Source organism: Microbacterium sp. H1-D42, assembly GCF_022637555.1.
GTDB lineage: Bacteria > Actinomycetota > Actinomycetes > Actinomycetales > Microbacteriaceae > Microbacterium.
In genome coordinates, this window is sequence record NZ_CP093342.1 from 3580442 (window position 1) to 3638112 (window position 57671).

The 57671-nt window shown below is 68.1% G+C and carries 45 protein-coding genes and 1 pseudogene (2 of these 46 running past the window's edge); 26 read left to right on the plus strand and 20 right to left on the minus strand.

The window, feature by feature from the left end; genetic code table 11:
- Both MNR00_RS16855 and MNR00_RS16860 read right to left on the minus strand, forming a co-directional pair.
- On the minus strand, positions 1–941 hold the beginning of the coding sequence (locus MNR00_RS16855) for an adenylate/guanylate cyclase domain-containing protein (RefSeq protein WP_241927063.1). It extends 1213 nt beyond the left edge of the window; only the first 941 of its 2154 coding nucleotides appear in the window; its start codon is at positions 939–941; the stop codon falls past the left edge of the window.
- Positions 942–1030: 89 nt separating this feature from the next.
- Positions 1031–2029, minus strand: a complete 999-nt coding sequence (locus MNR00_RS16860; protein ID WP_241927064.1) for a DUF2804 domain-containing protein — start codon at positions 2027–2029, stop codon at positions 1031–1033.
- Between the two features lie 206 nt (positions 2030–2235).
- On the opposite strand from MNR00_RS16860, the gene MNR00_RS16865 reads away from it, so the two are divergent.
- Complete coding sequence (locus tag MNR00_RS16865) at positions 2236–2652, plus strand: hypothetical protein (protein ID WP_241927065.1); 417 nt, start codon at positions 2236–2238, stop codon at positions 2650–2652.
- 3 nt (positions 2653–2655) lie between these two features.
- On the opposite strand, the gene MNR00_RS16870 is transcribed toward MNR00_RS16865, so the two are convergent.
- Positions 2656–3852 carry a cytochrome P450 gene (locus tag MNR00_RS16870; protein ID WP_241927066.1) on the minus strand — a complete coding sequence of 399 codons (1197 nt, stop codon included), beginning with the start codon at positions 3850–3852 and terminating at the stop codon, positions 2656–2658.
- A gap of 164 nt (positions 3853–4016) precedes the next feature.
- Here MNR00_RS16870 and MNR00_RS16875 point away from each other — a divergent pair, with 164 nt between their 5' ends.
- From MNR00_RS16875 to MNR00_RS16915, 9 genes and pseudogenes are all read left to right on the plus strand, one after another.
- Complete coding sequence (locus MNR00_RS16875) at positions 4017–5045, plus strand: MoxR family ATPase (protein WP_241928880.1); 1029 nt, start codon at positions 4017–4019, stop codon at positions 5043–5045.
- A gap of 19 nt (positions 5046–5064) precedes the next feature.
- Positions 5065–5946, plus strand: a complete 882-nt coding sequence (locus MNR00_RS16880; protein ID WP_241927067.1) for a DUF58 domain-containing protein — start codon at positions 5065–5067, stop codon at positions 5944–5946.
- Complete coding sequence (locus MNR00_RS16885) at positions 5933–6421, plus strand: hypothetical protein (protein ID WP_241927068.1); 489 nt, start codon at positions 5933–5935, stop codon at positions 6419–6421. Before MNR00_RS16880 ends, MNR00_RS16885 begins: the two co-directional genes overlap by 14 nt.
- Positions 6412–7398: a VWA domain-containing protein gene (locus tag MNR00_RS16890; RefSeq protein WP_241927069.1), complete on the plus strand. Its 987-nt coding sequence runs from the start codon at positions 6412–6414 to the stop codon at positions 7396–7398. Before MNR00_RS16885 ends, MNR00_RS16890 begins: the two co-directional genes overlap by 10 nt.
- Positions 7395–8426: a VWA domain-containing protein gene (locus MNR00_RS16895; RefSeq protein ID WP_241927070.1), complete on the plus strand. Its 1032-nt coding sequence runs from the start codon at positions 7395–7397 to the stop codon at positions 8424–8426. Before MNR00_RS16890 ends, MNR00_RS16895 begins: the two co-directional genes overlap by 4 nt.
- Entirely contained in the window at positions 8423–9196 is a 774-nt protein-coding gene (locus tag MNR00_RS16900) for a hypothetical protein (protein ID WP_241927071.1), read from the plus strand. Before MNR00_RS16895 ends, MNR00_RS16900 begins: the two co-directional genes overlap by 4 nt.
- Entirely contained in the window at positions 9190–10299 is a 1110-nt protein-coding gene (locus MNR00_RS16905) for a hypothetical protein (RefSeq protein WP_241927072.1), read from the plus strand. Before MNR00_RS16900 ends, MNR00_RS16905 begins: the two co-directional genes overlap by 7 nt.
- A gap of 114 nt (positions 10300–10413) precedes the next feature.
- A pseudogene (locus MNR00_RS16910) lies at positions 10414–11658 on the plus strand (alkyl sulfatase dimerization domain-containing protein); the annotation flags it as partial.
- Positions 11659–11842: 184 nt separating this feature from the next.
- Positions 11843–12067: a hypothetical protein gene (locus MNR00_RS16915; RefSeq protein WP_241927073.1), complete on the plus strand. Its 225-nt coding sequence runs from the start codon at positions 11843–11845 to the stop codon at positions 12065–12067.
- A gap of 64 nt (positions 12068–12131) precedes the next feature.
- On the opposite strand, the gene MNR00_RS16920 is transcribed toward MNR00_RS16915, so the two are convergent.
- Complete coding sequence (locus tag MNR00_RS16920) at positions 12132–13295, minus strand: ROK family transcriptional regulator (protein WP_241927074.1); 1164 nt, start codon at positions 13293–13295, stop codon at positions 12132–12134.
- Positions 13296–13446: 151 nt separating this feature from the next.
- Here MNR00_RS16920 and MNR00_RS16925 point away from each other — a divergent pair, with 151 nt between their 5' ends.
- Positions 13447–16644 (plus strand): Ig domain-containing protein, encoded by a 3198-nt coding sequence (locus MNR00_RS16925; RefSeq protein WP_241927075.1) that lies wholly within the window; start codon positions 13447–13449, stop codon positions 16642–16644.
- A gap of 259 nt (positions 16645–16903) precedes the next feature.
- On the opposite strand, the gene MNR00_RS16930 is transcribed toward MNR00_RS16925, so the two are convergent.
- The gene (locus tag MNR00_RS16930; protein ID WP_241927076.1) at positions 16904–19972 is read right to left on the minus strand and encodes a family 20 glycosylhydrolase; all 3069 of its coding nucleotides are present in this window, start codon (positions 19970–19972) and stop codon (positions 16904–16906) included.
- A 120-nt stretch (positions 19973–20092) separates the two neighbouring features.
- On the opposite strand from MNR00_RS16930, the gene MNR00_RS16935 reads away from it, so the two are divergent.
- On the plus strand, positions 20093–21109 hold the full coding sequence (locus MNR00_RS16935) for a LacI family DNA-binding transcriptional regulator (RefSeq protein WP_241927077.1): 1017 nt from the start codon (positions 20093–20095) through the stop codon (positions 21107–21109).
- Positions 21110–21226: 117 nt separating this feature from the next.
- Positions 21227–22168 (plus strand): BadF/BadG/BcrA/BcrD ATPase family protein, encoded by a 942-nt coding sequence (locus tag MNR00_RS16940; RefSeq protein ID WP_241927078.1) that lies wholly within the window; start codon positions 21227–21229, stop codon positions 22166–22168.
- A 100-nt stretch (positions 22169–22268) separates the two neighbouring features.
- On the opposite strand, the gene MNR00_RS16945 is transcribed toward MNR00_RS16940, so the two are convergent.
- Positions 22269–22976: a ZIP family metal transporter gene (locus MNR00_RS16945; protein ID WP_241927079.1), complete on the minus strand. Its 708-nt coding sequence runs from the start codon at positions 22974–22976 to the stop codon at positions 22269–22271.
- Between the two features lie 151 nt (positions 22977–23127).
- Entirely contained in the window at positions 23128–28758 is a 5631-nt protein-coding gene (locus MNR00_RS16950) for a DUF5979 domain-containing protein (RefSeq protein WP_241927080.1), read from the minus strand.
- 242 nt (positions 28759–29000) lie between these two features.
- On the opposite strand from MNR00_RS16950, the gene argG reads away from it, so the two are divergent.
- From argG to MNR00_RS16980, 6 genes are all read left to right on the plus strand, one after another.
- A complete protein-coding gene (gene argG / locus MNR00_RS16955) occupies positions 29001–30446 on the plus strand; it encodes an argininosuccinate synthase (protein WP_241927081.1) in 1446 nt (481 codons plus the stop codon).
- Between the two features lie 195 nt (positions 30447–30641).
- Complete coding sequence (locus MNR00_RS16960; RefSeq protein WP_241927082.1) at positions 30642–31310, plus strand: TetR/AcrR family transcriptional regulator; 669 nt, start codon at positions 30642–30644, stop codon at positions 31308–31310.
- Positions 31311–31323: 13 nt separating this feature from the next.
- Entirely contained in the window at positions 31324–31983 is a 660-nt protein-coding gene (locus MNR00_RS16965) for a hypothetical protein (RefSeq protein ID WP_241927083.1), read from the plus strand.
- On the plus strand, positions 31980–33815 hold the full coding sequence (locus MNR00_RS16970; protein ID WP_241927084.1) for a YhgE/Pip domain-containing protein: 1836 nt from the start codon (positions 31980–31982) through the stop codon (positions 33813–33815). The genes MNR00_RS16965 and MNR00_RS16970 overlap by 4 nt, the downstream gene beginning before the upstream one ends.
- A 114-nt stretch (positions 33816–33929) precedes the next feature.
- A complete protein-coding gene (locus MNR00_RS16975) occupies positions 33930–36569 on the plus strand; it encodes a penicillin acylase family protein (RefSeq protein ID WP_347271921.1) in 2640 nt (879 codons plus the stop codon).
- 42 nt (positions 36570–36611) lie between these two features.
- Positions 36612–37373, plus strand: coding sequence for an alpha/beta hydrolase (locus MNR00_RS16980; protein ID WP_241927085.1), 762 nt, complete (start codon positions 36612–36614; stop codon positions 37371–37373).
- Positions 37374–37392: 19 nt separating this feature from the next.
- Here MNR00_RS16980 and mnhG read toward each other — a convergent pair whose 3' ends face one another.
- The 7 genes from mnhG to MNR00_RS17015 form a co-directional block, all read right to left on the minus strand.
- Positions 37393–37791 (minus strand): monovalent cation/H(+) antiporter subunit G, encoded by a 399-nt coding sequence (gene mnhG, locus MNR00_RS16985; protein ID WP_241927086.1) that lies wholly within the window; start codon positions 37789–37791, stop codon positions 37393–37395.
- The gene (locus tag MNR00_RS16990) at positions 37788–38057 is read right to left on the minus strand and encodes a monovalent cation/H+ antiporter complex subunit F (RefSeq protein ID WP_241927087.1); all 270 of its coding nucleotides are present in this window, start codon (positions 38055–38057) and stop codon (positions 37788–37790) included. Before MNR00_RS16990 ends, mnhG begins: the two co-directional genes overlap by 4 nt.
- Positions 38054–38629, minus strand: a complete 576-nt coding sequence (locus tag MNR00_RS16995; protein ID WP_347271922.1) for a Na+/H+ antiporter subunit E — start codon at positions 38627–38629, stop codon at positions 38054–38056. The genes MNR00_RS16990 and MNR00_RS16995 overlap by 4 nt, the downstream gene beginning before the upstream one ends.
- A complete protein-coding gene (locus MNR00_RS17000) occupies positions 38626–40188 on the minus strand; it encodes a Na+/H+ antiporter subunit D (protein ID WP_241927088.1) in 1563 nt (520 codons plus the stop codon). Before MNR00_RS17000 ends, MNR00_RS16995 begins: the two co-directional genes overlap by 4 nt.
- Positions 40185–40721 carry a Na(+)/H(+) antiporter subunit C gene (locus tag MNR00_RS17005; RefSeq protein WP_241927089.1) on the minus strand — a complete coding sequence of 179 codons (537 nt, stop codon included), beginning with the start codon at positions 40719–40721 and terminating at the stop codon, positions 40185–40187. The genes MNR00_RS17000 and MNR00_RS17005 overlap by 4 nt, the downstream gene beginning before the upstream one ends.
- Positions 40721–43654 (minus strand): Na+/H+ antiporter subunit A, encoded by a 2934-nt coding sequence (locus MNR00_RS17010; protein ID WP_241927090.1) that lies wholly within the window; start codon positions 43652–43654, stop codon positions 40721–40723. Before MNR00_RS17010 ends, MNR00_RS17005 begins: the two co-directional genes overlap by 1 nt.
- A gap of 219 nt (positions 43655–43873) precedes the next feature.
- The gene (locus tag MNR00_RS17015) at positions 43874–44947 is read right to left on the minus strand and encodes a LacI family DNA-binding transcriptional regulator (RefSeq protein WP_241927091.1); all 1074 of its coding nucleotides are present in this window, start codon (positions 44945–44947) and stop codon (positions 43874–43876) included.
- 60 nt (positions 44948–45007) lie between these two features.
- Here MNR00_RS17015 and MNR00_RS17020 point away from each other — a divergent pair, with 60 nt between their 5' ends.
- From MNR00_RS17020 to MNR00_RS17040, 5 genes are all read left to right on the plus strand, one after another.
- A complete protein-coding gene (locus tag MNR00_RS17020) occupies positions 45008–46243 on the plus strand; it encodes an MFS transporter (protein ID WP_241927092.1) in 1236 nt (411 codons plus the stop codon).
- A gap of 9 nt (positions 46244–46252) precedes the next feature.
- On the plus strand, positions 46253–46948 hold the full coding sequence (gene nucS / locus MNR00_RS17025; protein WP_241927093.1) for an endonuclease NucS: 696 nt from the start codon (positions 46253–46255) through the stop codon (positions 46946–46948).
- Positions 46949–46967: 19 nt separating this feature from the next.
- The gene (locus MNR00_RS17030; RefSeq protein ID WP_241927094.1) at positions 46968–47627 is read left to right on the plus strand and encodes an HAD hydrolase-like protein; all 660 of its coding nucleotides are present in this window, start codon (positions 46968–46970) and stop codon (positions 47625–47627) included.
- Between the two features lie 72 nt (positions 47628–47699).
- Positions 47700–48149 (plus strand): hypothetical protein, encoded by a 450-nt coding sequence (locus tag MNR00_RS17035; protein ID WP_241927095.1) that lies wholly within the window; start codon positions 47700–47702, stop codon positions 48147–48149.
- An 85-nt stretch (positions 48150–48234) separates the two neighbouring features.
- Positions 48235–49557: a hypothetical protein gene (locus tag MNR00_RS17040; RefSeq protein WP_241927096.1), complete on the plus strand. Its 1323-nt coding sequence runs from the start codon at positions 48235–48237 to the stop codon at positions 49555–49557.
- Between the two features lie 69 nt (positions 49558–49626).
- On the opposite strand, the gene MNR00_RS17045 is transcribed toward MNR00_RS17040, so the two are convergent.
- Positions 49627–49833 (minus strand): cold-shock protein, encoded by a 207-nt coding sequence (locus tag MNR00_RS17045; protein WP_087131957.1) that lies wholly within the window; start codon positions 49831–49833, stop codon positions 49627–49629.
- Positions 49834–50548: 715 nt separating this feature from the next.
- Here MNR00_RS17045 and MNR00_RS17050 point away from each other — a divergent pair.
- Both MNR00_RS17050 and MNR00_RS17055 read left to right on the plus strand, forming a co-directional pair.
- Complete coding sequence (locus MNR00_RS17050) at positions 50549–50722, plus strand: CsbD family protein (protein ID WP_241927097.1); 174 nt, start codon at positions 50549–50551, stop codon at positions 50720–50722.
- A 22-nt stretch (positions 50723–50744) separates the two neighbouring features.
- Positions 50745–51803 carry a YbdK family carboxylate-amine ligase gene (locus tag MNR00_RS17055; RefSeq protein WP_241927098.1) on the plus strand — a complete coding sequence of 353 codons (1059 nt, stop codon included), beginning with the start codon at positions 50745–50747 and terminating at the stop codon, positions 51801–51803.
- Here MNR00_RS17055 and MNR00_RS17060 read toward each other — a convergent pair.
- The 5 genes in view from MNR00_RS17060 to MNR00_RS17080 are tightly spaced (at most 28 nt apart) and all read right to left on the minus strand, a layout consistent with a single transcriptional unit that may run on beyond the window.
- Positions 51752–53485, minus strand: a complete 1734-nt coding sequence (locus tag MNR00_RS17060) for an MFS transporter (protein WP_241927099.1) — start codon at positions 53483–53485, stop codon at positions 51752–51754. The genes MNR00_RS17055 and MNR00_RS17060 overlap by 52 nt on opposite strands.
- A 2-nt stretch (positions 53486–53487) precedes the next feature.
- A complete protein-coding gene (locus tag MNR00_RS17065; RefSeq protein ID WP_241927100.1) occupies positions 53488–53946 on the minus strand; it encodes a DUF2871 domain-containing protein in 459 nt (152 codons plus the stop codon).
- Positions 53947–53974: 28 nt separating this feature from the next.
- Positions 53975–54592: a response regulator transcription factor gene (locus MNR00_RS17070; RefSeq protein WP_241927101.1), complete on the minus strand. Its 618-nt coding sequence runs from the start codon at positions 54590–54592 to the stop codon at positions 53975–53977.
- On the minus strand, positions 54589–55845 hold the full coding sequence (locus tag MNR00_RS17075) for a sensor histidine kinase (RefSeq protein ID WP_241927102.1): 1257 nt from the start codon (positions 55843–55845) through the stop codon (positions 54589–54591). The genes MNR00_RS17070 and MNR00_RS17075 overlap by 4 nt, the downstream gene beginning before the upstream one ends.
- On the minus strand, positions 55811–57671 hold the 3' portion of the coding sequence (locus MNR00_RS17080) for an MMPL family transporter (RefSeq protein WP_241927103.1). The gene runs 323 nt beyond the window's last position; the window shows 1861 of its 2184 coding nt (coding positions 324–2184); the start codon falls outside the window, past its right edge — the gene reads right to left on this strand; its stop codon occupies positions 55811–55813. The genes MNR00_RS17075 and MNR00_RS17080 overlap by 35 nt, the downstream gene beginning before the upstream one ends.

Below are 57671 nucleotides of genomic sequence, written 5' to 3' on the forward strand. Positions count from 1 at the left end.
CCCTGCTCCTTCCATTTCTCGCCGCCGGTCATCACGGTGTTCACGAACGAGAGGGGCAGCTGCATCGCGAGCACGCCCGTGATCTGCGAGTCGTTGCCGATCGGGGAGAGCACCCACATCGCCGGCACGTCGAGCGAGGGGATCCAGCGCTCGAAGTCGGTCATCACGGTCGTGTTCACCGAATTGGTGGTGACGGCTGCGCGATAGGCATTCGCCAGCGCGCTCTCGTCGTAGGGACCGTCGTTGAGGTTCGTGCCGAGGTCGATGCCCTTGTACGCCGAGAACACCACGTCGCCATCGAGGTTCAACATCAGCACGTCCTCATAGCCGGCCTGGTCGATGAGACGCCCGAAGTAGTCGCCATAGCGTTCGGCGGCGGTTGAATAGGCCGTCCCGTCGCCGGCGTTGTTCATCTTCAGGATCGAGTCGTAGTCCTCGTCGAGATCCTCGTTCTGCACGGTGTAGTGCGCCTGCAGCCAGCGGCCGGCCGCGGATGCCGGGATGAATGCCGTGTCGCCGTACTCGTCATCGGAGCGCTTCTCGAGCTCGGGGATGAACACGTCGCGGTGGTAGTTCTCGAGCACTTCGAACTGCGCAGGATCCAGCTCGCGGTCCTGCAGGTCCTCGAAGCCCTCGTTGAGCGCCACCGAAGCGTTCTGCGCACTGAGGTTGCGGGAGTTCAGGGCGGCACTGCGCTTGGCATCCTCGATCGCCGTGACCATCTCGTACGTCCGCAGCTCACGGATCGTGGTGAGCTGATCGATGGCCGACTCATGGAGCGATTGTCTGCCGTTGATGAAGCCGACTGCGCCGACGATCACGGACGAGACGAGACTCACCCCCAGCAGCATGATCAGCAGCTTCGATTGGATGCTGAGGCCGCCGCGCCTTCTGCGACGTGCCTTCGCCCGCTCCTCCGCCGTGTGCGTGCCGTCGACCACCGTGTCCCCCCTCTGGAGAGCGCGATGCTGCACCCCCGTTCATGACGCTAGCGGTATATCGGCTCCCGGCGGAAGGGAGAATCTGCCCGTCACCAGCGGTTGTGCACCTCTTCTGCCCAGCCGAAGATCCCGTCGAATGCGACGATCTCGCCCTCTGAGGTGGTGAATGTGCCCGCCCAGTCACCGAAGCACTGATCCGTCGAACCCGACACGACGCCGAAGTTCGTGCGCGTCACCTTGTCGTAGACGGGGGTGAAGGTGGCATCCAATCCGCCTCCGGTGACGCGCCACGGACGCCGCCACTCGGCGAGGTCGTACTGCCAGTCCAGCTCGGCACTGATCTTGTGCAGCCGGCCGTCGACGTAGAAGGCGTTCTCGGTCGAGCCGGTGCCGTCGGTCCACCTTCCGCCGACCTGGATGCCGATCACCCGCCCGCCAAAGCGGCCGGAACCCGCGCCCCAGTTCCAGCTGATGTCGTAGGGCCAGCGGCCACGACCGTGGTCGAGCACCGCCCACGACTCCCCAGCGGGGAGCGTGTGGGTGACACCGTCGAGAGTGAGGATGCCGGATGCCGGCCTCGCGACGTCCTTGACCGTGTACTGGAACCGCGTGCTGCTCCACGGCACCACAACGGCGAGGCGCTCATGCCCTTCGGGCAGTGCGGCGATCACGTCGATCTCGACTCCGGGGATCCGGGCGCGAAGGCGAGTGCCCTCCGGCAGCTCATCGATGTCGATCGCGAAGTACTTCGCCCTGGCTCGACTTGGTCCAGACTCGGCTCGCGGTGGCAGCACGACTCCGCGCGACGGGATGAGCGTCGGCGTCGCATGCCAGGTCTGCTCGGTGGCGCGATCGAGCACCCACAGCTCGAGCACGGCGGCGTAGTCGATGGATGAGACGGTCATGCCGATCACGTGCGTCGGCGTCGTGATGCCCCAGTACTCCCAGCGCTTGTTGCGGCCGGCTCCACGGCCGAGCCCTGAGGTGTCGACCAGCGGCGAGCGCGCCCAGCCGACAGCATCCGGATTCAGCCGCCCATTCGGCAGCGTCAGCGAGACATCGGTGGTGAGCTCGCGCTCTTCCGGCATGACGAACACCTCTCTGATTCGGGTGCGATCACCCTACTGGAGCGCGAGGAGCGCTTCTGACCCCGGCCGCACGCTGGGGTGCGGGTAGTGTGGCTGAACGGCTGCCCGACGTCGGCCGCGCACTCGAAACCGATCGGCACCCTGGATGTATCGCAGCACGTGCGAGGCCCCGGCCGAGACGCCTTCTGCCGACGCCGACGCCGGAGGTGCCGGACCCGCCCGCGGCCGCACCAGAGGCCCCAGCGCCTGCGCCGAAGCCCCGCGCCTCAGCCCCTCCGACCCCCAAGCCATCCGCTTCGGCATCTGCGCCGTCGCCCGCAGTCCCGGCGACACCGGAGCCACTCGCGTTCACCGGCATCACGGAGAACCGCGGACCGAACCCGATCGGCGTCGAGGTGGTGCAGAGCTACACGCTGTCGACGACCGGTGAGCCCGGGGCGACCGCGAGCGTGACGTACGGCTGGAAGGACGCCGGATCGGTGACCTTCGCTGCTGACGAGAGCGCGACGCTCGACATCGACCGCTCGGTGCTGCTGCTCATCCCCGGCAACGCGCGGATCCGCGCGGAGTACTCCGACGGCACGACCGGCGACGCGATCGAGGCCCGCCGCAAGTCCATCTGAGCGCTACTGCTGTGGTCGGAACCTGATCGGATACCGCACCGGGCCGGTGTTGCCCGAGACGGGCAGCCACTCCCCTGGTCCGTCGGCGACAGCATCCGGCATACGCTGCGCGAGCAGCGGCAGAGCGACTGACATGTCGGTGCGGGCGACGAAGTGGCCGAGGCAGTGGTGGATGCCACCGCCGAACCCCGAATGCAGTGGACGATCCTCGACCGTGATGTCGAAGCCGGGCTCGCCGCCCATGCGGGCGGGATCGGTGCCGATCGCGTGCGACAGCACCTGCACGATGCCGCCCTTCGGCACGTGCAGGCCGTTCAGATCGACCTCCTCGATCGCCTCGCGGGTCACCCAGGTGACCGTGGGGTTCACGCGCATGACCTCCTCCACCGCGACCGCCCCGAGTTCCGGGCGCTCCGCGAGCAGCTTCCACTGCGCGGGGTGGGCGAGCAGGGTCTGCAGCGCGAGGCCGAGCTGGTTGCGGGTGGTCTCCATGCCGGCGAAGGCGAGGAAGACCAGGGCGACGCTCAGCTCGCGGCGGTTCAGCGTCTCACCGTCCTCGTGCGCCTGCACGAGGGTCGTCACCAGGTCGTCGCGCGGAGTCAGCATCCGATCCTCGATGACCTTCTCGATGTACCCGGTGAGCCCCTCCAGCGCCGCCTCGATGCGCGGCAGGTCGTGGCGGACGTTGATGCCGAACGACTTGCCGAGGTCATCGGCCCAATGCGCCACCTGCGGCCACTCGTCATCGGGCAGGCCGAGCAGATAACAGAGGATGCGCGAGGCGTACGGCTCAGCGAACTCCGAGACGAACTCGACCTCGCCGCGGCCGGCGAAGCCGTCGATCAGCTCGTTCGCGAGCTCCTGGAACCGCGGGCGCATCGCCTCGATGACCTTGTTGCGGAACGCGGGACCGAGCAGCTTGCGCATGCGCAGGTGGTCAGCACCCTCGATGCTCAGCAGCGTCTCGGCCCACCACTGCTGCCACGGACCCTCGTGGATCCCGTTCTGCGCCGGCCAGCGGGCGTTGCCCTGCTGGAAGCGCTTGTCCTTGAGCAGTGCCGTGCCCTCGTCGTACCGCAGCACCGCCCATCCGTACGGCGTCTCGGCATACCAGCTGATGTCGCGGGCGTCGTGGACGACCTCGGAGTTCACGTCGAACGCGGTGTCTGCGAGGTCGAGGAACGGCACTGTTCGGCTCATGCCTGGAGCCTAGCCGTCGACGTGGCGACATCGATCGGACGCCGACCCACACGCGGCTCGCGGCAAGGTCAGCCGACTACCCTGTACGGGTGACCGACATCTCCGGGACCCCTGCTTTCGCTCCGCCTCCCCCACCAGCGCCGCCTGCACCGGCCGCCGCGCCAGTGCCGGCCGCCGCTGCGCCGGCATCCGATTTCAGGGAGCGCAACGCGGGCGGCGAACTCGACCTCGATCGCGCGCAGCGCATCCTCAAGGTCATCACCGACTCGTACTCGACCAAGATGGTCGGGCAGGAGCGCCTGCGCACCAGCCTGCTGGTCGCACTGATCTCCGGTGGGCACATCCTGCTGGAGTCCGTGCCAGGGCTCGCGAAGACGACGGCGGCAAGCACGCTCGCCGACACGGTGAAGGCAAGCTTCAAGCGCATCCAGTGCACGCCCGATCTGCTGCCGAGCGACATCACCGGCAGTCAGATCTACGACGCCGCGACCGGCACGTTCCGCACGGTGCTCGGCCCTGTGCACGCGAACTTCGTGCTGCTCGACGAGATCAACCGCTCCAGCGCCAAGACCCAGTCGGCCATGCTCGAGGCCATGCAGGAGCGGCAGACCACGATCGGCGGCGAGGTGCACCACCTGCCGAAGCCCTTCCTGGTGATCGCCACGCAGAACCCCATCGAGCAGGAGGGCACCTACGAGCTGCCAGAGGCGCAGATGGACCGCTTCCTTCTGAAGGAGATCGTCGAGTACCCGAGTCCGGCCGAGGAGTTCGAGATCCTTGGTCGCATCGACTCCGGCGTGCTCGACCCCGACCGCCACGTGCCAGGCGCGGTCAGCCTCGACGACGTGCACGATCTGCAGCAGATCGCGTCGCAGGTGTACGTCGACCCCGCGATCCGCAACTACATCGTGCAGCTGGCGTATGTCACCCGCAACCCCGCGCCCTACATCGGCGAGGAGCGCGCCCGCTTCATCAAGTACGGCGCCAGCCCCCGCGCGAGCATCGCGTTCCTGCAGGCCTCGCGCGCGCTCGCGCTGCTGAACGGCCGCACGCACGTGCTGCCAGAAGACGTCCGCGCCCTGCGGCACCTCGTGCTGCGCCACCGCGTGCTGCTCACGTTCGAGGCCGACGCCGAGGGCATCCGCAGCGAGGAGATCATCGACCAGATCTTCGCCGCGGTGCCGACCCCGTAGCCCCCGCGCAGAGAACCGCATGCCCAGCCTCGTCACGCAGGTGAAGAGCCGCCTCTTCATCCACTCGCCGCAGAAGTCGATGCACGCCCTCGACGGCGCGTACGCGTCACTGCTGCGCGGTCGCAGCCTCGACTTCGAGGACCTGCGGCCGTACGAGTTCGGCGATCAGGTGCGCGACATCGACTGGCGGGCCACAGCCAAGCACGGTGAACCGCTGATCAAGCGCACCAAGGCGACCCGCAAGCACACCGTGCTGTTCCTGGTCGACTCCGGTCGCGGCATGAACGCCCTGGCCGAGGACGAGGGCTCGAAGCGCGAGCTCGTGCTGCTGCTGACCGGCGCCCTCGGGTTCCTCACAGTGCGCCACGGCGACGACTTCTCGGTCGTCTACGGCGACGCCGACCGCGTGCGCCGTCTCGCCCCCGGCAGCAGTGAAGGCTCGCTCGAGCACGCCCTGCGCACCATCGACGGCGCCATCACGCAGAGCACGGCCCGCAACGACCGCCATGCGCTGCTGCACTACGTGGCGCGCAACATCGCGCGGCGCATGATCGTCGTCATCGTCACCGACGAGGCGCCAGTGACCGATGAGACGGATCGGATGCTGCGCCGATTGAGGGTGCAGCACGACGTCCTGTGGCTGACCGTGCGCGATGCCGACCCCGTGGCCGGCCACAGCGCACACCGCCGCGACGTCGACACCGGCTGGTCGGTGCCCGACTTCGTGCACGGCGATGCCCAGGTGATGGCGGAGCTTGCCGCGCAGGAGGCCGCCGACACCGCGCGCCGCCACGAGCTGCTGCGCCGCCTCGAGATCACGCACGCCGAGTTCGCCGGGCGGGATGCTGCCGTGCCGACCCTGCTCGCCATGCTGAATCGGAGGTCGCATGCCCGCCTCTGACGAGCTGTACCCGCCGGCGCAGTACGGCTGGGGATGGATCCTGCTGGCCATCGGCATCCTGCTGCTGCTGGCACTGGCCGCGTGGCTGCTCGTGTTCCTGACCAGGCCGAAGCGCAGCATCACGCTGCCGGGCACCACGACATACGCGCCGCCGACCGCCGAGGTGCTGGCGCAGCTGCGCACCGAGTACCTCGCCGACGTGCAGCGCATCGAGGTCGCATACCGATCTGGGAATATGCCGCCGCGCCAGGCGAACCTCGAGCTCAGTCGCACGGTGCGGGCGTTCGTCAACGAGTACTCCGGACTCGAGGCACCGGTGCTCTCACTTGACGATCTCGTCGCCCGCGGGGTCGACCCGGCACTCATCGACGCGATCCGCCGGCACTACTATCCGAGCATCTTCCAGCGCGGGCCGGCGATCGATCCGGTCTACGGCGCCGAGGCCGCACGCAAGGTGGTGTCGACATGGCACTGAACACCTGGTGGATGGTCCTCATCGGCGTCGCCGTGATCCTCGTCGCCGTCGGCATCGGCATCCTGCTCGGGCTGCGCTCGACCGCACGCCGAGCCGCGGACCCCGCCGCACTGGTCTCGCGAGCCGAGCGCCTGCGCACCCTGCCGGCGTTCCGCCAATCGGTCAGCCGACGCATGACGCTGCTGTCCGGCATCCTCGTGCTCGGCTCGATCGCGGTGCTGCTCGGCGGCGTCGTCGCGGCGCGACCGATGGCCGCGAAGACGGTGCAACCCGTCAACACCAGCCGCGACATCATGCTGTGCCTGGACGTGTCTGGTTCGATGTCAGAGGTCGACGTCGAGGTGCTGAGCGTCTTCGAACAGCTGCTGGACGGCTTCGAGGGCGAGCGGATCGGCCTGACCATCTTCAACAGCTCGCCCGTGCAGGTCTTCCCGCTCACCGACGACTACCCCTTCGTGCGCGAGCAGCTGAAGAAGATCCGCAGCAGCTTCGACTACACCGAGCAGACGCCAGAGCACTGGGTCGGCACGCTCAACGGTCCTGGGGCATCGCTGATCGGCGACGGACTCGCGGCGTGCACCATGCGGTTCGACCATGTCGACGACGAGCGCAGCCGCTCCGTGATCCTCGCCACAGACAACGAGCTCGCCGGCGCCTCGATCCTGACCATCGATGAAGCGGCCCAGTACGCCAAGTCGAAGCAGGTGCGCGTGTTCGCTCTGAACCCCGTGCAGGGCAAGGACGCCGAAGTCAGCGCACAGCTGTCCGACGCCGCGGCTCTCACCGGCGGCCAGTCCTATGCGCTGCGCGACACCACGACCGTGGCCGACATCATCACCGAGATCCAGAAGCAGGAGGCGCGCGCGCTGAAGGGCCAGGCGCAGGTGATCTGGGTCGACAGCCCGAATCTGTGGATCGCGCTGATGCTGGTCGCCATCCTCGGCTTCGTCGTGCTGCTGTGGAGGGTGAAGCTGTGATCCTCCAACCCGTTCTGAACCCCGTGCTGCTGGTGCTGCTGTGCGCGCCGCTCGCTGTCCTCGCGGTCTGGGCGATCGTCAAGGGGCCCGGCCAGGAACGAGCTCATGCCGGACGCAGCATATGGGCGCTGCGCCTTGGCATGATCGTCGTCGTGTTCGTCATGCTGTTGCGCCCTGGCATCCCCGGCGGCACCTCGCAGACCCTCGCGACCGACACCGACATCGTGATCGTCGTCGACACCACCGCCAGCATCGCCGCCGAGGACTGGGCCGGCGGCGAACCCCGCCTGAACGGCGTCCGCGCCGACGTGCAGGCGATCGTGGACGAGTACCCTGGAGCGCGCTTCGCGCTGATCAGCTTCGACGCCACGGCACAGCTGCGCCTGCCGCTGACCACCGATGCCACGGCGCTGATGTCCTCGCTCGATGTGATGAGCCCTGAGGTCACCGATCAGTCCCGCGGGTCGTCGATCGGCATCGCGAATCGGATGCTGGCAGACACGCTCTCGGCTGCCGCGACCGCGGCCCCGGAGCGGAGCCGGATGGTGTTCTACCTCGGTGACGGCGAGCAGACCACCTCGAGTGAGCCTGAGTCCTTCGCCGCCGCATCGAAGTACGTCGACGGTGGTGCCGTGCTCGGCTACGGCACGACCGAGGGCGGACCGATGCGCAAGACCACCGGCACCAGCGCCGAGGGCGAGTACATCGAGTACCAGGGCGCGCCGGCCATGTCGGTGCGCGACGAGGACAACCTGCGGCAGATCTCAGAGCAGCTCGGCGTGGAGTACCAGGAGCGGTCCGCGGATGCCGAGATCGCCCTCCCCGAAGCGCCGACCAGCACGACCGATTACGCCTCATCCGGCGAGGTCGGCAACGTCATCGAGCTGTACTGGATCCTCGCTCTTGTCCTGATCGCGATGGTGGGGATCGAGCTCGCCCGCGCGACGATGCTCGTCACCCGACTGCGTGGACTGACCGCGCCCCGACGCAGCTCCGCCCGGCAGCCGTCCGAGGGAGGTGGACGATGAGCACCGCGAACCCCACGCAGGCCGATGCCGCAGCGGAGCTGCTCGCCGTGAACCGCCGGCGGCGCAGCATCCGACGCTGGGTCGCGATCGCGACCTTGCCACTCACCCTCGCGGCGCTGCTCTTCGTCGGCAAGCTGCTGAGCATGTACGCGTTCGCGCATGAGTCGATCAGCTCGTTCGTCGCCGGCGGCTACGCCGAGTCGGAGTCGGCGGCCCGTGGGCAGGACGTGCTGAACTGGTTCGAGCCGTTCAAGGCGCCGTACAACATCGGCACCGCGATGGCGGGCGCCGAGAAGCTGCCAGAGGCGCGTGCTGAGCTCGAGGAGGCGCTCCCTCTCGCGACGGGTCTCGACGTCTGCGCTGTTCGGATCAATCTGTCCCTCGTCATGGAGCGGCAGGGAGACGCGGCGCAGGCCGACGGCGATGCCGTCGCTGCCGCCGAGTTCTACGGCGAGGCGCTGCAGATGACGGTCGAGACGCCCGAGGAGTGCAGCAGCGACGATGCGCAGAACCAATCGCCTGATCCGAACCGCGACATGAGCGACACCCTCAAGGACAACCAGCAGCGCCAGCAGGAGAAGCAGCAGCAGAGCCAGCAGAACCCCGATCAGGGCGAGCAGCCGCAGGAGCCCGACCAGAGCGACCCGCAGGACCGGCCATCGCAGAGCGACCTCGACGACATCGAGGACCGCCTGAACCAGGGCGCGCAGGACCGCGAGGACCAGCAGGACGGCGAAGGCGGCGGGGGCGGAACGGACAAGCCGTGGTAGACCATCAGCGCAGCAGATACGTAGGCGGCGCCGAGGGTGCACCGCCGCTTCCCCCGGCGGGCGGCTACCACGGCGCACGGCGCGCACCAGCGGGGCTGGATGCCGCGGCCGGCCTCGCACCGGCATCCGGAGACGTCGTCTTCACCGCAGCGACAGAGGGCAAGAAGACGTCGAACGCCATCGGCCTCGTCGCGATCATCGCGGCCGGGCTGTTCACGATCGCGTTGCTGCTGCTGATGGGCGCCGGCGGCACCGACGCCCTGTACGGCGTCTCGATGCTGGTCGTGCAGCTGGTCGTCGTCGGGCTGATCGTGGCGGCGCTGCTCACGCCGCGAGGGCGGATGCTGGGAGCGATCGCCCTGGCGGTCACGCTGGTCTTCAACGTGGCGACGGTGGGGGCGATGGGCGCACTCCGGTCGGCTGCGACGCAGGCGTACGACGGCACGAAGTCGGAGCAGCAGCGGCACGAGCAGGCGTATCCGGGAGTCGAGGGCACCTCCAACTACGACGTGCTGAACGGGCCATCGCTCGAGCAGGTGCAGTCAGAGGGCGATGAGCTGATGGCCCAGGTGCGCGAGCGCGTCAGCGAGCGGTTCGGGTACACCTGGGTGCAGGCGGGCTCCGTCGACGTCAGCCCTGAGCGCAACGGGTACGGCGGGGAGTCGATGCTCAAGCGCTACACCTCCACGACCTGGACGACAGAGCAGCCGGTGCAGGACAACGATCGCAAGCGCGAGATCATGCAGGTCGTCGACGAGGTGCTCCTCGAGCGCGGCATGTGGGAGCTGTATGCGCTCAACGAGCCCGGCTCCGGCATCTCAGACGACATGGTCGCCAAGCTGTACGGGTCGGCCGATGTCGACCGCCAGCACACCTGGGAGCACTACTCCGACACCTACCCGGAGCCGCTGCGGTTCTACGTCACCACGTACGACCTGTCGAAGGACCCCACCGGCGAGTTCCACACCGAGCGCGAGGCCGTGGCCCAGCAGACCGGCGAGCCGCTCGAGGGCGTGCAGTTGATGATCCTCGCCCGCCAGGTGCTGCCGGAGAAGGACCGCGCCGCGTTCGAGGAGAAGCTTAGGGAGTACCCCGGGTTCTGAGGCGACCGGCCGCTCACCAGAACCGGATGACCTCCGCTCGCACGGTCCAGACATCAGGGGCAGGATGTCGTGTGAGATGAGGGCGATGCCCCTCGATGGCTGGAGAGCGAACCAATGGATCACAAGCCTGCTTCCGCGGCCATCAAAGCACAGCAAGATGCTGCGCTGAGAAGCCTGCCGTTTCACGACACCTCTGACTTCGACGACACGGCGCGCGGCCTCGATCTGTCGAACATCACGTTCGTCGAGGGCGACACCGGTGTCATCGTCATCGACCCGCTGATCTCCACCGAGACCGCCGCGGCGGCCCTTGGCCTGTACCGCGAACATCGCGGCGAGCGCCCTGTGGCCGCCGTGATCTTCACGCACTCGCACATCGACCACTTCGGCGGCGTCTTCGGTGTCGCCTCGCAGGAGGACGTGGATGCCGGGAAGATCCAGATCATCGCGCCGGAGGGCTTCGTCGAGCACGCCGTCGCCGAGAACGTCTACGCGGGCACCGCGATGGCCCGCCGCGCGGGCTACACGTACGGGGCGGCGCTGGAACGCGGGCCGCAGGGCGCCGTGGGTGCCGGTCTCGGCCAGACGACATCGACCGGTTCGGTCGGCATCATGGAGCCCACGCTGCTGATCAGCACCACAGGCGAGGCGCACACCGTCGACGGCGTTGAGATCGAGTTCCAGATGGCACCTGGTACCGAGGCGCCGTCCGAGATGCACTTCTATTTCCCCGGCGACCGCGCGCTGTGCATGGCCGAGAACGCCACGCACAACCTGCACAACCTGCTCACCCTTCGTGGCGCGGTCGTGCGCGATCCGCACGTCTGGTCGCAGTACCTCACCGAGGCGATCGCGACCTTCGGCGGCCGCACCGACGTGGTCTTCGCCTCGCACCACTGGCCGACCTGGGGTCAGGACCGCATCTCGGAGTTCCTCGGCCTGCAGCGCGACCTCTACGCCTACCTGCACGATCAGACGCTGCGTCTGATCAGCAGCGGCTACACAGGGGCCGAGGCGGCTGAGATGTTCCAGCTGCCGCCGGCGCTGGAGAACGCCTGGCACGCCCGCGGGTACTACGGCTCGGTCAGCCACAATGTGAAGGCGATCGTGCAGCGCTATCTGGGCTGGTTCGACGGCAACCCGGCCAGGCTGTGGGCACACCCGCCGGTGGAGCAGTCCAAGCGATATGTCGCCCTGGCCGGCGGGATCGACAACATCGTCGCCGCCGCGCAGACGGCGTTCGACGAGGGGGACTTCCGCTGGGCGGCCACGCTGCTCGACCACGCCGTGTTCACCGACGAGAACCACGCCGCAGCCCGCGCGCTGTACGCGGACACCCTCGAGCAGCTGTCCTACGGCTCCGAGAACGGCACATGGCGCAACTTCTTCGCCTCGGGCGCCACCGAACTGCGCCAGGGCAACTTCGGCACACCGACCCAGACCAGCTCGGCGACGATCCTCGCTCAGCTGTCGCCCGAGATGCTGCTGGACGCGATCGCGATCCCTCGCGCTCGAGCTGACCGACCTGCAGCGCACCTTCCGGGTGACCCTGCGCAACGGCGTGCTCGTCTACCTCGAAGACGGCGATGGCGATGTGTCGCTCACGCTTCGTCTGACGAAGCCGCGCCTGCTCGCGCTGGTCGGCGGCGACAACACCTCCCCCCGGAGTCGAGATCGACGGCGACATCGAGGTGCTGAAGAGCATCCTCGCCGTCGTTCAGCCTGGCGCCCCTGCGTTCAACATCGTCACACCGTGACGCTGGTCTGAGCGGATCGACCGGAGCCCCGTCGCCTCGTGCGACGGAGCTCCGTCGTTCCGGCAGACCGCCGGCTCACCAGGGGTTTCGTGTGAGCAGCACGGCGTCGGGGCTGATCGCCGACGGACGTCCGAGCACAGCATCCACATCATTCAGCGCCTGCCGCAGTGCACCCAGCAGGCTCGAGTCATCGCCGAGCGTCGAGGGCACCACCTCGACCGGGAACAGACAGCGCTCGGCGAGGATGCCGCGGATCGGCCCCACGAGCGCCTCGCCCGCTGTCGCGAGCTCACCGCCGACGATCACCCGCGGCGGATCGATGATCGACACCAGTGCCACCAGCCCGGGCGCCAGCGCGTCGATGAACGTAGCGAGCACATCACTCGCGCGCGGGTCGGCGAAATCGACGTCGGCGCCGCGGAAGGGCATCCGCTCGGGATCCTTGCCCGACCTCAGGGTCTGCAGCGCGGTGACCGCGCGAGGCCAGCCGAGCTCGGCGATGCCGCCCACCTCGCCGGACGCGCCGTGCCAGCCACGATAGGGCGCACCGTCGATCGTGATCGCTGCGGCGAGCGCGGTGCCGGCCAGCACAGTCACCGACGTGTCGACATCGACGGCGGCGCCCTTCCAGTGCTCGGCCAGTGCAGCGCAGCGGGCGTCGTTGCCGACGCTCACGGTGGCTGCGGGAAAGTGCTTCGCCCACTCCTGCGCCAGGTTCACCCCGGTCAGCTCCGGCAGGCGCGAGCTGCGCACCACGATCCCAGACGCATCGACGATTCCGGTTGTGGCGACACCCACCGCCCAGATGTCGCTCCGGGCGAGCGCGGCTGCCTCGAGCAGCTCGTCCACGGCGTCGAACGCCGTGCGGAATCGCTGCGCGGTCGATGTGGCACCTGTGATCGTCACCTCAGCGCGGTCGATGATCGTTCCGTCGAGTGTGGCGACGAGCATCCTGATCAGCTCGACCCCCATGTCGCACGCGAGGATGTGTCCTGCCTCGGCGCGAAAGGCGAAGCGCTTGGCGGGACGCCCGGCCTTCCGTCCGACCTCGGGCTCAGGCTCGATCCGCTGCACCAGTCCCCGCTCGACCAGGTACGACGCGGCCTCCTCCACTGTGGGGCGCGACAAGCGGGTCAGCGCCGCGAGGTCGGTCACACTCAGCGAGGACGCGCTGCGCAGGTGCGAGAGCACACCGACTTCATTGCCGCGCGGCGCCAGCGGTTCTCTCATGTCAGGCATCCGACTCTCCCTTGCGTCACCCTTGACAGCCTTCGTCACGACTGCTTGACTCACCACACCACATTATAAAAATCATCTTCATAATTGTGGTGATCTACTCCCCACTTCCCCGATTCATCGATGATTCGATGCCCCCTCCCTAGGAGTTTCAATGAAGAAGCGATCGGCGATCACCGCGTCTCTCGCGGTCGGCGCCCTGACAGCCACAGCGCTCAGCTGCGTCGGGGTGTCTCCCGCGTTGGCATCCGATGACCTGCGCATCACCGCAGGCTATCTGTCCATCGGACTCGACAGCACCGGCACCGTCACCAGTCTCAGCGACATCCGCACCGGAACCGAGTACCTCGTCCCCGAGAAGCACGCGCCGCTGGTGAGTCTCGTCATCGACGGCGAGCAGCAGATGCCGACTTCGGTCACAAAGGTCGACGGTGATCTGGAGTTCTCCAGCGACAGCGCCGACTACACCGTGACCGTCGACGTGGAGGATGCCGGCGGCTACTCCACCTTCGAGGTGACCGATGTCGATGCGCCGGCCGGCGCCGACGTGGAGTCGCTGCTGTGGGGCCCTCTGCCGACCAGCATCACCGAGACTGTGGGCGAAGTGGTCGGCGTCGCGCGCAACGACTCGTTCGCCCTCGGCATGCGCCCCCTCACCGATCGCACCGAGGGCGGCTGGCCGCAGCAGTACGACGATCTCGGCTGGAAGGACGAGGTCTCGCCGAACCCGTCCGACCTCGAGGTCTGGCCGCACGAGGAGTGGAGCGTCGCAGGCGTGACTCCGTGGGGCACGCTGCTGCGCGCGTTCCAGTTCGACTACTCGAAGGAGCGGATGCGGTCGCAGATCGGCGGATACGACATCCCCGTCGGTCCGCTGGCCGAGCAGCCCACTGTGCTCGGCTCGAAGGTGGCGATCTTCGGGGCCGATCCGTCCGCGACGCCGACCGTGCTCTCCGAGATCTCGCAGTCCGAGGGACTGCCGTATCCGACGATCGACGGACAGTGGCAGAAGGTCGCGCAGGCCACCTCGCAGTCGTTCCTGGTGCTCGGCGATCTGAACACCGGAACCCTCGCGGAGGGCGCCGAGTTCGCGAAGCTCGCCGGCATCGACTACCTCTACTCGCTGCCGAACGCCGCAGGCCCCTGGCAGGCCACCGGGCACTACGAGTTCAACACCTCGATGGGTCAGGGCGACGCCGGAGTGGCCGAATTCGTCGAACGCGCCGAGAAGCTCGGCATCAAGATCGGTGTGCACACCCTGTCGGACTTCGTCGCCTCGAACGACGCCTATGTGACCGCACCGGCCGACGACCGGCTCGCGCTGGGAGGCCGTGCGACACTCACGCGTCCGCTGAGCGCCACGGCGACCACGGCGTACCTCAGCGACGATGCCCTCCTTCGCGATGGCGTCCAGGGACGCAAGCTGCGCATCGGCGACGAGTTCATCGACTACAGCTCCTTCGCGAAGGTCGGCGATGAGTGGGAGGTGCGCGGTCTGTCGCGGGCACGCTGGGGCTCGGCCGCCGTCGCGCACGATGAGGGTGCCACCGCTGCCCGCCTGCTGCAGAACCAGTACGGCGGAGCCCTCGGCAACATCGAGATCATCGATGAGATCGCAACGCGCCTGTCGACCATCTGGAACGACACCGGCATCCGCGCCATGTCCTTCGACGGTCTCGAGTCCGCTTCGCAGTCCGGCTGGGGTTCGTTCGGCATGGCACAGCTGGTCGACAAGACCCGCGACCGCACCGAGAACAACGACGGCTTCATCACCGAGACGAGCCGGATGGGCTCGAACATCTGGGACGGCCTCTCGCGGGCCAGCTGGGGCGAGGTCGCATCGACCAGCATGAACCAGGTCTTCATCAACAACGAGTTCTACGCCGCCAACTACCTGCCGCACATGATGGGCTGGATCCGCCTCTCGGGCGGCGAGAGCCTGGTCAGCATCGAGCACAAGCTCGCACGCGCGGCGGGCCTCAACGCCGGAACAGGCTTCCAGGGCTCGGTCGGCAACCTGCGCGGCAGCGGCCAGCAGGCCCGCGATGTGCTCGACACGATCAAGCAGTGGGAGCGCGCCCGCAACGTCGGCGCATTCAGCGAGGAGCTGAAGGCGAAGTTCCGCGACCAGTCCACGAACTGGCATCTCGAGGTCGTCACCGAGGGTTCCGCGTGGACGCTGCAGCAGACGGATGCTGCTGGCGCGCCGATCGGCGACCCGATCGCCATCGCGGCACCGACCCCGCAGATCTCGACCTCGTCGCTGCCCAACGCCGTGGCCGGTGAACTCTACGAGCAGCAGGTGGAGTCCAACAACCCGACGACGGTCCGGTTCGAGGTGACCTCGGGCTCGCTGCCGAAGGGCCTGAAGCTCAACAAGGACACCGGTGGCATCATCGGCACCCCCGAGAAGCCCGGCACCAGCAAGTTCACGGTGACGGCGCACAACTCGGCAGGACTCGACTCGGTGTCGAAGAACCTGCAGATCCAGGTGCGGCCGTTCGGCGGCAAGGCGGCGGTCTCGATGAAGGCACCGCTCAGCACCGACGACCCGGTCGTGATCACGGTGCGCAACCCCAACGAGCACGCGCTGAAGAACCTGAACGTCACTCTGTCGGCCGGCGACGGCTGGACCGCCACGCCGGCGAGCACGATCCCGAAGAAGCTCGCGCCAGGGGTATCCGTCGAGATCGCCTTCGACCTCGCCGCCGTCCCCGACGCCGCCAGTGCGCGCACGATCGACCTGCGCGGAGCGGTGACGTACGACTACCCGGGCTCGAAGGGACTCAGCGAATCGGTGAAGGGCAGCATCATCGTGCCGCTCGCCGACATCTCGCTGGCCTTCAACAACGTCGGCATCACGCACGACGACAACCCCGGCCCTGGCAACGTCGACGGCGCCCGCAACAGCTACTCGGCCGAGGCACTCGCGGCCGCCGGCCTCGTGGCGGGTGCGGAGTTCACCAACGACGGCATCACGTACACGTGGCCGTCGGCCGTGGGCACGCCGAACAACGTCAACGGCAGCGCGACCTTCAAGGTCGCCGGCGAGGGAGACCGCCTCGGCTTCCTCGGCAGCGCGATCGGCTCGCAGTCGGGCACGGGTGTCATCACCTACACCGACGGCACGACCCAGCAGTTCACCCTGAGCTTCGAGAACTGGGGCGACCCGGAGCCCGGCGATGCCGTGGCCAACTCGACGTACCGCAACACTCAGAGCGGTCCGGCGAACCACGGGTACTCGTACCGCGTGTTCGCGGAGCAGGTGGAGCTCGCAGCGGGCAAGCGCGTGCACACGGTCACGCTGCCGAACAACGGATCCATCCACGTGTTCGCGGCGGCGATCGGCTGAGCGCCCCGCGCTGAGTTCGAAAGGAGCCCCGTCGCCTCGTGCGGCGGGGCTCCGTCGTCGCCCGAGCGGTTCGGTTCGGGAACGGATGCAGGTCGATTGAACGTTTGTGGCGCGACACGCCGTGGGGGCGGTCCGCGTGTCGTGGAGTCTTGTCCTGCATCCTTTCTGGTTAGGCCGCGACCGGGATGGTCGGGGGCGAAAACGCCGGATGCCGGTGGCCGACCCCTGAGAGGGCCGGGCACCGGCATCCGATTCGCTGCTACTTGCCGCTTCCGCTGAGCTTCAGCGGGGCATCGTCGCTCGCTCCCGTCACCGTGCCGGTGAGGATGAGCTGGTGCTTGCCACCCTTGCTGTTCTTCGGAACAACGACGTCCTCGGCGATCCTGCCCTCGGCGTCGGCGGTGAGCGTGGCGATCAGCGTCTCGGTGTTCGGCCCGTGCTTGAGCAGCACGACCTCGATCGGCTCGCCGGGTGCGAAGCCCGCCCCGGTGACGCCGACAGTGCCCCCGAACGCGGCGCGGTCACGGTCGACGGTGATCGAGGCTTCATAGCTCGGCGCCTCCTGCACCGGACCCGCCGCGGCGAGCTCGCCGACCGTCGCCCACGGGTTTCCGTTGACCTCCGACAGAGCGACCAGCTTCAGGTAACGCGCCGACTGAGCCGGGAATCCGGCGATCTGCGCATCACCCGTGTTGGCGAACGCGCCGGACGAGACGGGCTCGCCCCACACACCGTCGATCGTCGCGACGTCGGTGGAGGCGTACACCTCATACTCACCGATGCGACCGTTCGCACCGCCCGAGCCGGTGCTGCTGCGACCGGTGTAGACCAGGCCGCACACCTGCTGTGCCTCACCGAGGTCGATGACGATCGAGTGCGGGTACTGCGCCTCCGGGCTCGACCACTGCGAGTGCCAGTAGGTCGCGGGGTTGCCGTCGATGGCGGCCGTTGCCGGTCCGTTCGGTGCGGGCTCGCCCGAGCGCTGCTCGCTGGAGACCGCGGCGATGGCGGTGGGTCGCACTGTTCCGGCGGCGCAGACTGAGTTGGCCTGCGTCTGACCCGAAGCGATGACCGTGCCGTCGGCGCCGACCAGTTCGAAGACGAACCCGCCGGTTCCGGTTGCCGCATTGACGTTGAACAGCTTCGCGTTGACCTCGGCGCTGTCGCTCGCGGCGATGTCGTCGAGCGCGAAGTTCGCGGGCAGAGCCGTCCAGCCGTCGGCCGCCTTCACCCGGAGGGCCGCTCCGGCGAGGGCATCCCCCGTCGAGTTGTTCACGGTGACCGTCACGTCGGCCGACTGACCGGGCGAGGCGGTGACGAACCCGGGCACCACGTTGACCGAGACGTCTCCGACCACGGTCCAGGCGGTGCGGCCCCAGTCTGCCGGCGTCTGCACGACGCGACCGTCGGCGACGTTCTTGAACCCTTCGCCGGCCACGGGCACGTCGTTCAGGCCCTGTGAGACCGACACGAACTGCTGGCTGGCGGCGTTGGCGATCGTGTAGCCGCCGTCGACCTTGCGCACCTGCCACTTCTGCAGGGTCGTGGTGGCGCACGTGCTCAGGGTGATGTCCACGCCGATCTCGACGGGCACGTTCAGGCGCATGGTCCCGTCGCCTGCCACGCTCAGGCAGCGCCCGTCGGCGGATGCGATCGTGTAGTAGCCGTCGTCTGTGCGGGTGAACGTGAAGGTCTCACCGGCATCCGAGAGCACGGTGCCAGCACCCTCGCCCGCGGCGAGCGCGCCGCCATCGGTCGACAGCGTGAACGCACCGGACGGCAGCGGCTGACGATCGGCGTTCTCCCACAGCGGGGCACGGCCGATGGTGTCCATCGAGGTCTTGAAGTCGGCGTACGTCGCCCACGGACGCTCGTCCGTCCACGTCGACTGCGCGACGAAGCGCAGCGGCTCGTACATCCGCTGCTCGGTGGTGTTCTCGGCCTCGCTCGGGGTGCCGCCGTCTGGCCAGATGCTCATCCGCGCGCCGAGGATCTTGTCGGCGCCGCTTGTGATCTTCTGACCGTAGAACTGCTCAGGGGTCCAGCCGTTCTCGTACAGGCCCTTGCTGTCCACGCCGTAGCCGCCGCGCACCATGTACAGCGAGTTCGAGATGTTGTTCACCTCGTGGCCCCAGTCGATGAACTGCTGCGGCTTGATCGTGGATCCGGCCTGGTTCCAGTGCTCGACAATGATGTCGGTGTCGAAGTCGACGAACTGGTTATCGCGCATCACGCCGTCATTCCAGATGCGCAGCGTCTTGCCCTTGGACTTGACGTAGTCGTTGATCTTGTTGACGTACCAGGCGACGACGTCGTTCTCGGTCGCTCCTGCGCCGAACTGCTGCTGAGCGAAGCGCTTGATCTGCGGGTAGTTGGCGTAGCCGCTGCCGAGCATGTACTCGTCGACGCCCATGTGCCAGTAGTCGCTGTCGAAGGCCTCGAAGTACTCGTCGATCAGGTCGGTGTAGAAGTCGTAGGAGGCGTCCTTGGTGATGTCCATGCGGACCTCGTCCTTGGCGCCGGTGCTCTCGTTGGTCAGCTGCAGCTCTGGCATGTTCTCGAGCCAGATCTCCATGTGACCCGGGGAGTTGATCTCGGGGATCACGTCGATGCCGTAGCGCTTCGCCTTCTCGACGAGAGCGGTGATGTCCTCCTTCGTGTAGTACGACCAGGTGTTGGTCTGCGGGTACTCGTCGACCTTGACCTTCAGCTCGACCATGAGCGTGTTCAGCTTGAGGAACGCCATGTCCTCGATCAGCCGGTCGATGAACTCGGTCGAGATGTTGATGACACAGGCGCACACGGTGACGCCGCGCTCGGGGTACTCGGGCACGTCGATGACCGAGCCGCGTGGCAGGGTGTCCTGCTGCGTCAGCATCTGCAGTACGGTGCGGGTGCCGTTGAAGACGCCAGCGGCGTCGGCGCCGGTGATGACGATGCTCTCGCCGACCTGCAGGTCGTAGCCCTGCGCGCCGAGGTCGTCGCGTGCGTCGTCGACGCGCAGCTCGATGTCGCCTGCGGCCGCATCGGCCGTCTCGACGCTCGCGGCCGGGTAGTCGGGGCGCAGCTCGTCGCGCAGGATGCCTGCCGTCGAGGTCAGGTGCGCGTCGGCGCCGTCGGCGATGATCGCGATGTCGTCGGATGCTGAGAACGTGCCGTCTACCTGCTGCCAGCCGTCGATGGAGGGGATGACGTCGGGCAGCGGGGCGGATGCCAGGGCGGCCGGGGCCGTGAAGGCGAGGGACCCGATGACGAAGGCCGTGGTGGTGACGGTGGCCGCGAGCGCTGTGCGCAGGCGACGCCCTGGTCTGCTGGTCGGTGATCTCACGGGGAGTGCCTCTCTGTGGGGACGGCGACGTCTCGAAGGGGGAGCGACATCGCTCGTATGTGGCATCGATAACATACTTGTCATCGCTAAGCTGTGTCAACGAATCGAGCGGAGGTCGCGGTGAAAGACGCGCAGAGCAAGGCGCCGGGGATGCTGGACGTCGCCAGGGTGGCCGGCGTGTCGGCGCAGACCGTGTCGCGGGTGCTTCGCGACCATCCGTACGTCTCCGACGACAAGCGCCAGCGGGTACTGGATGCCGTCGAGCAGCTCGGCTACCGGATGAACACCGCCGCCCGCGCGCTGTCCTCTGGCCGCACCCGCACGATCGGCGTGGTCAGCATGGCCACCGAGTCCTACGCCGGGGCGATGACCCAGTCAGCCATCGAACATGCCGCTGACGGCATGCACTACAGCGTGGTCGGGGCGCAGATCTCCAGCGTCGGGGTGGAGTCCATCAGCGCCGCACTCGGACGCCTGGAGCGGCTGGGGGCCGAAGCGCTCATCCTCGCGGTGCCGCTGCGCACCCCGGACAGCCGCGTCGAGGCCATCGCCGACCGCCTGCCGACCGCCACGATCGGCGGGTCCCCGGTCAGTCGAGCGCGTTCGCTCGACGTCGATCAGCGAGCCGTCGCCCGCCTGGCGTCCGAGCACCTGCTCGCGCTCGGACACCACACCGTGCAGCACATCACCGGTCCGGACGACTGGGTGGACTCCGTCGAGCGCACGGCGGGATGGCAGGAGGCGCTGGCAGCAGCCGGGCGCCCAGTGCCCAAGACGATCCATGGCGACTGGTCGCCGGAGTCCGGCTATCAGGCCGGCCTGCGCCTCGGCGCGGATCCCGACGTCACGGCGATCTTCGTCGCCAGCGATGAGATGGCCTTCGGGGTGGTGCGGGCCCTGCATGAGCGCGGTCGACGCGTGCCGCAAGATGTCTCGATCGTCGGGGTCGACGACGTGCGCCTGGCCGCGTACTGCACCCCCGCCCTGACCACCGTCGCGCAGCCGTTCGCTGAGCTTGGGCGCAGCGCCGTGGCATCCGTCACCGCGCGACTGGAGGGCCGCGACGACCCGACCAGCGACCTCACGCTCACCCCCGAGCTGATCGTCCGCGCCTCCACCGCTCCGCCCGCCGGTTGACGGTCGGCCCCCCCTGCGATGACAGGGGTCATCGCCGCTGGGCAGCGGGGCCGGATGTCTTACGCTGGCTGTTGGCCCTCTGCCCGATCGGGCCGCTCACCCCCGAGGAGTTCCCGCATGTCAGACGCACCGCAGAGCGCCCCCGAGCTGCTCGCCATCGACGCCGGCCAGACCGGCATCAAGGTGCGCCTGCGTCGTGCCGACGGCTCCACGCATGACGATGTCTTCTCGGGCGTGCTCACCGACCGTCCGCTGCTTGGCCAACTGGCCGAGGTCGCCGAGAGCGTCGTGCGCTCGGCCGGCGCCGCACCGCACACGATGACGCTCGGCGTGTCAGGCCTCACCGACGCGCGCGTCGAGGCAGAGGGGCTGATGCAGCGACCCGCGCTGGCCGGCGTGCAGCGTATCGTCGCTACGCACGATTCGGTGACATCGTTCCTCGGGGTGCTCGGCGACCAGTACGGCTCCGTCGTCGCCGCCGGCACCGGTGTCGTCACCCTCGGCGTCGGGCCGCAGCACTCCACCCGCGTCGACGGGTGGGGCTACATCATGGGCGACGCTGGCAGCGGCTACTGGATCGGCCGCGCGGCATTGGATGCCGTGATGCGCGCCTACGACGGCCGAGGACCCGTCACCGCCCTCACCGCTTCGGTGCAGGAACGCTGGCCCGACCTCGAGAGCGCGTACACCCAGTTGCAGGCCTCGCACGATCGCGTACGCACCGTCGCGTCGTTCGCGGCGAAGGTGGCCGAGTTCGCCGGAACCGGGGATGCCGTAGCCGTGCGCATCTGCCAGGAAGCCGCCCGCGAGCTGGCACTCGCGGCACTCGCATCGCTGCGTGTCGTCGACGCGCCGGCGGATGCCGCCGTGGGTGCGGTCGGCGGGGTGTTCGGGTCAGATGCCATCCGCAGTGCCTTCATCGACGCGGTGCGCGCCGAGCGATCGGATGCCCGATTCGTGCCCCCCATCGGCTCTGGCATCGACGGTGCCGTGGCCCTCGCCGACCTTGGCCCGAACCACCCGCTGCGCGAGCGTTTCGCCGACGTGACCCGCGGCTGATCGTCCTGGGTCGGGAGGAGTTCTCACGCTCGGGAGGACGTTCTGGGCGAAAAGCTCCTCCCGAGGCAGAGTTCTCCTCCCGAGGCAGACCAAGAGCCCGCTACGCGGTGAGCGCGAGGCCGGCAGCCACGGCGAACCCGAGCACCGTGGCGAGGCCGGTCGACTCCTTGGCCTTCGACTGCGCCTCGGGAATCATCGAATCGACGAGCATCACCAGCAGTGCGCCGGCCGCGAAGCCGTTCGCCGCCGCGCGGAAGTCAGGACCGACGGCATCCGCCAGCGCGTACCCGGCGACCGTCGCCAGGGCACACGCCACCGCGACACCCGCCCACAGCAACACGACGCGGCCCTTACGCATGCCCGATTCGAGCAAATCTGACGCGGACCCGATCGACTCCGGCAGGTTCGACACCAGGATCGCGACGACCAGCGCGATGCCGACGCCATCACCTGAGGCGACGCCGATACCGAGAACGAGCTGCTCCGGGATGCCGTCGAGCAGTGCCGCCACGGCAAGCGAGGGGCCGCCGGCGGGCTGATGCGTCTTGGCCTGGCGGGCATCGAGGATGCGCGCCGCGATGTAATAGGCGATCGCGCCCGCGGCGACGCCGATGACGAGGGGGACGGCGCCGGCCAGCTGCAGTCCCTCTTCCCAGAGTTCGAAGGCGATGGATGCCATCAGCGCACCCGCCCCGAAGCCGAGTACGATGCCGAGCCACTTCGGCGGCCAGCGGCGCAGCAGCGCGAGCAGCGCGCCGACCAGCAGCGGCGACGCCGCCACGACCCCCCACAGCACCGCCTGTCCCATGGCGACTACCGTACGCCCAGTGCGGCCCGACCCCGGGCATCCGACACCCGCCCGGAACACATCGGGGGCCGACGCGCCACATGTCGGACCGGTTCGCCGGTCCGACATGTGGCGTGTCGACCCCCAGAGTGCAACGGGCCGTTCGACCCGCTTACGCCTCGCGGCGGCGGCGCAGCACGAGCATCAGGATGCCCACACCGATCAGCAGACCGGCCAGCACGATGATCGCGCCGGACAGCAGCGGGCCGCCGGTGACGGCCAGGTCGGGCAGCTTCTCGAACTCGTTGCCGAGGTCGACGCTCGCCGTGCTCTCACCGTCACCGGTCACGATGATGGTGATGGCGTCGCCGTCCTGCTGGTCGAGGGCGACGGTCTCGTCATCGCTCGTCCAGGTCGCACCGTGCCAGCGCGCGTTGGCCGGAACCTCGGCGGCGGTCTCGGTGAGCGTCACCTCGGTGCCCATCGGCAGGTTCTCGATGACGGTCGCCTCACCGGCGCGCACCTCGATGTCGGTCTGCTGGGTCTCGCCGAGCAGATCGGTCCAGGTGGCGGTGACGGGGAAAGCGACGTCCTTGACGAGGCCTGCCCCACTGCCGGTGAGCGACTTGTTCACTGCCAGGCTGCCGAGCTTCGCCGTGACGCTGTTGGTCACTGCGACCTTGGCATCCTTCGCGGCGCCGATGGTCAGCACGGCCGTGCCGTCCTCGTGCGCCACGATGGCGTCACCAGACCACACAGGGGTGTTCCAGGTGAACGCGGCGCCATCTTCAATGGTCAGCTCAGACAGCGTGACCGTGGTGCCGTGCGGCAGGTCCTGCCCGAACGGCACCGGAGTGCCGTCTGTGGGCAGGGTCACCTCGGCCGACATCGGCTCATCGCCGTCGAGCCAGGACGCCGTCACGGTGACCGTCTCGGGCACATCCGGGTTGTCCATCAGGATGCCGGTGACGGCCTTCGACAGTGTGAAGGTGCCAGGTGCCCAGGTGGCCTCGTTTACGACGGTCACCAGGGTGGTGTCACCCTGCTGGTCGGAGACGATGATCTCAGCGGAGCCGTCACCGTTGTCAGTGACATCGTCACCGCTGATGGTGATGGAATCCCAGATCACCGTGTCGAACGCAGGTCGCTCGCCCTCAGTGATCGTGACGACGGTGCCTGCCGGCAGGTCGACGCCGAGCGAGGTCGGCTCGACAGCGTTGATGGTGAGTTCCTTCGAGAACTCCTCGTCGCCGATCGTCCAGGTCGCGGTGACCGGGAACTCGGTGGCGGGGTCCACCTCTTCGGTCGCGTCTCCGGCGATGCCCTTGATCAGACTGATGCCGGCGACCGACGTGGCCGCATGGTTCTCCAGCAGAACCTGAGCTTCGCCGTCGCGGGTGATCGAGACGACCGCAGAGGTGCCATCGACCGCCACGCCATCACCAGACCAGACCGGAGCCGACCAGGCAATGCTCGAGCCGTCGACAAGCGGCGTCTCGACCAGAGTGACCTTCGTGCCGATCAGCAGGTTCTCGCCAAGGGCGACTGGCGTGCCATCGGTCGGGACCGCCAGCGTCTTCTCACCGTCGACACCGTCCTGGGTCCAGGTCGCGGTGACCGTGACGTTCTCCGGCACAGCCGGGTTCTCAGCCTGCGCGCCCGTGACGGACTTCGCGATCGAGAACGTGCCGACCGTGCGCTCGACATGGTTCGTCACCGTGACGACCACCGGTGCGGTTGCATGCGCGGCAGCGACTTCGATGCTCGCCGGGCTGATGACGGGAGCCGACCAGGTCAACCGGTCGTCGTCAGTCGGCTGCGCCTCGGAGAAGTTCACGGTCGCGCCGATCGGCAGGTCCTTGATCGTGACGGTTTCGCCCGCCTTGATCTGCAGAACCCGATCGGCCTGTGCCGGGAAGCCCTCACCGAGCTTGCTCGTGTCGATCTTCGCCGTGACGACGTAGGACTTGTCCTCGTCGACCAGGGCGAGCGCAGCCTCGGGTCCGGTGAGCGCCTTGGTCACGTCGATCATGCCCAGCTCGGCCTCGTTGACCAGGCCGACCTTGACGTCGGTGCTCGGCGCGAATGCGACCGTCGCCGTCTTGCCGTCGGCGCTCGGCGTGACACCGTCGGATGCCGCGAACACCGGGCTTCCCCAGGTGACGCCAGGGACGTTCGGGAACGTCGGCTCCGAGAGCTCAGCGGTCCAGCCAGGACCCGAGAGGTTGAGCTGACCCTTGACAACCGCGCCGTTCACGGGCACCTGCAGGTCGTACTCCTTCTCGAGGTCACCCGACGGGCTGAACTCCTTCACGTGCACGGTGAACTCCGTGCCGTCGGCGACGAATTCCGCACCGGGAGTGTCAGCGAGCGACTTCGAGATGCTGAAGCTGCTCGGCGCCCAGGTGGCCTCGTTGACGACGGTCACCAGGGTGGTGTCACCCTGCTGGTCGGAGACGATGATCTCGGCGGAGCCGTCACCGTTGTCGGTGACATCGTCACCGCTGATGGTGATCGAACCCCACACGACCGTGTCGATACCGGGGCGCTTGCCCTCGGTGATCGTCACGACAGTGCCCGCAGGCAGCTCGACACCCAGAGGCGTCGGCTTCACCGCATTGATCATCAGATCCTTTGTAACGGTCTCGTCCTCGGCATCCGTCCAGGTCGCGGTGACCGGGAACTCCGTGTCAGCGTCGACCTCACCGGCCGCCGCTCCCGCGATGCCCTTGATCAGGCTGATGTCGGCGACCGACGTGGCCGCGTGATTCTCGAGATCGACATGCGCCTCAACATCCCGCACGATCGTCACGACCGCCGACGAACCATCAACGGTCACACCAGTACCAGACCAGACCGGAGCCGACCAGGCAATGCTCGAGCCGTCGACAAGCGGCGTCTCGACCAGCGTGACCTTCGTGCCGATCAACAGGTCAGCACCCAGATCGACCGGCGAGCCATCGGTCGGAACCGTCAGCACCTTCTCGCCATCGACACCCTCCTGCGTCCAGCTCGCGGTGACCGTGACGTTCTCAGGAACAGCCGGGTTCTCAGCCTGCGCGCCCGTGACCGACTTCGCGATCGAGAACGTGCCCAGCGTGCGCTCGACGTGGTTGGTGACCGTCACGGCGGCGGGCTCGGTCGCGTGCTCCGCACCGATCGTGATCGGGTTGGGGCTGATGACCGGCGCCGACCAGGTGACGTCGTCATCACTGGTGGGCTTCGTCTCCGAGAAGGTGACGATGGCGCCGATCGGCAGGTCCTTGAGCGTGACCGTCTCGCCCGCCTTGACGCCGAACTCGCGATCAGCCTGCGTGGGGACGCCCTCGCCGAGCTTGCTCGTGTCGATCTTGACCATGACCTTGTAGGTCTGGTCGGGGTCGACCAGAGCGGTCGCAGCCTCAGGACCGGTCAGCGCCTTGGTCACGGCGACGCTGCCAAGCAGGGCGCGGTTCTCAACGCTCACCTTGATGTTGCTGCCAGGCGTGAGAGCAGCGACCGCGGTCGTGCCGTCGGCACTGGGCGTGACGCCGTCAGACGCCTTGAAGATGGGCTTACCCCAGGCGACACCCGGCACGCTCGGGAAGGTCGGCTCTGAGAGCTCGATCGTCCAGCCATTGCCACGGGCGTTGAGGCCGCTGATCGGATCGCCGTTGACCGGCACCTGCAGGTCGTACTCGTTCTGAGCCACGCCCTTCGGGTCGATCTCCTTGACGTGCACGGTGAACTTCGTACCTGCGGGCACGAACTCGGCACCAGGGGTGTCGGCGAGGAGCTTCGAGATCGCCACGGAACCGCGGGTCACACCGGTTCCGGTGCCAGATCCCTTGTTGCTCTGGGTCATCGAGTCGGTGAAGCTGATGCCCTTGCCGGTGAGCTCGTTCCCGTACACGGTGCCCGGTGCGTCCATGCCACCACTGGTGGTGCAGGTCGTGTAGCTGAGCGTGTACTGGTACTCGCGGCTGAAGCCGTCGCTGACCCCGCCGGTCGGCTGCGGCAGCTTCGGCGGGGCGACCTTGAACGTGATCTTCTGACCGTCGACCGAAACGTCAGTGGTGTCGGTGAGGTCAACGGTGGCGAGGCCCCCCTTGTTGATCTGATCCACCGCCTGCACCCTCAGGTTCAGGCGGGAAGCCAATCCGCCGGTCGGGTCGCCGGCCTCGCAGATGGCCTGCGTGTCGGACAGCACGTCGAACAGCGTGAGCGCTCCGGTCGGATCGAAAGCGCCTTCTGCGGGGCTCTCGGGGTCGAGCAGCGCACCGGGGATCGTGACGTTCCAGTTCAGCGTCGTCTGCGGCATGTGCTGGACGCCGTCGATCGTCACCGGCGTGGTGTTGATCTTGCCGTCCTTGCCCTCGGAACGGCCCGGCACCTTGGCTTCGGTCGTCGCGATCTTGCCGTCGACGTCCACGCTGTTCGTGTACCCGGTGCCGCCTTCGGGAAGGTCGGTCGAGGTCACGCAGGTGTCGTACGCGACGATGTAGCGGTAGTCCGACTTCTTGAAGTCGAACGAACCGCTGCCGGTCGTGAACTTCATGCTGAACGCCTGCGTGGAAGTGGTCGTGGCGGTGCGGGTGAGCAGGTCCGTGATGTCACGATCCTTCTGGTTGCTCGGTCCGTAGCGCTCGAAGACGCGCAGGCCGCTCACGGTGTCTTCGCACACCTGGTGCCCGGCGCCGAGCGTCTCGCTGAAGGTGAAGGAGTCCTTGCCGAACAGCTGGTCGCCGGGGATTACGACGCTCCAGGCGATCTTTCCATTGCGGTCGGCGCCGCCGAGCACGCTGCCCGACTTGGTCAGGTCGTCGTGCCACGGCTGGTTGGTGACGGTGCCGATGCCCTGGCCGGCCTCACCCCAGCCCTCTATCTGCATGGAGTTGTCGTACTTCGTGCCGGAGGGGTCGATCTGGCCGTCGGGCGTGCAGGTCTGGTACGTGATGCGGTAGGTGACGTCCTTGCTCCAACCGGCGTCGGGCTCGCTGAGAACGATGTCGAATCCTGCGGCGCCTGCAACCGGCTGCGTCTCGACCAGGTCCGTCACATCGACCACGGTGTCGCCGCGCACCGTCTGCACCTTGAAGCCGGTCGGGGCACACAGCACGTGACCCGCGCCGAACGTGTCGGTGATGTGCGCATCGCCGCCTGCGGCAGCGAGGTTCGCACCGGGGATGTCGACGGTCCAGGTCATCGACCAGTTGTTGCCGTTCATCACACCAGACTTCGAGACCTCGCCCGGCAGCTCGATGCCATCATCGATGCCGCCGCCACCCGGCAGCACCACGTTGCCCGGGGTGCCGTTCAGGTCGAACTCGACCTCGGTCGCGGTCGTCGCCTTGGTGGCCTTGACCTCGAACTCCCAAGTGCCCTGCACCAGTTCAGGCTTCGTCGTCACCAGTGAAGTGAGCGTGCACGTCGCGATCCCGGTGCCGGGATCGGTCATGCAGTTGCCCCACACCTCGTTGTCCGGCGCCGGGCCGAGCAGCTGGAATGGAACCGCCTCGGGGAAGTCGAACTCATCGGGCAGCCCGATGGTGAACTCGTCACCCTCCTTGGGATTCGCCATGGTGGCATCCCAGCTTCCCGACACGGTTACCGTGTCACCGACTGTGAGCTGCCCATCGTCCGGTGTGAGTGTGACGTCGCCGACGACGATGTCCGAATTGGCCGCGGCCACAGCAGCGGCCGGCACCGAGACGAGTCCGATGATCGCCAGCAGGCCGACGCTCAGCGCGGCGACGATGCGGCGGACAGCACCGGACGGCGCTGAAGAATGGCGCGCTTGAGCGGGCGCGTGAAACGTATGCATTTGTCTCCCCTACAAGACATGCCTGTCCCGTGCGCCCCCGCGCACGTGAAAGTCCCTCGGACAGACATACGATCATTGACCGGGACGGGTTCCCAGCCGGCCCGAAACCGGGCATCAAGGGGAACCCTAGCGCATAGCGCAACGGCGGGTCGTGTTATACACGCCGTGACATTCGGTGGCCGTGGGCGTCGGCCGCGGCGGACCGCCAATCCGACACGCCGTGCGTCGATAGACTGGAGGACATGTCCAAGGTGCTCCAGTCCCTCCCCGTCGGCGAAAAGGTCGGCATCGCGTTCTCCGGTGGTCTCGACACCTCCGTCGCCGTCGCGTGGATGCGCGAGAAGGGGTCGATCCCCTTCACCTACACCGGCGACCTCGGCCAGTACGACGAGGCCGACATCGCCTCGATCCCCGGCCGCGCGCTCGAGTACGGTGCGGAGGAATCCCGCCTGGTCGACGCCAAGACGGCGCTGGTCGAAGAGGGCCTCGTCGCCCTCAGCTGCGGCGCCTTCCACATCCGCTCCGGCGGCAAGACCTACTTCAACACGACGCCGCTCGGCCGGGCCGTCACTGGCACCATGCTCGTGCGCGCCATGAAGGACGACGGCGTCGACATCTGGGGCGACGGCTCCACCTACAAGGGCAACGACATCGAGCGGTTCTACCGCTACGGCCTGCTGGCCAACCCCCGCCTTCGCATCTACAAGCCGTGGCTCGATGCCGACTTCGTCACGGAGCTCGGCGGCCGCCAGGAGATGAGCGAATGGCTCGTCGAGCGCGGGTTCCCGTACCGGGACTCGGCAGAGAAGGCATATTCGACGGATGCCAACATCTGGGGCGCCACGCACGAGGCGAAGACGCTCGAGCACCTGAACGTCTCGCTGGAGACCGTCGACCCCATCATGGGCGTGAAGTTCTGGGACCCCTCGGTCGCGATCGACACCGAGGACGTCACCGTCACGTTCGAGGGCGGCCGCCCGGTGGCCCTGAACGGCAAGGAGTTCTCCGACCCTGTCGCCCTGGTCATGGAGGCGAACACGATCGGCGGTCGCCACGGCCTCGGCATGAGCGACCAGATCGAGAACCGCATCATCGAGGCGAAGTCCCGTGGCATCTACGAGGCGCCGGGCATGGCGCTGCTGTTCATCGCCTACGAGCGCCTCGTCAATGGCATCCTCAATGAAGACACCCTCGCCACGTACCACGAGCAGGGTCGGCGCCTCGGCCGCCTGATGTACGAGGGCCGCTGGCTCGAGCCGCAGTCGCTCATGCTGCGCGAGTCGATTCAGCGCTGGGTGGGCCTGACCATCTCGGGCACCGTCACGATCCGCCTGCGCCGCGGCGACGACTGGACCATCCTCGACACCGTCTCGCCGAACCTGTCCTACGGCCCCGAGAAGCTCTCGATGGAGCGCGTCGGCGACTCGGCGTTCGGCCCCGTCGACCGCATCGGCCAGCTGACCATGCGCAACCTCGACATCGCCGACTCGCGCTCGCGTCTCGAGCAGTACGCGGGCCTCGGCCTGGTCGGCGGCGCGACGGGCGAGCTCGTGGGCCGCGTCACCGCCGGCGAGGCGGCTGAGATCACCGAACTCGTCGAGGGCTCGGTCTCCGAGGTCGACGGCGAGCTGTCGGATGCTGTCGACGCGGCATCCGAGGGTGCGGCCTTCGACTCCGGCACCGACTGAGCGCCAGCGCCTTCGGGCGCGGCGCGCCCTCCCGTTTGCGAATCGGGAGCCGACACGCCAGAAGACCCACAGCAAAGGAGGGTTTCCCGGGTTCGAGAGTCTTCGAACCCGGGAAACCCTCCTTTCACGTCCGACATCGGGCATCCGCGCGTAACTATCTTGCACAAGTGTGTGCAAGATAGTTACACTTGGTGCATGGTCACTCCCCGCACCCCGCGCGCCGACGCGCGCGCGAACCGCACTGGCATCCTCGACGCCGCGCGCAGCGCGCTCGCCCGTGACCCCTTCGCCTCGGTGGATGCGATCGCCCGCAGCGCCGGTCTGTCGCGGCGCACGCTGTACGGGCACTTCGACGACCGCGACGCGCTGGTTCGCGAGCTCATCATCACCGGTGCACAGCGGTTCAACGCGCTGGCGGAATCCGTCGACGACGACGACCCGCAGATCGCGCTCGCGCGCCTCGCAGCACTGCTGTGGCATGAGGCCGCACACGTGCAGGTCACCGCAGCGCTCGCGCTCGACGAGGCCCATCTGCCGCAGACGGCTGAGGCCCTGGCCCCGTTGCGACGGGTCGTCGCCGACATCGTGCGCCGCGGCCAGAGCACGGGCAGCCAGAGCAGTTCCAGCCAGAACAGCGGCGGACTGCGCACCGACGTCGCCGCGGACGTGCTCTCCCGCCTGATCGAAGAGGTCGCCCGCACTGTCGTCGCCCGCGACGTGATCGGACCTGACACCTCCTCTCCTGCAGCCGCCGACCTCGCCGTGCGCACGGTGCTCAGCATCGCAGGACTGTCGTGGCGCGAAGCGGATGCCCTGCTGCGGGCGCACCCGGATGTGCTTTCGGTCGCGACGGACTCCGAGTGAGGAAGGACCCGGCATGAAGATCACCCTGAACGGCATCTCGAAGGGCCGCCGAGGGCAGGCGCTGCCCGAGATGAGCCTCGCGTTCGAGTCCGGCCACGCCCGATTCGTGCTCGCCGAGACCGAGCAGCGCCCCACAGTGCTCGGCCTGATCGCCTCTGGTCGCATGCGACCAGACACCGGTCGCGTCACGATCGACGGCACGACGGATGCCAGTGCCCTGCGCCGACGCGTGGCACTGGTCGACGCCCCAGAGGTCAGCGACCCGCATTCCGACGTCACCGTCGGGGGCGTCGTCGGCGAGGAGCTCATGTTCGCTGGACTCCCCGCCACCGGGTTGCACGCCAGACGCTGGCTCAGCGCACTCGGCTTCGACGATCTCGTCGGCACGCCGATCGGCGTGATCGACCCGGCGGCGCGCGTGCGGATCCTGTGCGAGCTCGCCGTGCTGCGCAAGGGCGTGGACGGCCTCGTGCTCGTCGCCCCCGACCGGCACGGCGGACGTCCGGACGGCTGGTGGCGCATCTCGGCGGAGTTCGCCGAGCGCGGGTACGCCGTGCTCGTGATCGTCGGCGGCGCAGCCGCGGCCGTGATCTCAGAGATGCCCGAGACGCTCAGCACCGACCACCTGTCGGATGCCGCGAACGCAGCCCGTGAGTTGGAGGACGGCGAATGAAGGTCCCCTCGATGATCGCCGCAGAACTGCGGCGGCTGATGGCGAGCCCGATGGCCGTGGTGGCGCTGGTCGCCCTGCTGGCGGTGCCGATCCTCTACGGTGGCCTCTACCTCTGGGCCAATCAGGACCCGTATGGCAAGTTCAGCGAAGTCCCCGTCGCACTGGTCGTCGACGATGCCGGGGTCTCGGCCGATGCAGGCGCCTCGGCCGGCACCGGCACCGAGTCCGAGAACTACGGCGACGAGGTCGCGGACAACCTGCTCGAGGACGGCTCATTCGACTGGCGGGTGATGACAGCATCCGACGCCGCCGCAGCCCTGTCCGACGGCACGGTCGACTTCACCGTCACCATCCCCTCCGACTTCTCCGAAGCCCTCGCCTCGGTTGCGGGCGACGATCCGCACCAGGCGCGCATCGAGCTCGAGACGAACGACGCCAACAACTACCTCGCGTCATCCATCGGCACGCAGGCCGTGGAGCAGATCCGTCGCTCCGTCGCGGAGATGGTCGGATCCGAGGCCGCCGGCCGGCTGCTCACCGGGCTCAGCGATGTGCGCGACAGCCTGGCCGAGGCCACCGACGGCGCCAGCCGCCTCTCGGACGGCGCCGGCACCGCGCAGCAGGGCGCGACCACGCTGACGACGGGGCTCGGCTCGCTCGCGGACGGCACGCAGACGCTCGCCGGCGGTGCGAAGACGCTGGCCGACGGTGCCTCGCAGGTCAGCGCCGGCAACGGCAGACTGGCCTCGATCGCCGACGAGGTCGGAACGCTCACCCAGCAGGCGACCGATGCGCTGCCCACCGCACGCGCCGACCTCGCGCAGGCGATGACCGAGCAGGGCCTGACCCCGGAGCAGATCGATGCCGTGCTCGCCCGGCTCGATCCGCTGGCAGCGAAGGTCCGCGACGGCAACGCGAAAGCCCAGGGTGCGGTCGCCCAGATCGAGCAGCTCGCCGCCGGAGCGAAGCAGGTCGCAGACGGGGCCGCGCGGCTGGCAGAGGGCGCCAGCAGCGCAGCCGCCGGTGCCGCCTCGGCCCACGACGGCGCCGCCCGGCTGAGTGACGGACTCGGCACCCTCGGCACGGGCATCGGCACTCTGCACGACGGCCTGGCGTCAGGGGTCGAAGCGATCCCGGCATCCACCCCTGATCTGCGCACGCTGCAGGCAGACACCATCGCCGACCCGGTCAAGGTCTCCAGCGACAAGGTCGCCGCGGCCAAGGACTACGGTCAGGGACTCGCACCCTTCTTCGCTGCACTGGCCGGGTGGATCGGCATCTACGCGCTGTTTCTGATCGTCAAGCCGATCTCCCGCCGCGCGGTGACCGCCCTGCACTCCCCCATCCGCATCACCCTGGCGGGGTGGCTCACGCCTGCACTGTTCGGCGCGCTGCAGATGGTCGGTCTGATGGCCGTGCTCGGCTTCATGCTCGGGTTCGACTTCGAGCATCCATGGGCCTCGCTCGGGGTGATGGTGATGGCATCGGCGACGTACGCGGCCATCATCCTCGCCCTGAACGTGTGGCTGGGGTCGGTCGGACAGTTCCTCGGCCTCGTGCTGATGGTGCTGCAGCTGGTGACGGCCGGCGGCACGTTCCCCTGGCAGACATTGCCAGAGCCGCTCGCCGCCCTGCACCATGTGCTGCCGATGAGCTACGTCGTCGACGCACTGCGGCAGCTGATGTACGGCGGCGACGCCTCCCGCGCGTTCTGGGACCTCGCGGTATTGGCGATCTGGCTCGTCGGCGCGCTCGTGTTCGCGGCGATCGGAGTGACGCGCATGACGCACCGGCGCACGCTGCGCGACCTGCAGCCGAGCCTGATCGGGTGACGCCACTCGGTGGTCCGACGCAATAGGTAGGATGCGGAGGGTGCGCCGTTCCCGAGACGCGCACCCGAGCTCCGTGAGACGGAGTCCCACGTACTACCCGAGAGTCCTTCACTGATGATGACCGAAGCCAGCGATACGCCCCGCCGACCCCTAGCCGTTCGGATCGGACGCATCGCGTTCATCGTGATCGCTGCGCTCATCGTGATCGCGGTGGCGGCGGCGTTCTTCCTCACCTGGACGATCCAGCGCTCCTTCCCGCAGACCGCGGGCGAGGTGCAGCTGAAGGGCCTGCAGAGCTCCGTCACAGTGCAGCGCGACGATCGCGGCATCCCGACGATCACCGCGTCGAACACCGACGACCTCTTCTACGCCCAGGGATTCACCCACGCCCAGGACCGGTTCTTCGAGATGGACTTCCGGCGCCACGTGACCTCCGGCCGAGTCGCCGAGATGTTCGGTGAGTCCCAGGTCGCGACCGACAAGTTCCTGCGCACACTTGGTTGGCGCACTGTCGCCGAAGAAGAGGTGGCGAACCTCGACGAGACGACGCTCGGGTACTACCAGGCGTACGCCGACGGCGTGAACGCGTACCTCTCGACGCGCTCCGGCGCCCAGCTCTCGCTCGAGTATGCCGTTCTCGGCATACAGAACCCCAACTACAAGCCGGAGCCGTGGGAGCCTGCTGATTCGGTGGCATGGTTGAAGGCGATGGCCTGGGACCTGCGCAGCAATGTCGAGGATGAGACCGACCGTGCGCTGCTCGCGGCGCAGCTCGGTGCGGCCGGATCGTCGGATGCTGAATCGCAGGCTCTGATCGAGACGGCCTACCCGCCGTACCCGTTCGATCGCAACCCCGTGATCGTGCCGAAGATCTCGACCGTCGAGCCGCCTGCGACGGATGCTGCGCCTGCGGCCTTCACCGGCGAGAAGAAGCCCGCGGTGACCGATGCGCTGACCACGGTCGAATGGCAGGAGGCCGAGAACGTCATCGCCGCCGCCAGCATGCTGGTCGGCGACGCCGGCGAGGGCATCGGATCGAACTCGTGGGTCGTCTCGGGCGACCTCACCGAGAGCGGCATGCCGCTGCTGTCGAACGACCCGCACCTCGGCGCTGCTCTCCCCTCGGTCTGGTACCAGGTGCAGCTGAAGTGCGAAAAGGTCAGCGACGCGTGCCCGTTCGACGTCGGCGGGTTCTCGTTCTCTGGACTGCCCGGCGTCGTGATCGGCCACAACGCGAAGGTCGCCTGGGGCTTCACCAACCTCACCACCGACGTCACCGACCTGTACGTCGAGAAGGTGGAGGGCGACCAGTACTGGCGAGACGGCGCCCTGACGCCGATGGACGTCGAGCAGGACGTCATCAAGGTCGCCGGCGGCAAGGATGTGCCGCTGACCATCCGTCGCACCGTGCACGGCCCGATCATCTCGGGCCTGACCGACGATGCCACCGCGATCGCAGATGCCCCAGTGGTCAGCGCCGGAGACGCTGTGCTCTCACTCGAGAACGCGCCGGAGATCCCCGCAGGCGACACCGCGGTCAGTCTGCGGTGGACCGCACTCGATCCGGGCACCACGGCGAGCGCGCTGTTCGCCCTGAACACGGCACAGGACTTCGACACCTTCCGCAAGGCGGCATCCCTCTTCGATGTCCCCGCGCAGAACCTCGTCTACGCCGATCTCGAGGGCAACATCGGGTATCAGGCACCCGGGCGCCTGCCGATCCGCGGCGCTGGTGACGGATGGCTGCCGCAGGCGGGCTGGGACAGCGCGAACGACTGGCAGGGGTTCATCCCGTTCGAGGATCTGCCGGTGTCGTACAACCCGCCCCAGGGGTATATCGTCACGGCGAACAACGCGATCGTCACCGACGACTACGACTACTTCCTCTCCCGCGATTGGGACTACGGATACCGTGCGGCGCGCATCGCGCACCTGATCGAGCGCAAAGCAGCCGCGGGGCCTCTGACCGCCGATGACATGCGCAGCATCCAGATGGACAACGAGATGTGGATCGGTAAACAGCTGTCCGTCGCGATGGATGAGGTGAAGGTCGAGGGCAAGGGGGCGAAGGCCGCCGTCGACCTGCTGCGCACCTGGGACGCGCAGAATGCACCGAACTCCCCCGCGGCCGCCTACGCGAACGTGCTGTGGTCGCACCTGGCGCAGAACATCTTCTCCGAGCGCGAGGTGCCGCTGCCCGTTGGCGACCAGGGCCGGCTGTTCTCGGTCGTCGGCGCGATGCTCGAAGACGCGTCGGACCCGCTGTGGACCAACGAGAGCCTCGGCACCACCGACATGTACTCGATGCTCGCCCTGTCGGCCGAGGACGCGTACGACGAGCTGGCCGGGTTGCAGGGCGAGGACGTCACGCGCTGGAACTGGGGTCAGCTGCACGCTCTGACCCTGACTCACGCGACACTCGGCACCTCGGGCATCGCCCCGATCGAGTGGCTGTTCAACCGCGGCCCGTATGGCGTCGGCGGCGGCTCTTCTGTGGTGAACGCGACCGGCTGGAAGCTCGGCCAGTCGTATGAGACGACCACGGTGCCGTCGATGCGCATGGTGATCGACATGTCGGACCTCGACGCCTCGACCTGGAACCACCTCACCGGAGCCAGCGGGCACGCGTTCGACCCGCACTACACGGACCAGACCGAAGACTGGGCGAAGGGCATCCAGAAGCCCTGGGCGTTCAGCGCGAAGGCCGTCGACAAGGCGACCGTCGACACCCTGGTGCTGAAGCCCACCGGCTGACCCGCACCGGGGTCATCCACATCCGGCGGTTAACGTAGAGGCATGCCGGAACGTCTGCTCGCCCCAGTAGGAATCCCCGCCGAGATCAGTGAGTTCGCGCACGGCGGGGCGACGCTGGTGTTCGAGGACTTCGGCTCAGGCGCCCACCCCATCGTGCTGTTGCACGGCATCGGCATGGGACGCAGCGTCTACGTCGACCTGATCTCTCGTCTGGACGGGCGGGTGATCGGCGTCGACCTGCCCGGCTTCGGCGAAGCACCCGAACCGGAGCGGACGCTGACGATGGAGCGGCATGCCGACCTGGTCGCCGCCCTGCTGCGCGAGCGCAGGGTGTCGGATGCTGTCGTGCTCGGCCACTCGATGGGCAGCCAGATCGCCGCGGAGGTCGCTGCGCGGCATCCCGATCTCGTCTCCGCTCTGGTGCTGGCCGGTCCCACCGTGGACAGCGCGTCGCGCAGCATCCGCATGCAAGCCGGGTATCTGCTGCGCGACCTGATCGGCGAGCGTCCAGCCGTGCTCTGGCGCGGAGGCCGGGAGTACTTGCGCGGCGGACCGCACCTGATCCGCAAGATGCGCGCCACCATCGTGCACGAACCAGAGAAGGCGTACCCGCGCGTGCACGTGCCGACCCTCGTGCTGCGCGGGCAGCGCGACCCGCTCGCCACCACGACCTGGTGCCGCGAAATCGTCGATGCGGTGCCGCATGCCCGCCTCGCCGAGATCCCCGATCACGGCCACGGCACGTTGATCAGCGACTCGGGGCTGGCAGCCGAGAAGATCCGCGACTTCGTGCACGGCCTCTGACACAGGGGCCGCGCGCGGCTCAGCCGGCTGCGGGAGGGGTCTGCTTCGAGTCGGCGTACTCGTCGACGACCAGGCTGTGCGCCTGGATCGTGCCGTTCCGATAGGCCTGCCGGCCGACCATGTGCGCCGACAGCGGTGCGGTCGCGAACTGCAGCAGGATCACCGGGGTCACGATCACGATGCCGAGCAGGATGCCCCCGACCGTGCGCTGCGACACCGCGATCGCCATGCAGATCAGCAGCAGTCCGAGCACCTGCGGCTTGGTCGCCGCGTGCAGGCGCGAGGGCACGTCGCGGAAGTGCAGCAGACCCACCGCCGCCGACAGGCACAGGATCGCGCCCAGCAGGATGAGCACCAGCGCGATGCCCTCAGCGACGGGGGCGGGCAGTTCGAGCGCGAAGAAGGCTTCCACGGTCATGATGTCGTGTTGTCCCTTCGTGCGACATAGCGGGCCACCGCGATCGACGAGAACACGCCGACGGCGGCGATGATCAGCAACACCGGCACGTTGCGGGTGTGGCCGTTGATGGCCATCTCGGCGCCGAGCACGCACATCACCAGCGTCAGCAGCACGTCAGAGGCCACCGCGCGGTCGAGGATCGACGGGCCACGGATGATGCGCACCACGCACAGCAGGGCGGCCACGCCGAAGACGACCATGATCAACACCATCAGAATGCTCATCGGACACCTTCCTTCGCCTGGTCGGCCTTGAGAGCACGGTACTGCGCCGGCGAGCCGACGGCACGCACGATCCGGCGCTCCCACTGCAGCACGCCCGCGCGGAATTCTTCGACATCGGCACGGTTGTGTACGCCGATGACGTGCAGATAGAGGATGCGACGGTCGCGGTCGCTCTCGACGACGAGCGATCCGGGGATCAGCGACGCCGTGATGGCGACGTGTGTGGACACGATGTCGTCGGCGTAGCGCAGCGGGATCTCGATGATGGCCGCCCCTGGCTGGCGGCGGAAGTCGAAGACCTGCATGGTGACGCTGACGGCGCCGGCCACCACCGCTCCGAGGAACAGCACGACGAACACCAGGGTGTACCAGACGTTGACGCGTCCGACGAGCTCGACGGTCGGCAGACGGAACACGCGCGTGACGAAGATCGCGACGATCAGCCCGGTGACCAGCGCCAGCGGCGTGAACTGGTGCCACAGCAGCATCCACAGCAGCACCAGCCAGAGCAGGAACGGCAGCTGCATCAGCAGATCGCGCAGCATGCCACGTCGCGATTCGGGGCTCATCATCCGGCCCCCTCATCGATCTGCTCGAGTGTGACGGGCTGCAGCAGCCCGGTGCCGATTCGGTCGCACAGCGCGTACAGGGGTCCGGCGAACACGGTCAGCGCCAACGTGACAGCCACCATGCCGCCGGTGGCGAGCGTCATGATCGACGGAATCACGCGGGTGGCCTGCTGTACATCAGCGGCCGGCGCGTTGCCGAGGTACGCGATGCGGCCGTCGGACTCGGTGCCCTCAGTGGCGTCGTCCTCCTCGCGCCAGAACGCGAGGTTCCAGGCCCGCATCAGCGCGTAGAGCGTGAGCAGCGAGGTGAGGATGCCACCGAAGATCAGCACGATCATCAGCGGCGTGCCCACCTCGGCCGCCGCCTCGAACAAAGCGATCTTGCCGATGAATCCTGAGAACGGCGGAAGTCCGCCCAGGTTGATGGCGGGCACGAAGTACAGCACCGCCAGCAGCGGGGCGGCTTTCATCAAGCCGTTCACCCGCAGGATCGAGGTGCTGCCCGCCTTGCGCTCTATGAGCCCGACCGCCAGGAACAGCGTGGTCTGCACGACGATATGGTGCACGATGTAGTACACCGTCGCGCCGATGGCAGCCTCGGTCGCGATCGCGAGGCCGAAGATCATGTATCCGACGTGACTGACCAGGGTGAACGACAGGATTCGCTTCAGCTCGGCCTGCGCCACCGCACCGAGCACCCCGACGATCATCGTCGCCAGCGCGATGATAAGCAGCAGCGTGTCGATGCTGTTCGAGGCGAACAGCTGCGTCTCGGTGCGGATCAGCGCGTACACGCCGACCTTCGTCAGCAATCCGGCGAAGACCGCCGTGACCGGCGCCGGCGCCGTGGGGTACGAGTCGGGCAGCCAGAACGACACCGGGAAGATCGCGGCCTTGATGCCGAATGCCACCACCAGCATCAGGTGCAGCACCAGCTGCGTCTCCTGCGGAAGCTGCGCCACCCGCTCGGCGATCTGCGCCATGTTCACCGTGCCCACGGCGCCGTAGATCATCGCGATCGCAGCGAGGAACAGGATCGATGAGACGAGTGAGACGACGATGTAGACGGCACCGGTGCGGATGCGGGACTCGGTGCTGCCCAGCGTGATCAGCACGTACGAGGCGACCAGCAGGATCTCGAAACCGACGTACAGGTTGAACAGGTCACCGGCGATGAACGCGTCGAAGATGCCAGCGGCGAGGATGAGATACGTCGGGTGGAAGATCGAGATCGGGGTGTCCTCGGCGCCGTCGGCGGAGCCCTGGCCGATCGAGAACAGCAGCACCGCCAGCAGCACGATGCTCGAGACGAGCACCAGCAGCGCGGCGAACCGGTCGACGTACAGGATGATGCCGAACGGCACTGGCCAACCGCCCACCGAGACCGCGAAGGGTTCATCCGCGGCATCCACCGCCACCAGCAGCACGGCGGCGATGACCGAGACGGCGGCGAGTGTGCCGGCCGAGACGATCACCTGCAGTCGCGGACGTCGTCCGTAGATCAGGGTGATGGCGGCACCCAGCAGCGGCAACATCACTATGAGGGGGACGAGTGCGCTCATGGGCGGTCCTCCCCTGCTTCATGTGGTGACGCGTCGGGCCGGTCGACCGGAGCATCGTCGTGGATCGAGGGATGGTCACGCATATGCAGTACGGTGATCGGCGCGGTGACCGTGCCGACGAAGTCGGTGGTCGCATCGTCGTCGTCGGTGTCCGACTCGTCGTCGAACAGCTCCTCTTCGGCATCCGTCCGCTCGCGCAGCGCGATGTCCGACTCGTCGTCCTCGACGATGTCGGCCTGACCAAGCTGCCAGGAGCGGTAGATCAGTGCCAGCAGGAACGCCGAGACGGCGAAGGTGATCACGATGGCTGTCAGCGTCAGCGCCTGCGGCAGCGGGTCGCTGACAGCGCCCTCCTCGCCGTAGAACGGTGCGCTCCCCGGCACGCCCATCACAGTGAGCAGCAGCAGGTTGGTCGCGTTGCCGAGAAGCAGGAAGCCGATCAGGACGCGCGTCAGGCTGCGCTCCATCATCGCGTAGACGCCGGCCGCGAAGAGCACAGCCATGATGATGATCAGGGTGAGCGAGGCATCCATCAGGCACTCACCCCCCGTTCGCGAAGGGCAGCCGCCTGCCGGTCGACCTCGGCACCGAGGCTGCGCAGCACATCGAGCACCAGCCCGATCACGACCAGGTAGACGCCGACGTCGAAGACCGTCGACGAGACGAACTCGAGGTGACCGAGCACCGGCACCTCCCACTCCCACACCGTGCTCTGCAGCGGCGCCATGCCGAAGAACAGCGGCAGCAGCGCCGCGCCGACAGCCAGCACCAGCCCGTATCCGAGCAGACGTCCGGCGTCGGTGGGTGCCGCGGCGCCGAGCTCCCAGCGGCCACCGGCGATGTAGCGCATCACCAGCGCCATGCCAGCGACCAGTCCCCCGGCGAAGCCGCCGCCGGGCATGTTGTGACCGGCGAAGAGCAGGTAGATCGACACCACGATGATCGTGTGGAACAGCACGCGCACGATCACCTCGAGCAGGATCGAGCGGTCCTCCGCCTTGATCTGCTGGCCGCTGACCAGCCAGGCCCGAGGGGCGCCGCGGTTCTCAGCGGTCTGGAACCGCAGGCCGTCCGCGGTCTCCACCAGCGGCCGGCGGGCAGCCGCGCGACCGTCGGTCTGCGGCAGGTCGCGGGTCGCCGAGAGCAGGTCGGCGCGGTGGGTGACGAAGACGAGGGATGCCACGCCGGTGGCAGCCAGCACGAGCACGCTCAGCTCGCCCATGGTGTCCCATCCCCGCAGATCGACGAGGGCGACGTTGACGACGTTCTTGCCGTGACCGAGCTCGTAGGCCAGTTCGGCAAAATCGACCGAGACGGGATCGAACATGCGCGCCTGCGTCGCGACGATGGCAACCAGTGCCATGGTCACGCCGACGCCGATGGCGAGCACCGCACGAGGGATGCGCCCCACAGATTCGTTGTGCTCGCCCATCCGCGACGGCAGGCGGCGCAGTACAAGGGCGAAGGTCACCATGGTCACGGTCTCGACGAGGATCTGCGTGAGGGCGAGATCCGGTGCGCCGCTCGTCGCGAAGAGCACGACCATTCCGAGTCCGGTGACCGAGACGAGCACGACACCCGTGTAGCGCTTGCGCGCTCGCACGGCGACGACGCCGGCGATCGCCATGACCGGCGCGACGACGATCTGCACCGGGGTGTGCCAGGCCGACAGCTCGAGCTTGTCCGGTGCGGCGCCGACGAGCGCGGTCGCCTCAGCCGCGAGCAGCACGATGAAGATCGTGCCGACGTACAGAGGCAGCGAACCGCGCTGCGTGAGGCTGGTGGTGAGCACCGAGAGGCGATCGACGCCGCGCATGACGACGTAGTAGACGTCGGCGGCGGTGAAGCGCAGCATCCGAGGTCGGCGGTCCCAGCGGGTTCGGATGCTGACCACGAAGACCCCGAGACCTGCGGCGATCGCTCCGAGCGAGAGGAACAGCGCCGGCTCGAAGCCGTGCCACAGCATGAGATGTCCTGCATCCGGCGACGCGGTGGATCCCGGCGGGAGCGCGGTCACCGCGTAGCCCTGCAGCACGGCATCCACTGCCGGTGCGCCGAGACCGGTCGCGATCGTGACGCCGGCGAGGATGATCGGCGCCGAGAGGAAGCCGACCGGCGGGTCCGGCCATGCCGTTTCTGGCATATTTGCGCCTGCGGCGTCCTTCTTGCGCCAGAACGCACCCCACAGGAACCGGGCGCCGTATGCCGCGGTGAGAATCGCTCCGAGTGTGACGCCCACGAGGGCGACCCATCCCCAGATCGAGCCGTGCTGCGCGTCTTCGAGCAGAGCGGTCAGCGTCGATTCCTTCGCGACGAAACCGATCGTGGGCGCGATGCCCATCATCGACGCCACCGAGATGAACGCCGCCGTCGCCATCACCGGGGCCTGCCGCCCGACGCCGGAGAGCTCGTCGATGTCACGCGTGGAGAGCTGGCGGTCGATCACGCCGACGATCAGGAACAGTGCCGACTTGAACAGAGCGTGGCCGATCACCAGGGCTAGCCCGGCCAGCGCAGCTGCGGGCGTGCCGTAGCCGACCACGACCGAAAAGAAGCCGAGCTGGCTCACGGTGCCGAACGCCAGGATGCGCTTGAGGTCGGTCTCGCGCAGCGCCTGGATGCCGCCGAGCAGCATCGTGAAGACACCGAGGCCGATCACGATGGGTCGCCACGGAGCGGAGAGCGCGAAGATCGGCGCGAAGCGCGCGATCAGATAGATGCCCGCCTTCACCATGGCCGCCGCGTGCAGGTAGGCGCTGACCGGTGTGGGCGCAGCCATCGCTCCCGGCAGCCAGAAATGGAACGGGAAGAGCGCCGACTTGCTGACCGCGCCGATCAGCAGCATGACGACCGCGGCATCGACGAGGGGGCCGGTGGGGGCGATCTCCAGCAATTCTCGGATGCTGGAGGTGCCGGCATCCACCACCAGCAGGATCGCGCCGACGAACAGCACCAGGCCGCCCAGCGTCGTCACCAGCAGGGCCTGCAGGGCCGCACGGCGGCTGGCCGCACGGCGCCGGTAATGCCCGATCAGCAGGTAGGACAGGATGCTGGTGAGTTCCCAGAACATCACGAGGATGATCAGGTCATCGGTCAGCACCAGTCCATACATGGCACCGGCGAACCCGAGCAGCACACCCGCGAACTGGCCGACCGCCTTGTCGTCGTGGAAGTACCAGCGGCAGTACAGCAGCACGAGCGCGCCGACGCCGGTGACGACGAGGGTCATCACCCAGCCGAGCACGTCCATGCGCATCGAGATGTTCAGCCCGAGCTGCGGGATCCATTCGTACGACTCGAACGGCACCGTGTCCGGATTCATCACCGCGGGGGTGAGCATCAGCGCGTGGACGAATGCCGCGGCTGGCACCAGGGCGCCGATGACGAATGCCTGCGCTCCCAGCCAGCGGACCAGAACAGGAAGAAGAAGAGCCCCGATCAGGAACACCGCGAGGAGCAACAGCATAAGCGGCTCCTCAGGCTCGTCGAGGCCTTCCGGCACGGGCGGGCGATTTCCCCTATTCTACTGGCCGCATCCAGCGACGGTGTCGCGTCTTTGCGGCGGAGGGGCCGTTCCGCCGGTCAAGAATGCAGGACGATTCCACTTTCATAGGATGACAAACCGCCGATCATCCTGCGGAAGTGGAGTCGTCCTGTGAAGTTGAGGCGGCGTATGGATCTTCAGTCACGCCGGCGGCGGAGCCGTCGTCTCCCCCGGCTGGAACACACAGCGGAAGTGCACGGAGTCGGCACTCTCCCCCGCCAGCATCCGCGAGATCTGCTCCCCGGCGGCGCGCCCCTTCGCCAGCGCCGGCTGGGCGATCGTCGTGAGTTTCAGCGAGCCGATTCCGTCGGCCGAGATGCCGTCGAAACCGACGATACTGAGGTCCTCTGGCACCTGCAGACCCAGCTCTTCGGCCGCCCTGACCGCACCGACGGCCAGCAGATCGCTCTGCGCGACGATGGCGGTGGGGCGGTCGGCGCGCAGCGCCCCGTCGGCGTCTGCCAGCAGCATCCGAGCGCTGAGGATGCCCTCATCGACGAGGCTGCCGGCAGCCGATACGCCTGGGCCGTCCGGGTACACCTCGCGGAAGCCGGCAAGGCGGTCGAGTGCCACGTCGACCGTGCCATTCGCCACTCTCTCGGGGGTGAGCGGGATGCGCGCGCGCTCGGCGTCGAGCGCCAGCGTGATGGTCGCGACCTTCGTATGCCCCAAACGGAATAGATGGCCGGCGATCTCAGCGCTGGCCTCACGGTTGTCGAGGGTGACCTGCGGAACACCCTCTCCGGCATCCCCCTCGATCACCACCACCGGCAGGCCGCGCTGCAGCACGATCTCCATCGCCGTGCGCGCCCGCGCCGAGCATCCGATCAGTACGACGGCGTCGACCGGCGCCTCGGCGACCGGCGGCGCCTCGTTCTCGCGAGGATCGTCACGCAGCAGCAGCAGGCCGGCACTGGCATCGGCGAGAGCGTCGATCAGGCCGTCCATGACGACGGTGGTCACCGGATCGAGGAACGCATGACGCAGGTCGCCCCCGAGCACCACTCCGACGATGCCGCTGCGCCCGGTGCGCAGCGAGGCGGCGCGCGGATCGGGGCCGGTGTAGCCGAGTGCGGCGGCGGCGGCGAGCACGCGCTCGCGGGTGGCGTCGGCGACGTTGACCTTGCCACTGAAGACGACGGATGCCGTCGACGTCGAGACCCCGGCCTCCCGGGCCACATCGGCGATGGTCGGCCGACGCCCGCTGCTGCTCATGATCCGAGGATAACCCGGCCGGAAGCACATGCGTCGAATCGATTCGATTACGATGTTCTGATGGACACCGCCCTCACCCGTTCACAGTTCGTGCGCTGGCGCGCCGCGATCTTCGCCATCTTCCTCGCCAGCGGACTGTCGATCGCGACCTGGGCATCGCGGGTGCCGAGCATCGCCGAAGCCCTGCAGATCGACAAGGCGCAGATCGGACTGCTGCTGCTGGGCATGGGCATCGCCTCGATCATCGGCATCTCCACCGGGCCGCTCGTGATGGCGCGCACCGGCGCTCGGTTCGGAATGCTGATCATGATGCTGGTCTTCGGCACCGGTGTGCTGCTGATCGGGCTCGGCACTGACGTCTTCGGAGCGCTGCCGGTGGTGGTGCTCGGCATGGTGTTCTTCGGATACGGCAACGGCTCGGTCGACGTGATGATGAATGTCGAGGCGACTGCCATCGAGCAGCAGATGGGCAAGACGATCCTGCCCGTCTTCCACGCCTTCTTCAGCTTCGGCACCGTGATCGGCGCCGGCATCGGCGCGGGGGCGGCCATCCTCGGCCTCAACGTGGCCGTGCACGCTGCCATCATCAGCGCGGTGATCATCGCCGCTGCCTTCGTGTGCTTCTTCCAGGTGCCGGTGCGCGAGGCCGCACTCGACCCGACCCCCGAGGTCAAGGCGCCGTGGCGCGAGCGCGTGCACAATGCCCTCGAGGCCTGGCGCGAGCCCCGCATCTACGCCCTTGGCGTCGTGATGCTCGGCATGTCGTTCGCCGAGGGCGGTGCGAACGACTGGATCGCGCTCGGCGTCGTCGAGGGTCACGACCAGCCTGTCGGCATGGGGGCGCTCGCCCTTGCCGTCTTCTCGGTCGGCATGACCGTCGTCCGCCTGCTCGGCGGCCCGCTGGTCGATCGGTTCGGCCGGGTCATCGTGCTGCGCGTGCTCGCGGTGACGGCGGCATCGGGCATCCTCCTGTTCATCCTCGGCCCGTCGCTGCCGCTGGTGCTGCTCGGTGCCGCACTGTGGGGGATCGGCGCTTCGCTCGGCTTCCCGCTCGGCATGTCCGCCGCCGCCGACGATCCCGCCAAGGCGGCCGCCCGAGTGAGCGCGGCGGCGACCATCGGCTACATCGCCTTCCTCGGCGGTCCGCCGCTTCTCGGCCTGATCAGCGAGCACATCGGCCTGCTGAACACGCTGTACATCCTCGTCGTGCTCGTCATCATGTCGGGGCTGTTCTCCTCGGCCGCTCGGCCGCTGAAGGCCGAAGAGATGACCGCGGCCACCCGCGCGGACGGTTAGGCTCTTCGGGTGCGTCTCGTCATCGCCCGCTGCTCAGTCGATTACTCCGGTCGGCTCAACGCCCACCTGCCCCTGGCCACGCGCCTGCTGGTGCACAAGGGCGACGGGAGTCTGCTCGTGCACTCCGACGGCGGCAGCTACAAGCCGCTGAACTGGATGAGTCCGCCGTGCACGCTCGCCCCTGAGGTGCCGGGGGAGGACGAGTCGGATGCCGGCGTCATCGAAGTCTGGCGAGTGACCCACAAGAAGACCGGCGACGCGCTGCGCGTGCAGATCTACGAGATCATCCACGACTCCAACCATGACCTCGGCATCGACCCCGGTCTGCAGAAGGACGGCGTCGAAGCCGACCTGCAGCGGCTGCTCGCCGAGCAGGTCGATCTGATCAGCGAGGGCGCGACGCTGGTGCGTCGCGAGTTCCCGACGGCGATCGGGCCGGTCGACCTGATGGTGCGGGATGCCAATGGCGCGGCCATCGCGGTGGAGGTCAAGCGCCGCGGCGACATCGACGGCGTCGAGCAGCTGACCCGCTACCTCGAGCTGCTCGGTCGCGACCCGCACCTGTCGCCGATCACCGGCGTCTTCGCCGCGCAGGAGATCAAGCCGCAGGCCCGCGTGCTGGCCGAGGACCGCGGCATCCGCTGCGTCGTGCTCGACTACGAGGACATGAAGGGCATCGAGTCGGGCGTCCCCCGCCTGTTCTGACCGACCATAGGCTGGGGGAGTGAAGTACACCTGCATTCTCTGGGACGTCGACGGCACCATCGCGGACGCGTCAGCGGGCATCCTGCCCCGGCTGCGCCAGGTGTTCGCCTCGTACGGACTCGCTGAACCCGACGCCGACATCCTGTCCCAGTGGATCGGACCGCCGATGCTGGAGTCGTTCCAGAAGTTCGCGGGGATGGACAGGGAGCAGGCACAGGAGGCGGTGGCCAGGTACCGCGCACTGGCAGCGGCAGACGGCTATGCGGCCTCCGTCGACCTGTATCCGGGCGTCGAGGACGTGCTGCGCGCCGTGCACGCAGCCGACATCCCGCAGGCGACAGCCAGCACAAAGCCCGAGAACCAGGTGCAGGCGATCCTCGACCACTACGAGCTCACACCGCTGTTCACGGCCGTCTCCGGCGCCCGCGTCGGCGAGGTAGGCAACGACGACGGCAAGGCGTTCGTCATCGGGCAGGCACTTGAACGCCTCAGCGCGGCCGGCGTCGATGTGTCACGCCCGGTGCTGATCGGCGATCGTCACCACGACATCGACGGAGCAGCTGACCACGGAATCCCGGTGATCTTCTCGGATTGGGGTTTCGGAAGCGTCGAAGAGGCCGAGGGTGCACTCATCCGGGTCTCGGACGCACAGGAACTCAGGCGGGCACTGCTCGACTGATAGCGGGGTACTGTACCGTGGCCTAGGCGTGCCATGGCATGTCACGCACGATGAGGAAGTGAAGGAGCACCCGTGGCCGAGCAGTCATCCACCCGAAAGGTGCAGATCACTGTCCCCACGGCCGACACCAGCGTGATCGAGTGGCTTGCCCAGCAGCACTCCGCCTCTGAGTCGGTGCGCCGCCTGATTCGCGAGTCCGTCGCCCGCGAAGGATTCGTCGATGTCGCGAACCGGCCGGTGCGGCCGCCGGCGCAGCCCGTCTACGTCGCCGAGGCGCTGCCGTTCGAGGCGGATCCCGTCATCGAAGCGGACGCGCACATCGAAGCGGACGCGCACGTCGAAGCGGACGCGCACGTCGAAGCGGAACCGCAGGCCAAGGCGGCACCTCGGGCAAAGTCGGCACCTCGGGCCAAGGCGGAAGCCGCCGACGCTGACGTCGACGAAGCTCCCGTGAAGAGGTCCCGTGCGCGAACCGAGAGCGCGAGCGCCTCGGCGACGATCGACGATCTTCTCGGTCTGTGACCGGTTCTGCGCTGATCCACCATTGATTTCCCTCCCCCCGTGATCCCCCCCCATTGAACCGAAGACTCGGCACGAAAGGCTCCCCATGAGTTCGGACATCATCCATCTGACCGGCGGCATCGACGTCGGAAACGGCTACGTCAAGGGCATGATCCTCAACACCGACACGAATGTGCGGGATCGGATCGACCTGCCCAGTGCGATCGTGGCCACCCCCAGGCAGTCACCGAAGGTGCCACTGGAGGATGCCGAGGCTGCACAGGCCATGAACGACTCCGAAGAGGACTTCTACAACCGCCTCGACGCGTCGCTCTCGTCGCCGCTGGTCTCCGACAGCGACCGCCGCATCTTCGGGCGCTCGGCGCTCAGCGTGCGCGGCTCGGTGTTCAGCGAGTTCGAGGTGCACGACGGCCACGCCAGCAAGGCCGACCAGCAGCTGAGCAAGATCCTGGTGCTCGGTGTCTTCGCTGCGAAGGCGCTGCGTGACTACGTGCGCACACACGAGGCGCTTCCCGATCACGAGCTGCGCGTCAAGGTGCGCGCCGGCCTGGCCCTGCCGATCAGCGAGTTCGTCGCCCGCCGCTACGGGTACGCGGGGGAGTTCCTCGGATCCAAGGGCTCTGCAGTGCACCTGGTGACGATCAAGAACTTCAACACCCCGGTCAGCGTCCGCCTCGAGTTCGATGACGTTCAGGTCGTCGCCGAGGGCGCCTCGGCCCAGTACGCGATCTCCGACAAGGGCGAGCCGCTCGCCGATGCCCTGCTGACCGACCTGCGCTCGCGTGAGAAGGACGTCCTGCCCGGTGTGACCGGCGCTGACCTCGTGGCTGCGCAGAACACCATCGGCATCGACATCGGCGAAGGCACGGTGAACTTCCCGGTGTTCACCAACGGCCGGTTCAACGCCGAGGCCGCTTCCACACTCGACATGGGCTACGGCACGATCCTCGAGAACGCCCTCGACCGTCAGGACGAGGCCGACCTGCGCTTCACCAGCCGCAAGCAGCTGGCAGACTTCCTGCAGTCGACCCCGTCGGTGCTGCAGCGCAACCGCCACCAGCGCGCCGCGCGCCTGGTCGAGCCCGACGTGAAGCACCTCGTCGAGCAGATCCGCCGGTCGTTCAACGAGACGCTCAGCCAGTCCGGTGAGTCCACCGAGGTCGTCTACGTGTACGGCGGAGGGTCCGGTCCCATCAAGGACGAGCTCTACCCCGAGCTGATCAGCGCCGCAGGCGACGTGCCCGTGCTGTACCTGGATGCCCGGTACTCGCGACACCTCAACCGTGAGGGCCTGTTCCTCGCCGCACGCGCGGCAGAAGAGGCCGAGCAGGCAGCGCGCGCCGCGGTCGAGAGCGCGTCCGACGGAAGCCGTCGCGCCAACCGCCGCGAGACGAAGGCATCTGCCTGATCCGTCGTCCGGACATAGAAGAACCCCGCCGGCGCTGCGATCGCAGTCCGGCGGGGTTCTCTTTCCGCCTCAGAGAGGGCGGATGTTCTCAGCCTGCAGGCCCTTGGGGCCCTGCGCCACATCGAACTCGACGCGCTGGTTCTCGTCGAGCGAGCGGTAGCCGCTGGAGGTAATGGCGGAGTAGTGCGCGAAAACGTCGGCGCCACCGTCGTCAGGGGAGATGAAGCCGAAGCCCTTCTCCGAGTTGAACCACTTGACTGTGCCCTGGGTACTCATTTACTGCCGTTCTGCTTGTTGCTATGCCGACGCAGGATGCACCGACTGCGCTAACGCTATCCCAGGCGACCCTCCCGTCAACAGCACTCAGCAGATGGTGATGTAAACGTTGCAACCGGATTTCCGTCGGATCTGGCCCGCCAGCCCCGGAATCACGCGGGTGCCGCACCTTGTCGGGCCCCGGTGCGCGCGGAAAAAAATGATGGCCCTCATCGCGGGGGGAGCGATGAGGGCCGAAGACGACCGGAGGGTGCGTCAAGTTCAGCATACACAGTTTCGAAGGAGTTTGTCCCCCAAAAGGGGGACAAAACACAAAATCGGTGAGAAGATGTGTGTGGTCGCTCATCCAGCACACTGGGGACACTGCTGTAGAGAGATCAAGCCGCATGTGTTGATCGCCGGGTACTGGGGAGTCTCCGTCGCCGGCTGGGGCCGGCGAAAGCGATCAGATCTCGTCACATGCTCTTTCACACCAAGGGAGGAACGGTTCGGAATCCACCGGATTCCGGCCCCCTCCTGTGAAGGACCTAGCGGGGTTGCTGCAGGCTCGGAGAGAAGCGGACGATAGCACCGACTCTCTCCGAGCCGCGCATGACCGTCTTTAGCGCGCGTCTCTCACGCTGTCAATCCCGTAGGCGCACGCCGTCCGCGATGCGACGCTGGCACCTCCACATCACACCGGGCGGCGATCCCGCCCACAACGGAGGGAGCGACCATGGGAGCCATGGACGACGCCAAGCACAACACTGAGAAGCTCGTCGGCAAGGCGAAGGAGAAGCTCGGCGACGCGACCGACAACGAGAAGCTCCAGGCCGAGGGAAAGCTCGACCAGGTGAAGGCGGATGCCAAGAAGGTCGGCGACGACGTCAAGGACGCCTTCGACAAGTGATCATCCACCGCAACGAGGAGTGATGTCCCACACGCGGTTCGGCGTCGAGGAGGAGTTCATCCTTCTCGACGCCGACGCGCTCGTCCCGCTGACAGGAGCGGAGCTCGGCGCCCAGGTGCTCGGGCCGGCCGAGGCGGGCGGGCGGATCACCTCGGAGTATCTGACCAGCCAGTTCGAATGTGCCACCGACCCGGTGCATACCCTCGCCGATGCGGCCGTGCAATTGAGCGGCATGCGCAAGATCCTCGCCCACCATGCACCGCCGAAGTCGCTGATCGCTGCCACCGGTGCCCCCTTCGCGCAGTCCGGTGGGCCTGCGATCTCCGCATCCGATCACTATGACGACGTGTCGACCCTGCTCGGCGAGCTCACGCGCCAGCACGCGGTCAACGGACTGCACGTGCACATCGAGGTCGCGGAGGATGAGCAGCGGGTGCGCGCGCTGCGTCGACTGCGCGCGCACCTGCCGGTGCTGCTGGCGCTGAGCACCAACTCGCCGTTCGCGAACGGGGTGCCCGCTCACCTCGCCAGTTGGCGCAGCGTGCTGATCCGGCGCCTGCCGGTGTCGTGGGCGCCGCCCGCTTTCCGCGACGCCGACGACTATCACCGCACCGTCGACCGGCTGGTGCGGATCCAGCTGCTTCCGTCCCGCGCATCCGTGGCATGGGCGGTGCGGCTCTCAGAGCAGTACCCGACGGTCGAGGTGCGCGTCGCCGACGCACAGCTGCAGGTCGGTGACGCACTGCTGCTGGCCGCACTCATGCGCGGCCTGGTGTGCGCCGAGGATTTATCGGATGCCACGGCACCGCCCTCCGAACTGGACGGTTCGCAATGGCTCGCCGCACGGCACGGGATGAGCGCACGGTTCTTCACGCCAGAGGGCGACGTCGAAGACGCGTGGACGGCGTGCGATCGGATGCTGGAGCGCATCCGACCCGCGCTGATCGCGGTCGGCGACGAGGAGTTCGTCGACGAGCGTCTCGCCCTCCTGCGCGCCGCAGGCACCGGCGCGGAACGTCAGCGCGCGGCCTACGCCACCGGCGGCACCGCATCGCTGGGGACGCTGCTGGCGTCGGGCTGAACGGTGTGGCTGCGCTCCGCCGCCTGCTCGGACTTCTTCGCCTCCACCCGCAGTCGCAGTGCACCGACCAGACCAAGCAGCAGGAACAGCGCCGCGAACAGCAGCGACCAGCGCGTGGCATCCGAGAATCCATCGGCCAGAGCGTTGACCGCGGCCGTCGTGTGCTCGCCGAACGGACTGGCATCGCCCTGCGCGCGCAGCTGCATGATCGTCGTGCCCGCCGACTCGCGCGTGGCGTCCGCGATCTGATCCGCGCTCTTGCCGGTGATGCCGGCATCGTCGAGCGCGGCGGGAAGGGTGATGGCGAGGGCCATCGCCAGCGCCGCCCCCGAGAACGCCGTGCCGAGGGCCGAGCCGATCTGACGCACGGTGCTCTGCGTGGCGGATGCCTGCCCTGACACGCCGACGGGGATGTCCCGCAGCACCGTGCCGGTGAGCTGCGCCGAGGCGAGCCCCAGCCCGAGCCCGTAGACGATCAGCGGCAGCGCGATCACCCAGCCCGAGGTGTCGGGCCGGATGAGGACGGCGAGGATGAGGATGCCGATGACCTCGAGGCCCAGACCGATCAGCACCACCCCTGGCGCCCCGAAACGCACCGCGAGGTGCCTGGCCGCAGCTCCGGAGGCGAAGGCGCCGAGCGCCATTCCTGCCAGTACGAGACCTGCGCCCATGACGTCGAGACCGAGCGCGTTGACGAGGTAGAGAGGGAGCACGAACAGCAGGGCGAACTCGCCGATGGCGACCATGGCCGCGGTGATGTTGCCCCACGAGAATGTCGCGAACGAGAACAGCTCCAGGTCCAGCAGCGCCGAGCGCTGCACCTTCGCGCGGTGCCGTTCCCATACGACGAACAGGGTGAGTGCCACGAGGGCGACCGCGAGCGCGATCGGGACGATCGACACGGCAGCATCCGACGGCCACTGCCAGCCGAACAGCGAGAAGTCGCCCGTCGGCTTCCACCAGCCCAGATCAGGGCCCTCGATGACCGCGAACACGAGCGCGCCGAAGCCGATGCCGCTCAGCAGCGCACCGTCGACGTCGGCGCCGGGGCGCGGTTTGCCGCCCTTGGTCTCTGGCACGGTGAAGAGCGCTGCGATGAAAACCAGCGCGCCGAGCGGGATGTTCACCAGGAAGATCCAGTGCCAGGTGGTCCACTGCGTGAGCGCGCCGCCGGCGAGAGGGCCGATGGCCGCTGCCCCCGAGATCACGGCGCCCCACACCCCGAATGCCGCCGCGCGGTACTTGCCGCGGAACACGGCGTTCACGGTCGACAGCGTCGACGGCATGATCAGCGCGGCGCCCACAGCCTGCACGGCGCGCGCGCCGATCAGCAGCCCAGCCGAGGTCGACATGGCCGCGAACAGGCTGCCGCCGACGAAGATGATCAGTCCCGCCAGGAACAGTCTCTTGCGCCCCCAGCGGTCCGCGAGCTTGCCGGTCGACAGCAGCAGGGCGGCCAGCAGCACGGCGTACAGGCTGTTGACCCATTGCGCGTCTGTGAGGTTGAGCCCCAGGTCGCTGATGATCGCAGGCAGCGCGACGCCGACGATCGTGCCGTCGAGCACGATCAGCCCGAGGCCGATCGCGAGCACGCCGAGCCCCAGCCACTCCCGGCGTGTGGGGGCGTCCTCGCGTCCGGCGGCTGTGTCGTCGGTGCGCGGCGTGCTCGCGGAGGAGGACATGATCAGGCGGCGTTCGACTGCGTCGTGTCGGATGCCGGGGCCGAGCCCACAGAGGCGTTGACGGCCCGACCGAGGGCGATGAAGAGGATGATCATCGCCGCGGTGAGCAGGATGTGCCCGAGTCCGGCGATTCCGGAGATCATCGCGTTCGATTCCTCGCCGAGCACCGTGAGGCTGCCGTGCCAGACCATCATGCCCGCCGTGAGCACGATGCCGGCGTTGTACAGCCAGAAGAACCAGCCGAACAGCTTGGGGCTGCGGGATATCGTGAACAGCTTCTCGAGCGCCAGCAGGATCAGCAGCACGATGAACCCGAGGGTGAGCAGGTGCGTGTGGACGACGGCGAGCTGCGTGTACGTCCCCTCGGGGAATGCGTTCGCCTTGGTGAACTCGCGGTAGAACAGGCCGGAGGCGACGCCGAGCACCATATAGACGAATGCGGCGTTGAACAGCTTCTTCATGGGATTCCCTTCTTTCTGTGGTTGCAGGTCAGATCAGGCCGGTCTCGCGCGCCACGTGCACGGCGCGCGAGCGGCTGTCGACCTCGAGCTTGGTGAAGATGTGCGCGAGGTGACTCTTCACGGTCGCCTCGGTGACGAAGAGGGTGCGGGCGATCTCTTTGTTCGCCGAGCCTTCGGCGAGCAGTCGCAGCACCTCGATCTCACGATCGGTGAGCTTGGGCAGCGGGTTGCGCATGCCCTTGAGCACTCGATTCGCGAGGTCGGGGGCGAGCACCATGTCTCCCGCGGCGGCGCGGCGGATGCCCTCGATGATCGCCTCCGGTGCGGCATCCTTCAGCAGGTAGCCGGCCGCACCCGCCTCGATCGCACCGAGGATCTCGGCGTCGCGGTCGAAGGTCGTGAGGATCACGACCGCCGGTGCCGGGATGAGCGCGCGCAGCGCGGTGGTGGTCTGGATGCCGTCGATTCCGGCGCCGAGGCGCAGATCGCACAGCACGACGTCTGGCCGCAGATGCGCGGCGAGGGTGATCGCCTCCTCGCCCGTTGCGGCTTCGCCGACGACCTGCACGGCATCGCCGTCGAGCACGGCGCGCAATCCGCTGCGCACGACGGGGTGATCGTCGACCAGCAGCACGGTGGCGGTCATGGTGTCGTCTCCGTCCGCGGGCGCAGCGGCAGATGCGCGGATATCGCCGTGCCCTCGCCAGGGGTGCTCTCGATGTCGAGGCCGCCGCCGAGCTCGCGCAGGCGGGCGCGCATGAACCGCAGTCCGTAGCTGGACGCGCCTGCACCGGCATCCGACTCCCACGCGGCCAGGTCGAACCCGGCGCCGTCGTCGATGATGTCGAGCCGCACGACGTCGTCGGCGTCGATGAGACTCATCACGACGCGGGTCGCCCCGGCGTGCAGGCGCACGTTCGCGAGGCCGGACTGGGCGATGCGCAGCAGCGCCACCTCGACCTCGGTGGACAGGATCGGCAGGGTGTCGTCGATGTGCAGCTCGGCCTGGAGCCCCGCCTCGTCGTGCGCGCGATCCAGCATCCGCTGCAGGGCCGCGGTGAGCGCGTCGTCTTCGAGCTCGGCCGGCGCGAGCGACTCGACGATGCGGCGCACGTCGGCGAGGCTGTCGCCCGCGAGCTTCTCGACCTGACCCAGCGTGCGCACGGCATCCGCGTCGTCGGTGCGCGCGGCGCCGGCGTGCGCGAGCAGGCGGATGGAGGAGAGCCCCTGCGCGATGGTGTCGTGGATGTCGCGCGAGATGCGGGTGCGTTCGGCGATCGCCCCGGACTGGCGCTGCGCGTGCGCGAGCTCGTCCTGCAGCTCGGCCATCTCGTGCTGGGCCCTGGTGAGCGAGGCGACCAGGATCTCGCGCTCGGCGGCGTCCTTGAGCAGCTGCAGGTAGCCGCGTGAGATCCCGAAGGCGAAGACGCCGCCGATCAGCGGGCCGAACACGTTGGCGTAGCTGGTGGCGCCGTGGTGCAGGATCGGGGCGACGACCACGACCGCCAGGACGACGACCGAGAAGACCAGGCCCCAGCGCAGGGTGAGCAGGTGGCCCGCGAGCAGCCAGAGCAGGAACGCCAGCCAGACGAACTCCGCCGACACGCTGACCGCTGCGATCCAGACCGCGGCGAAGCCGATCAACCACCACATCGAGAGGGTGCGCGACGGGTTCCTGGCCAGCAGCACCGCTCCGGCGACGTGCCAGACGAGGATCGCCACTCCGGTGATGATCGCGACGGGTGCGGCGACTCCGTCGCCGATCGCGCGCACGACGCCGATCGTCGTCAGCAGCGCGGCCATCAGGTACTGACCGATCTCCATCGCGCGCACCGCCGGTCCTGCGACCGCCGATGCGGCAGCGTCAGCGCGCGTCAGCGGTGCGCCTACGAGGCTCATGGTTGCTCTCTCCATCCCGCCCGTTCTCATCATCATCCTGCCGGTTTCCCGGCTCGTCGTGGGGATTCGAACCCAGTTCCCTGTCATTCGGGCGCTCATCCCTGCGATTCGGGCGTCCCGGCCACCAGATGCGGTCGCCCACGATGCTGAAGATGGCCGGCACCATAACGGTGCGCACCACCAGGGTGTCGACGATCACGCCGACTCCGACGATCAGACCAAGCTGGCCGAGCGTGACCAGTGGCAGCACACCCAGCGCGGCGAAAACTCCGGCCAACACGATGCCGGCGCTGGTGATCACACTGCCGGTGTGGGCGACGGCCTCGACCATGCCGGCCTTCGTGCCCTTGCGCACCGACTCGGCCCTGGCGCGGTGCACGAGGAAGATCGTGTAGTCGATGCCGAGAGCCACCAGGAAGAGGAACGCCAGCAGAGGGACCTGCAGGTCGAGGGCGTGCTGGCCGAACAGCATCCGACTCAGCCACGCGCCGGCGCCGATCGCCGCGAGAGCACTGGCGACGTTGACGAGCAGAAGCAGCACGGGGGCGACGAGCGAGCGCAGCAGCATCAGCAGCACCAGGAAGCTCACGGCGAGCACCAGCGGCGCGATCAGCCAGAAATCATGAAGGTTGCCGGCCCTGGCATCCACATCGGTGGCGACGGCGCCGCCGACGACGGCATCCGCGCCGGGAACCGCGTGCACCGCATCGCGGAGCTCGTCGATCTGCGCGAGGCTCTCGCCGGTGCTTGGCGCGTACTCGCTGGTCACCATGATCTTGGTGAGCGTGCCGTCATCGGTCGTGGCAACGGGGTGGGCGCGCACCACGCCATCGACGTCGTCGGCAGCCGCCACGACCTCATCGGCCGCGTCGGCGTCGGCGATCACCCAGATCGGCTGCGCCTCACCGGCCGCGAAGTGCGCCGAGACGACCTCGAGTCCGGCCGCGGATTCGGACTGCACGCGGAACTTCTCGACCTGATCCAGGCCGACCGACGTGCCGATGAGTCCTGCGGCCATCACGGCGAGGAGGGCGACCCCGGCGAGCAGGCTCACCACGGGGCGGCGGACGACGCCGGTGGCGATGCCGCGCCAGACGCGGCCCTGCGGGCGGGTGTCGCCTGGGCGGGGCACGAACGGCCAGAACACCTTGCGTCCGCAGACCGCGAGGAACGGCGGAAGCACGAACAGCACGGCGGCGAGCGCGATGAGCAGGCCGATGGCCGACGAGACGCCGAGACCGTGGGTGCCGGGGGTCACCGCGAGCACGAGGGTCAGCAGCGCCAGCACGACGGTGACGTTGGACGCCAGGATCGCCGGCGCGGTCTTGCGCCAGGCGGTGCTGAGCGCGTGACGGTGATCGTCATCCTGCAGCAGCTCTTCGCGGTAGCGCGAGATCAGCAGCAGGGCGTAGTTGGTGCCGGCGCCGAACACGAGCACGCTGACGATGCCGGAGTCGAACTGCAGGTCCCACTGCGCGGCGGCCGCGGCCGTCATCCGGCCGGCCAGGCCGTCGGCGAGCGCGACGACGGTGAGCGGAATCAGCCAGAGCACGGGGGAGCGGTAGGTGATGATCAGCAGCAGGGCGACGATCAGGATGGTCACCAGCAGCAGCGTGAAGTTGGCTCCCTCGAACGATGCGGCGATGTCGGCGCCGAACGCCGGCCCGCCGGTGACCTGCAGGGTGAGTCCCTCAGGGGTGTTGTCGGCGAGGTCGGCGCGCAGCGTCTTGATCACCTGAGCCGTGTCGGTGTTGCTCTCGCCCACCTTGATCGGGGCGACGAGCAGCGCAGCATCGCCGTCATCGCTCACCAGCGGACCGGTCGAT

Excerpts from the sequence above, each read along its gene's own strand:
- MNR00_RS16860 (WP_241927064.1), bottom strand. The coding sequence starts at position 2,029 with ATGCCGGAAGAGCGCGAGCTCACCACCGATGTCTCGCTGACGCTGCCG.
- MNR00_RS16870 (WP_241927066.1), bottom strand. The coding sequence starts at position 3,852 with ATGAGCCGAACAGTGCCGTTCCTCGACCTCGCAGACACCGCGTTCGAC.
- MNR00_RS16880 (WP_241927067.1), top strand. The coding sequence starts at position 5,065 with ATGCCCAGCCTCGTCACGCAGGTGAAGAGCCGCCTCTTCATCCACTCG.
- MNR00_RS16885 (WP_241927068.1), top strand. The coding sequence starts at position 5,933 with ATGCCCGCCTCTGACGAGCTGTACCCGCCGGCGCAGTACGGCTGGGGA.
- MNR00_RS16890 (WP_241927069.1), top strand. The coding sequence starts at position 6,412 with ATGGCACTGAACACCTGGTGGATGGTCCTCATCGGCGTCGCCGTGATC.
- MNR00_RS16900 (WP_241927071.1), top strand. The coding sequence starts at position 8,423 with ATGAGCACCGCGAACCCCACGCAGGCCGATGCCGCAGCGGAGCTGCTC.
- MNR00_RS16920 (WP_241927074.1), bottom strand. The coding sequence starts at position 13,295 with ATGCCTGACATGAGAGAACCGCTGGCGCCGCGCGGCAATGAAGTCGGT.
- MNR00_RS16925 (WP_241927075.1), top strand. The coding sequence starts at position 13,447 with ATGAAGAAGCGATCGGCGATCACCGCGTCTCTCGCGGTCGGCGCCCTG.
- MNR00_RS16940 (WP_241927078.1), top strand. The coding sequence starts at position 21,227 with ATGTCAGACGCACCGCAGAGCGCCCCCGAGCTGCTCGCCATCGACGCC.
- MNR00_RS16945 (WP_241927079.1), bottom strand. The coding sequence starts at position 22,976 with ATGGGACAGGCGGTGCTGTGGGGGGTCGTGGCGGCGTCGCCGCTGCTG.
- MNR00_RS16950 (WP_241927080.1), bottom strand. The coding sequence starts at position 28,758 with ATGCATACGTTTCACGCGCCCGCTCAAGCGCGCCATTCTTCAGCGCCG.
- argG (WP_241927081.1), top strand. The coding sequence starts at position 29,001 with ATGTCCAAGGTGCTCCAGTCCCTCCCCGTCGGCGAAAAGGTCGGCATC.
- MNR00_RS16960 (WP_241927082.1), top strand. The coding sequence starts at position 30,642 with ATGGTCACTCCCCGCACCCCGCGCGCCGACGCGCGCGCGAACCGCACT.
- MNR00_RS16965 (WP_241927083.1), top strand. The coding sequence starts at position 31,324 with ATGAAGATCACCCTGAACGGCATCTCGAAGGGCCGCCGAGGGCAGGCG.
- MNR00_RS16970 (WP_241927084.1), top strand. The coding sequence starts at position 31,980 with ATGAAGGTCCCCTCGATGATCGCCGCAGAACTGCGGCGGCTGATGGCG.
- MNR00_RS16975 (WP_347271921.1), top strand. The coding sequence starts at position 33,930 with ATGATGACCGAAGCCAGCGATACGCCCCGCCGACCCCTAGCCGTTCGG.
- MNR00_RS16980 (WP_241927085.1), top strand. The coding sequence starts at position 36,612 with ATGCCGGAACGTCTGCTCGCCCCAGTAGGAATCCCCGCCGAGATCAGT.
- mnhG (WP_241927086.1), bottom strand. The coding sequence starts at position 37,791 with ATGACCGTGGAAGCCTTCTTCGCGCTCGAACTGCCCGCCCCCGTCGCT.
- MNR00_RS16990 (WP_241927087.1), bottom strand. The coding sequence starts at position 38,057 with ATGAGCATTCTGATGGTGTTGATCATGGTCGTCTTCGGCGTGGCCGCC.
- MNR00_RS16995 (WP_347271922.1), bottom strand. The coding sequence starts at position 38,629 with ATGATGAGCCCCGAATCGCGACGTGGCATGCTGCGCGATCTGCTGATG.
- MNR00_RS17000 (WP_241927088.1), bottom strand. The coding sequence starts at position 40,188 with ATGAGCGCACTCGTCCCCCTCATAGTGATGTTGCCGCTGCTGGGTGCC.
- MNR00_RS17005 (WP_241927089.1), bottom strand. The coding sequence starts at position 40,721 with ATGGATGCCTCGCTCACCCTGATCATCATCATGGCTGTGCTCTTCGCG.
- MNR00_RS17010 (WP_241927090.1), bottom strand. The coding sequence starts at position 43,654 with ATGCTGTTGCTCCTCGCGGTGTTCCTGATCGGGGCTCTTCTTCTTCCT.
- MNR00_RS17015 (WP_241927091.1), bottom strand. The coding sequence starts at position 44,947 with ATGAGCAGCAGCGGGCGTCGGCCGACCATCGCCGATGTGGCCCGGGAG.
- MNR00_RS17020 (WP_241927092.1), top strand. The coding sequence starts at position 45,008 with ATGGACACCGCCCTCACCCGTTCACAGTTCGTGCGCTGGCGCGCCGCG.
- MNR00_RS17040 (WP_241927096.1), top strand. The coding sequence starts at position 48,235 with ATGAGTTCGGACATCATCCATCTGACCGGCGGCATCGACGTCGGAAAC.
- MNR00_RS17045 (WP_087131957.1), bottom strand. The coding sequence starts at position 49,833 with ATGAGTACCCAGGGCACAGTCAAGTGGTTCAACTCGGAGAAGGGCTTC.
- MNR00_RS17050 (WP_241927097.1), top strand. The coding sequence starts at position 50,549 with ATGGGAGCCATGGACGACGCCAAGCACAACACTGAGAAGCTCGTCGGC.
- MNR00_RS17055 (WP_241927098.1), top strand. The coding sequence starts at position 50,745 with ATGTCCCACACGCGGTTCGGCGTCGAGGAGGAGTTCATCCTTCTCGAC.
- MNR00_RS17060 (WP_241927099.1), bottom strand. The coding sequence starts at position 53,485 with ATGTCCTCCTCCGCGAGCACGCCGCGCACCGACGACACAGCCGCCGGA.
- MNR00_RS17065 (WP_241927100.1), bottom strand. The coding sequence starts at position 53,946 with ATGAAGAAGCTGTTCAACGCCGCATTCGTCTATATGGTGCTCGGCGTC.
- MNR00_RS17070 (WP_241927101.1), bottom strand. The coding sequence starts at position 54,592 with ATGACCGCCACCGTGCTGCTGGTCGACGATCACCCCGTCGTGCGCAGC.
- MNR00_RS17075 (WP_241927102.1), bottom strand. The coding sequence starts at position 55,845 with ATGAGCCTCGTAGGCGCACCGCTGACGCGCGCTGACGCTGCCGCATCG.